61 protein-coding genes, 1 tRNA gene and 1 pseudogene (1 of these 63 running past the window's edge) are annotated in these 53,039 nt (G+C 65.8%); 27 read left to right on the top strand and 36 right to left on the bottom strand.

The genetic code is table 11. From position 1 onward, the window contains the following. Positions 1-849, top strand: partial view of a 2-hydroxyacid dehydrogenase gene (locus V7778_RS18625; RefSeq protein WP_335557985.1) — the 3' portion only. The gene continues 90 nt to the left of window position 1, outside the view; only the last 849 of its 939 coding nucleotides appear in the window; its start codon lies off the left edge, out of view; the stop codon is at positions 847-849. A 3-nt stretch (positions 850-852) separates the two neighbouring features. After that, positions 853-1,773, top strand: a complete 921-nt coding sequence (locus V7778_RS18620; protein WP_335557983.1) for a hydroxymethylglutaryl-CoA lyase — start codon at positions 853-855, stop codon at positions 1,771-1,773. A 10-nt stretch (positions 1,774-1,783) separates the two neighbouring features. Here V7778_RS18620 and V7778_RS18615 read toward each other — a convergent pair whose 3' ends face one another. Then, the gene (locus V7778_RS18615) at positions 1,784-2,863 is read right to left on the bottom strand and encodes a hypothetical protein (protein ID WP_335557982.1); all 1,080 of its coding nucleotides are present in this window, start codon (positions 2,861-2,863) and stop codon (positions 1,784-1,786) included. Between the two features lie 134 nt (positions 2,864-2,997). Between V7778_RS18615 and V7778_RS18610 the strand changes: the two genes are divergently transcribed. After that, positions 2,998-4,134, top strand: a complete 1,137-nt coding sequence (locus V7778_RS18610; RefSeq protein WP_335557980.1) for a DNA-methyltransferase — start codon at positions 2,998-3,000, stop codon at positions 4,132-4,134. 123 nt (positions 4,135-4,257) lie between these two features. On the opposite strand, the gene V7778_RS18605 is transcribed toward V7778_RS18610, so the two are convergent. Then, positions 4,258-4,334 (bottom strand) — tRNA-Pro (locus V7778_RS18605). A gap of 100 nt (positions 4,335-4,434) precedes the next feature. Here V7778_RS18605 and V7778_RS18600 point away from each other — a divergent pair. Beyond that, positions 4,435-5,037 carry a hypothetical protein gene (locus V7778_RS18600; protein ID WP_335557979.1) on the top strand — a complete coding sequence of 201 codons (603 nt, stop codon included), beginning with the start codon at positions 4,435-4,437 and terminating at the stop codon, positions 5,035-5,037. 64 nt (positions 5,038-5,101) lie between these two features. Here the strand turns inward: V7778_RS18600 and rsmI are convergent, their stop codons facing one another. Next, positions 5,102-6,007, bottom strand: coding sequence for a 16S rRNA (cytidine(1402)-2'-O)-methyltransferase (gene rsmI / locus V7778_RS18595; protein ID WP_335557977.1), 906 nt, complete (start codon positions 6,005-6,007; stop codon positions 5,102-5,104). Between the two features lie 13 nt (positions 6,008-6,020). Between rsmI and V7778_RS18590 the strand changes: the two genes are divergently transcribed. The 5 genes from V7778_RS18590 (at position 6,021) to V7778_RS18570 (ending at position 9,577) form a co-directional block, all read left to right on the top strand. Then, positions 6,021-7,295 (top strand): penicillin-binding protein activator, encoded by a 1,275-nt coding sequence (locus tag V7778_RS18590; RefSeq protein ID WP_335557975.1) that lies wholly within the window; start codon positions 6,021-6,023, stop codon positions 7,293-7,295. A gap of 1 nt (position 7,296) precedes the next feature. Beyond that, positions 7,297-7,653, top strand: coding sequence for a YraN family protein (locus tag V7778_RS18585; RefSeq protein WP_335557973.1), 357 nt, complete (start codon positions 7,297-7,299; stop codon positions 7,651-7,653). Positions 7,654-7,747: 94 nt separating this feature from the next. After that, on the top strand, positions 7,748-8,344 hold the full coding sequence (locus tag V7778_RS18580) for a phosphoheptose isomerase (RefSeq protein WP_211522469.1): 597 nt from the start codon (positions 7,748-7,750) through the stop codon (positions 8,342-8,344). Beyond that, positions 8,337-8,978, top strand: coding sequence for a BON domain-containing protein (locus tag V7778_RS18575; RefSeq protein WP_335557970.1), 642 nt, complete (start codon positions 8,337-8,339; stop codon positions 8,976-8,978). Before V7778_RS18580 ends, V7778_RS18575 begins: the two co-directional genes overlap by 8 nt. A gap of 71 nt (positions 8,979-9,049) precedes the next feature. Next, positions 9,050-9,577, top strand: a complete 528-nt coding sequence (locus V7778_RS18570; protein ID WP_335557968.1) for a TlpA disulfide reductase family protein — start codon at positions 9,050-9,052, stop codon at positions 9,575-9,577. Here V7778_RS18570 and V7778_RS18565 read toward each other — a convergent pair. From V7778_RS18565 to V7778_RS18545, 5 genes are all read right to left on the bottom strand, one after another. Next, on the bottom strand, positions 9,574-9,996 hold the full coding sequence (locus V7778_RS18565; protein WP_335557966.1) for a PaaI family thioesterase: 423 nt from the start codon (positions 9,994-9,996) through the stop codon (positions 9,574-9,576). The genes V7778_RS18570 and V7778_RS18565 overlap by 4 nt on opposite strands. Before the next feature lie 254 nt (positions 9,997-10,250). Then, positions 10,251-12,230, bottom strand: a complete 1,980-nt coding sequence (locus V7778_RS18560) for a helicase-related protein (RefSeq protein WP_335557964.1) — start codon at positions 12,228-12,230, stop codon at positions 10,251-10,253. A gap of 200 nt (positions 12,231-12,430) precedes the next feature. Further along, positions 12,431-13,423 (bottom strand): lipoyl synthase, encoded by a 993-nt coding sequence (gene lipA, locus V7778_RS18555; protein ID WP_335557962.1) that lies wholly within the window; start codon positions 13,421-13,423, stop codon positions 12,431-12,433. A 20-nt stretch (positions 13,424-13,443) separates the two neighbouring features. Next, on the bottom strand, positions 13,444-14,148 hold the full coding sequence (gene lipB, locus V7778_RS18550) for a lipoyl(octanoyl) transferase LipB (protein WP_335557960.1): 705 nt from the start codon (positions 14,146-14,148) through the stop codon (positions 13,444-13,446). A gap of 107 nt (positions 14,149-14,255) precedes the next feature. Further along, positions 14,256-14,522, bottom strand: a complete 267-nt coding sequence (locus V7778_RS18545; RefSeq protein WP_335557958.1) for an HP0495 family protein — start codon at positions 14,520-14,522, stop codon at positions 14,256-14,258. 202 nt (positions 14,523-14,724) lie between these two features. Here V7778_RS18545 and V7778_RS18540 point away from each other — a divergent pair, with 202 nt between their 5' ends. Next, positions 14,725-15,045 (top strand): PAAR domain-containing protein, encoded by a 321-nt coding sequence (locus tag V7778_RS18540; protein ID WP_335557956.1) that lies wholly within the window; start codon positions 14,725-14,727, stop codon positions 15,043-15,045. Between the two features lie 15 nt (positions 15,046-15,060). Here the strand turns inward: V7778_RS18540 and V7778_RS18535 are convergent, their stop codons facing one another. The 4 genes from V7778_RS18535 to V7778_RS18520 form a co-directional block, all read right to left on the bottom strand. Further along, positions 15,061-17,034 carry a DUF6600 domain-containing protein gene (locus tag V7778_RS18535; RefSeq protein ID WP_335557954.1) on the bottom strand — a complete coding sequence of 658 codons (1,974 nt, stop codon included), beginning with the start codon at positions 17,032-17,034 and terminating at the stop codon, positions 15,061-15,063. Between the two features lie 138 nt (positions 17,035-17,172). After that, complete coding sequence (locus V7778_RS18530) at positions 17,173-17,817, bottom strand: LysE family transporter (protein WP_335557952.1); 645 nt, start codon at positions 17,815-17,817, stop codon at positions 17,173-17,175. A gap of 115 nt (positions 17,818-17,932) precedes the next feature. Continuing rightward, positions 17,933-18,217, bottom strand: a complete 285-nt coding sequence (locus V7778_RS18525) for an HU family DNA-binding protein (RefSeq protein WP_335557950.1) — start codon at positions 18,215-18,217, stop codon at positions 17,933-17,935. A gap of 79 nt (positions 18,218-18,296) precedes the next feature. Then, positions 18,297-18,506 (bottom strand): BrnA antitoxin family protein, encoded by a 210-nt coding sequence (locus tag V7778_RS18520; RefSeq protein ID WP_211521840.1) that lies wholly within the window; start codon positions 18,504-18,506, stop codon positions 18,297-18,299. Positions 18,507-18,705: 199 nt separating this feature from the next. Here V7778_RS18520 and V7778_RS18515 point away from each other — a divergent pair, with 199 nt between their 5' ends. Beyond that, positions 18,706-19,647, top strand: coding sequence for a DUF808 domain-containing protein (locus V7778_RS18515; RefSeq protein WP_335557947.1), 942 nt, complete (start codon positions 18,706-18,708; stop codon positions 19,645-19,647). 98 nt (positions 19,648-19,745) lie between these two features. On the opposite strand, the gene V7778_RS18510 is transcribed toward V7778_RS18515, so the two are convergent. Beyond that, a complete protein-coding gene (locus V7778_RS18510) occupies positions 19,746-20,222 on the bottom strand; it encodes a hypothetical protein (RefSeq protein ID WP_335557944.1) in 477 nt (158 codons plus the stop codon). A 36-nt stretch (positions 20,223-20,258) separates the two neighbouring features. On the opposite strand from V7778_RS18510, the gene V7778_RS18505 reads away from it, so the two are divergent. The 3 genes from V7778_RS18505 (at position 20,259) to V7778_RS18495 (ending at position 23,233) form a co-directional block, all read left to right on the top strand. Then, on the top strand, positions 20,259-21,548 hold the full coding sequence (locus tag V7778_RS18505; RefSeq protein WP_335557943.1) for an SDR family oxidoreductase: 1,290 nt from the start codon (positions 20,259-20,261) through the stop codon (positions 21,546-21,548). A gap of 1 nt (position 21,549) precedes the next feature. Then, positions 21,550-22,014, top strand: a complete 465-nt coding sequence (locus V7778_RS18500) for a DUF2269 family protein (protein WP_335557941.1) — start codon at positions 21,550-21,552, stop codon at positions 22,012-22,014. A 199-nt stretch (positions 22,015-22,213) separates the two neighbouring features. After that, a complete protein-coding gene (locus V7778_RS18495; RefSeq protein ID WP_335557939.1) occupies positions 22,214-23,233 on the top strand; it encodes a zinc-dependent alcohol dehydrogenase family protein in 1,020 nt (339 codons plus the stop codon). A 13-nt stretch (positions 23,234-23,246) separates the two neighbouring features. Here the strand turns inward: V7778_RS18495 and V7778_RS18490 are convergent, their stop codons facing one another. From V7778_RS18490 to V7778_RS18475, 4 genes are read right to left on the bottom strand one after another with little or no spacing between them, the layout of a single operon-like run. Then, positions 23,247-24,017, bottom strand: a complete 771-nt coding sequence (locus V7778_RS18490; protein WP_335557938.1) for a glutaminyl-peptide cyclotransferase — start codon at positions 24,015-24,017, stop codon at positions 23,247-23,249. 32 nt (positions 24,018-24,049) lie between these two features. Then, a complete protein-coding gene (locus V7778_RS18485) occupies positions 24,050-24,592 on the bottom strand; it encodes a hypothetical protein (protein ID WP_335557936.1) in 543 nt (180 codons plus the stop codon). Continuing rightward, positions 24,592-24,930, bottom strand: coding sequence for a DUF6152 family protein (locus V7778_RS18480; RefSeq protein ID WP_335557933.1), 339 nt, complete (start codon positions 24,928-24,930; stop codon positions 24,592-24,594). The genes V7778_RS18485 and V7778_RS18480 overlap by 1 nt, the downstream gene beginning before the upstream one ends. Positions 24,931-24,978: 48 nt before the next feature. Beyond that, positions 24,979-25,548, bottom strand: a complete 570-nt coding sequence (locus tag V7778_RS18475) for a histidine phosphatase family protein (RefSeq protein ID WP_335557932.1) — start codon at positions 25,546-25,548, stop codon at positions 24,979-24,981. A gap of 20 nt (positions 25,549-25,568) precedes the next feature. Here V7778_RS18475 and V7778_RS18470 point away from each other — a divergent pair, with 20 nt between their 5' ends. Then, positions 25,569-26,165, top strand: a complete 597-nt coding sequence (locus tag V7778_RS18470; protein WP_335557930.1) for a GNAT family N-acetyltransferase — start codon at positions 25,569-25,571, stop codon at positions 26,163-26,165. A 57-nt stretch (positions 26,166-26,222) separates the two neighbouring features. Continuing rightward, the gene (locus V7778_RS18465; protein ID WP_335557928.1) at positions 26,223-26,867 is read left to right on the top strand and encodes a DUF6624 domain-containing protein; all 645 of its coding nucleotides are present in this window, start codon (positions 26,223-26,225) and stop codon (positions 26,865-26,867) included. Positions 26,868-26,992: 125 nt separating this feature from the next. On the opposite strand, the gene V7778_RS18460 is transcribed toward V7778_RS18465, so the two are convergent. The 3 genes from V7778_RS18460 to V7778_RS18450 form a co-directional block, all read right to left on the bottom strand. Further along, positions 26,993-27,754, bottom strand: coding sequence for an SDR family oxidoreductase (locus V7778_RS18460; protein WP_335557927.1), 762 nt, complete (start codon positions 27,752-27,754; stop codon positions 26,993-26,995). 183 nt (positions 27,755-27,937) lie between these two features. Next, a complete protein-coding gene (gene nfsB / locus V7778_RS18455) occupies positions 27,938-28,591 on the bottom strand; it encodes an oxygen-insensitive NAD(P)H nitroreductase (protein ID WP_335557925.1) in 654 nt (217 codons plus the stop codon). A 45-nt stretch (positions 28,592-28,636) separates the two neighbouring features. After that, positions 28,637-29,644, bottom strand: coding sequence for a zinc-binding alcohol dehydrogenase family protein (locus V7778_RS18450; RefSeq protein ID WP_335557923.1), 1,008 nt, complete (start codon positions 29,642-29,644; stop codon positions 28,637-28,639). A gap of 132 nt (positions 29,645-29,776) precedes the next feature. Here V7778_RS18450 and V7778_RS18445 point away from each other — a divergent pair, with 132 nt between their 5' ends. Next, entirely contained in the window at positions 29,777-30,700 is a 924-nt protein-coding gene (locus V7778_RS18445) for a LysR family transcriptional regulator (RefSeq protein ID WP_335557921.1), read from the top strand. A gap of 1 nt (position 30,701) precedes the next feature. On the opposite strand, the gene V7778_RS18440 is transcribed toward V7778_RS18445, so the two are convergent. Beyond that, a complete protein-coding gene (locus V7778_RS18440) occupies positions 30,702-31,316 on the bottom strand; it encodes a LysE/ArgO family amino acid transporter (RefSeq protein ID WP_335557919.1) in 615 nt (204 codons plus the stop codon). A gap of 94 nt (positions 31,317-31,410) precedes the next feature. Here V7778_RS18440 and V7778_RS18435 point away from each other — a divergent pair, with 94 nt between their 5' ends. Continuing rightward, positions 31,411-32,304 (top strand): LysR family transcriptional regulator ArgP, encoded by an 894-nt coding sequence (locus V7778_RS18435; RefSeq protein ID WP_335557918.1) that lies wholly within the window; start codon positions 31,411-31,413, stop codon positions 32,302-32,304. On the opposite strand, the gene V7778_RS18430 is transcribed toward V7778_RS18435, so the two are convergent. From V7778_RS18430 to tssE, 7 genes are all read right to left on the bottom strand, one after another. Then, positions 32,229-32,507 (bottom strand): hypothetical protein, encoded by a 279-nt coding sequence (locus V7778_RS18430; RefSeq protein WP_335557916.1) that lies wholly within the window; start codon positions 32,505-32,507, stop codon positions 32,229-32,231. The genes V7778_RS18435 and V7778_RS18430 overlap by 76 nt on opposite strands. Positions 32,508-32,613: 106 nt before the next feature. Next, the gene (locus V7778_RS18425) at positions 32,614-34,878 is read right to left on the bottom strand and encodes a PhoX family protein (RefSeq protein ID WP_335557914.1); all 2,265 of its coding nucleotides are present in this window, start codon (positions 34,876-34,878) and stop codon (positions 32,614-32,616) included. Positions 34,879-34,972: 94 nt separating this feature from the next. Beyond that, entirely contained in the window at positions 34,973-35,320 is a 348-nt protein-coding gene (locus tag V7778_RS18420) for a YnfA family protein (RefSeq protein WP_335557912.1), read from the bottom strand. Between the two features lie 48 nt (positions 35,321-35,368). Then, complete coding sequence (locus V7778_RS18415; protein ID WP_335557910.1) at positions 35,369-35,776, bottom strand: DUF2750 domain-containing protein; 408 nt, start codon at positions 35,774-35,776, stop codon at positions 35,369-35,371. Positions 35,777-35,886: 110 nt separating this feature from the next. Then, positions 35,887-36,978: a type VI secretion system baseplate subunit TssG gene (gene tssG / locus V7778_RS18410; RefSeq protein ID WP_335557909.1), complete on the bottom strand. Its 1,092-nt coding sequence runs from the start codon at positions 36,976-36,978 to the stop codon at positions 35,887-35,889. Then, positions 36,942-38,783, bottom strand: coding sequence for a type VI secretion system baseplate subunit TssF (gene tssF, locus V7778_RS18405; protein WP_335557907.1), 1,842 nt, complete (start codon positions 38,781-38,783; stop codon positions 36,942-36,944). Before tssF ends, tssG begins: the two co-directional genes overlap by 37 nt. Before the next feature lie 11 nt (positions 38,784-38,794). Next, positions 38,795-39,325 (bottom strand): type VI secretion system baseplate subunit TssE, encoded by a 531-nt coding sequence (tssE, locus tag V7778_RS18400; protein WP_335557905.1) that lies wholly within the window; start codon positions 39,323-39,325, stop codon positions 38,795-38,797. A 142-nt stretch (positions 39,326-39,467) separates the two neighbouring features. Between tssE and tssK the strand changes: the two genes are divergently transcribed. After that, entirely contained in the window at positions 39,468-40,805 is a 1,338-nt protein-coding gene (gene tssK, locus V7778_RS18395; protein ID WP_335557903.1) for a type VI secretion system baseplate subunit TssK, read from the top strand. On the opposite strand, the gene V7778_RS18390 is transcribed toward tssK, so the two are convergent. From V7778_RS18390 to V7778_RS18375, 4 genes are all read right to left on the bottom strand, one after another. Further along, complete coding sequence (locus V7778_RS18390; protein WP_335557902.1) at positions 40,748-41,125, bottom strand: SDR family oxidoreductase; 378 nt, start codon at positions 41,123-41,125, stop codon at positions 40,748-40,750. The two genes, tssK and V7778_RS18390, sit on opposite strands and share 58 nt — an antisense overlap. 42 nt (positions 41,126-41,167) lie before the next feature. Further along, complete coding sequence (locus tag V7778_RS18385) at positions 41,168-41,629, bottom strand: ester cyclase (protein WP_335557900.1); 462 nt, start codon at positions 41,627-41,629, stop codon at positions 41,168-41,170. 24 nt (positions 41,630-41,653) lie between these two features. After that, the gene (locus V7778_RS18380; RefSeq protein WP_335558020.1) at positions 41,654-42,397 is read right to left on the bottom strand and encodes an NADPH-dependent F420 reductase; all 744 of its coding nucleotides are present in this window, start codon (positions 42,395-42,397) and stop codon (positions 41,654-41,656) included. A gap of 150 nt (positions 42,398-42,547) precedes the next feature. Beyond that, complete coding sequence (locus tag V7778_RS18375) at positions 42,548-42,973, bottom strand: DoxX family protein (protein WP_335557898.1); 426 nt, start codon at positions 42,971-42,973, stop codon at positions 42,548-42,550. 257 nt (positions 42,974-43,230) lie between these two features. Here V7778_RS18375 and V7778_RS18370 point away from each other — a divergent pair, with 257 nt between their 5' ends. Beyond that, positions 43,231-43,533 carry an Atu4866 domain-containing protein gene (locus V7778_RS18370; protein WP_335557896.1) on the top strand — a complete coding sequence of 101 codons (303 nt, stop codon included), beginning with the start codon at positions 43,231-43,233 and terminating at the stop codon, positions 43,531-43,533. Here the strand turns inward: V7778_RS18370 and V7778_RS18365 are convergent. Both V7778_RS18365 and V7778_RS18360 read right to left on the bottom strand, forming a co-directional pair. Further along, positions 43,520-44,452, bottom strand: a complete 933-nt coding sequence (locus V7778_RS18365; protein WP_335557894.1) for an AraC family transcriptional regulator — start codon at positions 44,450-44,452, stop codon at positions 43,520-43,522. The genes V7778_RS18370 and V7778_RS18365 overlap by 14 nt on opposite strands. A gap of 102 nt (positions 44,453-44,554) precedes the next feature. Next, the gene (locus V7778_RS18360; protein WP_335557892.1) at positions 44,555-45,109 is read right to left on the bottom strand and encodes a flavin reductase family protein; all 555 of its coding nucleotides are present in this window, start codon (positions 45,107-45,109) and stop codon (positions 44,555-44,557) included. Between the two features lie 120 nt (positions 45,110-45,229). Here V7778_RS18360 and V7778_RS18355 point away from each other — a divergent pair, with 120 nt between their 5' ends. Then, the gene (locus V7778_RS18355) at positions 45,230-46,168 is read left to right on the top strand and encodes an AraC family transcriptional regulator (protein ID WP_335557890.1); all 939 of its coding nucleotides are present in this window, start codon (positions 45,230-45,232) and stop codon (positions 46,166-46,168) included. Positions 46,169-46,286: 118 nt separating this feature from the next. Then, positions 46,287-47,033: an SDR family oxidoreductase gene (locus tag V7778_RS18350; protein WP_335557888.1), complete on the top strand. Its 747-nt coding sequence runs from the start codon at positions 46,287-46,289 to the stop codon at positions 47,031-47,033. Positions 47,034-47,107: 74 nt separating this feature from the next. On the opposite strand, the gene V7778_RS18345 is transcribed toward V7778_RS18350, so the two are convergent. After that, positions 47,108-47,968, bottom strand: a complete 861-nt coding sequence (locus tag V7778_RS18345) for a pirin family protein (protein ID WP_335557887.1) — start codon at positions 47,966-47,968, stop codon at positions 47,108-47,110. Positions 47,969-48,096: 128 nt separating this feature from the next. Here V7778_RS18345 and V7778_RS18340 point away from each other — a divergent pair, with 128 nt between their 5' ends. Then, positions 48,097-49,014: a LysR family transcriptional regulator gene (locus V7778_RS18340; RefSeq protein ID WP_335557885.1), complete on the top strand. Its 918-nt coding sequence runs from the start codon at positions 48,097-48,099 to the stop codon at positions 49,012-49,014. Here V7778_RS18340 and V7778_RS18335 read toward each other — a convergent pair. Continuing rightward, positions 48,984-49,910: a LysR family transcriptional regulator gene (locus tag V7778_RS18335; RefSeq protein ID WP_335557883.1), complete on the bottom strand. Its 927-nt coding sequence runs from the start codon at positions 49,908-49,910 to the stop codon at positions 48,984-48,986. The two genes, V7778_RS18340 and V7778_RS18335, sit on opposite strands and share 31 nt — an antisense overlap. A 154-nt stretch (positions 49,911-50,064) precedes the next feature. Here V7778_RS18335 and V7778_RS18330 point away from each other — a divergent pair, with 154 nt between their 5' ends. From V7778_RS18330 to V7778_RS18315, 4 genes and pseudogenes are all read left to right on the top strand, one after another. Continuing rightward, a complete protein-coding gene (locus V7778_RS18330) occupies positions 50,065-51,033 on the top strand; it encodes a quinone oxidoreductase family protein (RefSeq protein WP_335557881.1) in 969 nt (322 codons plus the stop codon). A gap of 105 nt (positions 51,034-51,138) precedes the next feature. Next, positions 51,139-51,654, top strand: coding sequence for a GNAT family N-acetyltransferase (locus tag V7778_RS18325; protein WP_335557879.1), 516 nt, complete (start codon positions 51,139-51,141; stop codon positions 51,652-51,654). Positions 51,655-51,918: 264 nt separating this feature from the next. Further along, entirely contained in the window at positions 51,919-52,458 is a 540-nt protein-coding gene (locus V7778_RS18320; protein WP_335557877.1) for a hypothetical protein, read from the top strand. A gap of 412 nt (positions 52,459-52,870) precedes the next feature. Further along, positions 52,871-53,039: pseudogene (locus V7778_RS18315) on the top strand (transposase); the annotation flags it as partial.

The following is a 53,039-nucleotide window of genomic DNA, read 5'->3' as shown; positions in this document are numbered from 1 at the left end:
TGGAAAGAAGGCGAAGTCCTCGCCCCCTGCGACTATGCCGTGCTGTGGAATCCTGCCCCTGCCTTGCTGGAGCAGCTGTCGCTGCAGTCCCAGCTAAAAGCGATCTTCCTGATGGGCGCGGGCGTCGACGCCCTGCTCAAGTTCGGCGCCTCGCTGCCCGACGTGCTCCTGGTGCGCCTGGGCGATGCCGGCATGGGCGTGCAGATGGCCGAGTATGTGGCGCATGCCGTGCTGCGCTACTTCCGCCGCTTCGACGAATACGAGCAGCAGGCCAGGCACGGCGCCTGGCACCCGCTGCCGCAGATCCCGAAAGAGGAATTCTCCGTCGGCGTCATGGGCCTGGGCCGGCTCGGCATGCCGGTGGTCGAGGCGATGCGCCATTTCGGCTTTCCGGTGCTGGGCTGGAGCCGCACGCCCAAGAGCATCCCCGGCGTCGAGACCTATGCCGGCACGGATCAGCTCGAGCCCTTCCTGCGCGGTACCCGGGTGCTGGTCTGCCTTCTGCCGCTCACCTCCGAGACGGCCAACCTGCTCGACCGCCACAACCTGGGCAAGCTGAAGCCGGGCGCCTACCTGATCAACGTCTCGCGCGGCGCCATCATCGCCGAGCCGGACCTGATGACCCTGATCCGCTCCGGGCACATCGCCGGCGCCACGCTCGACGTGTTCCGCCACGAGCCGCTGCCGGCCCCGCATCCGTTCTGGAACGAGCCGCGCATCAGCATCACCCCGCATATCTCGGCGCTCACCATGCGCCTCGAATCCGTGCGCCAGATCGCCGACAAGATCGCGGCATTGGAAAACGGCCAACCGGTCGGCGACCTGGTCGACCGCACTTTAGGATATTGAAAGATGAACCAACAGCCCGGCCTGCCGAACAAGGTCAAGATCGTCGAAGTGGGGCCGCGCGACGGCCTGCAAAATGAAAAAGAGGCGCTGTCGGCCGACATCAAGGTGGAACTTGTCGAGCGCCTGGCGCGCGCCGGCTTCGCCAACGTGGAGGCGGCGGCCTTCGTCTCGCCCAAGTGGGTGCCGCAGATGGCCACCAGCGCGGAAGTCATGGCGCGCATCGAGCGCCTGCCAGGCGTGATCTATTCGGCCCTGGTGCCGAACATGCAGGGCTTCGAGCTGGCCCTGGCCGGCAAGGCGGACGAAGTCGTGGTGTTCGGCGCGGCCTCGGAAGCGTTCTCGCAAAAGAACATCAACTGCTCGATCGCCGAGTCGATCAAGCGCTTCGAACCGGTGGCCAAGGCCGCCAAGGACCACGGCCTGCGCCTGCGCGGCTCGATCAGCACCGCCTTCGGCTGCCCCTACCAGGGCGAGGTATCGCTGGATGCCGTGGGCGACGTGGTGGCGCGCATGCGCGACCTGGGCTGCGACGAGATCGACATCGCCGACACCATCGGCGTCTCGACCGCGCGCAAGACCCAGGCGGTGATGCTGCGCGCGGCGCAGGAATTCCCGATCGAAAAGCTGTCGGGACACTTCCACGATACCTATGGACAGGCGCTGGCCAACATCTACGCGGCCATGGAAGTGGGCGTGGCCATCTTCCACTCGTCGGTGGCGGGGCTGGGCGGCTGCCCCTATGCCAAGGGCGCGACCGGGAACGTGGCGACCGAGGATGTGCTGTACCTGATGCAGGGGCTGGGGATCGAGACCGGCGTGGACCTGGACCAGATCGTGGACGCGGGGCTGTTCATTACGGAGAAGCTGGGGCGCAAGAGCGTGAGCCGGGCGGGGAATGCGCTGGCGGCCAAGCGTACAAAATAATAATTAATTATTATTTGAATAAAACAAGATCTCGATGAGCATTTATGTCTTCTTGATTTGATATATCTATTGAGTGTGAATATGACCAACGCTCAGCCCATCGCAACTCTTCATTCTTCAGGAAGTCTTGAATTCTTGCGGAAAGCGAAGAGTTCTTTTCGATATGATTTGCATAGTAAATAAATGAAGAAATGGCCGTTCTCTGTTTAAGAGGATCCCAAAGCTCAACGATTTTCTTCATTCCTGCTATATCTAGCGTTAACATACCCATCAATCGAGCCTCAGTCTCACAGTCTTCTTTAAATCCAAGAGCGACAATCAAACCCAATGCGCCACGTTGACCTGTCGCGTTGGCAAACGCTTCAAGATCGGGTAATGCATCGACAGTAAGCTCATATTGCTTAACCTCAGCTGATATTGCCAAGCGCTGTCCATCCCACCCGTCAATATCCCCTACTCTTTGCAATCTTTTTGAGCCAGTTCGAACTTTTTCAATTTCTATCTGAAGATGAGGATTATCGGCGCGCAGAAAACCAAACACAATGCCTTGATATGCTGCCCCCGTTGGCTCACCTTTTTCCGCACGCATAGAAAAACCTTCTAAAAGAAGCCGGAACAACGGTGGATCTACTTTGATCGTGCTTGGATCGAAGGCTTGGCTCTTCAATGCATCTAAGACATAAGAAACAACTTTGACGCGAAGCAGGTCAAGCTCTTCTAAGTTAATTTGTGTTAAAGCGTCCAGCCAACCGATATAATCGATCCATGCCTGAGTGGCGTGCGGAGCGCAACTTGGATAGTCAAATCGTTTGTGTTCGGCGCGAAATAACCTTTCAGCCGCATTGTAGAAAGGCCTCAAACTTAAAGTCCCTCCGTTTTTCAATCGGACAATTAAAGTATTGGCCCGCTTACCTGCTGAAGTTTTTTCTTGCCTTGGGAACTCGGATAATACTTCACTAAAATTCTTAAACTTAGCTCCCGCGACTTCTAATGTTTTTATAAAATCAATCATCGCCAAGAGCAATCCTGCCGAGAACTTTCGCCCTTCAAAGTTGCCTACAAATTCAGCGTATATTTTTTCCGCCTGCATACATTCCCTAGATTTCAACGTTTACTTTTTCAATGATACCGTACTAATTGATCCGTAGAAACTAGCCGTTTCCTAATTTTGTTGACGTCTGGACGTCAAGCAGATAGAATTGTTGAGTAAACTTGAGGAGAATCATGTCGTTCGCACCAGGGGTCATACGCGACTCGATCGTAAGTTATTTGTCTAATATTGATGGGCCAGCAACCACATATGAGATCGTTGCAGCGGTGCAACATCACCTCGGTGAAGTACCAGCTTCATCTGTACGTTCTTATCTCAGCCTTAACACTCCACGTATTTTTGAACGTACTGAACGGGGCACTTATGGATTGAAAGAGAACTCACGTATCCCACACACAAACTCCGAATTCCCAATACGTCGAATCGATAGAGCAGAGCTTTTTTTCGGCGACTGTTTTGAATGGATGGCTCAACAAAAGCCTCAATCCATACATGCTGTAGTAACCGATCCACCATATGGATTGGTCGAATATACCGAGAAAGAAACAACGAAACTACGTGCAGGAAAAGGCGGCGTGTGGCGAATCCCTCCTTCGTTTGATGGTCATAAGCGAGCTCCTCTACCTCGATTCACAACTCTCAATGATGCGGACCTCGTTGCACTCCGGGCTTTTTTTGTACGATTTGGAAATCATGTAAAGAGAATTTGTGTTCCAGGCGCAAACATTGTCGTTGCATCGAATCCGTTACTTAGCCATATTGTTGCTGACGCTATGACTCAATCTGGTCTTGAGTTGCGCGGTTATATTGCTCGACAGGTAATGACAATGCGTGGCGGAGATAGGCCAAAAAATGCTCATCTTGAGTTTGACGAAGTCTCTGTAATGCCGCGTTCGCAATGGGAACCGTGGGTTGTGCTTCGAGCTCCACTCGAAGGCCGTGTGCAGGATAATTTAAGGAAATGGGGAACAGGAGGGTTCAGACGTCCTTCTATCTCAAAACCTTTTGGTGATCTCATCAAATCTCATCCAACCCCTGCGAATGAAAAGAAAATATCACCTCATCCTTCGCTAAAGCCTCAAGGTTTTATGCGACAAATTGTTAGAGGAGTTTTACCTTTAGGAGAAGGAATAATATTAGATCCTTTTATGGGCGGTGGATCAACCCTTGCGGCTGCCAATGCAATTGGATATAACAGCAAAGGAGTTGAAAGAGATGCAGAGTATTACGAACTCGCACACAGCGCCATTCCAAAATTGACTGCATTAGCTACAAGATCGGAAGAAAGTAATACCGAGGAAGATGATTAATTATTTAGTTTAACGTTTCCCTAGCCAGCCGCTATAGGCAAAATTGCTTCGAGCGGCTATTCTAAATAGAATACAAATTAAAAAAGGCCGACAACTTCCGCTGTCGGCCTTTCCTTTGAATCTTGGTCGGAGTACAAGGATTCGAACCTTGGACCCTCTGGTCCCAAACCAGATGCGCTACCGGGCTGCGCTACACTCCGAAGAAGACAGATCATATCCGGTCGGCGTGACTTGGTCAAGGTTTCGCGGCAAAATAGCTTGGTTTGTCGCATTCTTCGACACGAATGAGGTAAGGGTATTGTGACTTTGGCCGCATCTTTCGGCGAGCGTCCGGCCAACGGGCGGCTGCTTCTCGGTATCGGCGTGTCGCTCGCCGTGCACCTGCTGCTGGTGCTCGGCTACCGCGGACTGGGACCGGCCGCACCCGTTTTCGCGCCGGACGAGCCGATGGCGATTGCCGTGACCATCCGTCCTCCTCCTCCGCCAGAGCCGGACCCGCCGCGAGCCGTGGCGCCGCCGCCCGCGCCGGCCGTCGCTGCGCCCACGCGCACGGTACGCGCCGCGCCGCCGAAGAAAGTCATTGCGGTGCCAGCAAGGCCGAAACAGGAAGCGGCAGCGGATCCCTTCGTCGTGCAGCAGCCCGACACCCCGGCCGAGGACACGCCCAGGTTCGACATGGAGGCCGCGCGCCGCATTGCGCGCGAGAATGCGCACCTGCGCGACCCGGGCAAGGAAGGCTCGGCGCTGGCGCAGTTTCCGGAAGCGCCGCTACAGACGGAATCGAAGCTGGCGCGCGGGATCAGCAGGGCCAAGCGGGCCAATTGCAAGGACGGGATTCCGGGCGTCTTGCTGGCGCCGCTGTATTTGATGATGGATAAGAAGGACAGCGGGTGCAAGTGGTGAGCGGATAGGCACCCGCTGCGTGACCGCGTCGGCGGGAAACCCGCCGGCGCGTTCAACGCACGCCTTATTCACCCTTGATCTGCAAGGCGCGCTCGTACAAGGCGTTCTTTTTGCGCCCCGTGATCTGCGCCGCCAGGTTCGCCGCCTGCTTCACGCTGCATTCGGTCAGCAGGATCTGCAGGATGCGCTCCGCCTCGGCGTCCTGCGCATCGGTCTCGGCCACCGCTCCTTCCACCAGCACCACGAATTCGCCGCGCTCGCGGTGCTGGTCCGCCTTGACCCAGGCCAGCGCCTCGCCCAGCGCGCAGCGGTGCACTTCCTCGAACAGCTTGGACAGCTCGCGCGCGAACACCACCTGGCGCGCCGGTTCGAAGGCTGCCATCAAGGCTTCGACGCAATCGACGATGCGGTGCGGCGCCTCGTAGAACACCAGGGTCGAGGTTTCGCGCACCAGGGGCGCCAGCGCGGCCTCGCGCTGTTTCGACTTGGCCGGCAGGAAGCCGACGAAGTGGAAGCGGTCGTTCACCAGCCCGCTCGCCGACAAGGCGGTGATCACGGCCGAGGGCCCCGGCAGCGGCGCCACGTTCAGGCCGGCGTTGCGCACCGCGTCGACGATGCGCGCGCCCGGATCGGACACCGCCGGCGTACCGGCATCGGACACCAGGGCCACGCGCTGGCCGGCGTGCAGGCGCTCGATGATCTTGTCCGCCACTTCGCGCTCATTGTGCTGGTGTGCGGCAATGGTTTGCTTGTTCAGCCCGAAACGCTGCAGCAAGGCGCCGGTCTTGCGCGTGTCTTCGCAGGCCACGACGTCGGCCAGCGCCAGCAGGTGCAGGGCGCGCAGCGTGATGTCGGTGACGTTGCCGATCGGTGTAGCCACGACATACAGCGTTGCGGTAGGATAGGACTGCTGGGCCGCCTCGCCCATGACGGGAAGCTGGGCGATGTCGATGGTCTGCTGTTCTGTCATAAAAGGGATTCCGATGCTGAAGAAGAAAAATCTCAAGGGCCTTGCCGCCGCTACCGCCATGCTCGCCGCCGGCATGCTGGCCGCCTGCGGCAGTTCGCCCTTGCCGCCCGATACCGGTTGCGGCGTACCGGGCGGATTGTGCGCGCCCACGGCGCCGGTGACAAGTGCGCCGCCTGTCGAACCCGCCTACACCCCGCCCCCGCCCGCGGACACCGGTGTGCGCACCAGTCCGGTCGAATTGCCGCCGCGCGCCGACGGCAGCCCGGCCGCGCCGCTACCCGGCGGCGGTGCGCGCATCGCGCTGCTGCTGCCACTCGAGTCTGGCGCGCTGGCGCAGCCGGCCGACGCGGTGCGCCAGGGCTTCATGGCCGCTTACGAGCGCGACCGCGCTGGCGTTTCTGTCAACGTGGTGCCGACCGGCGACTCGGCCCAGGCCACCCTCGACGCCTACGCACGCGCCGCCGAAGAGAACGACATCGTGGTCGGTCCGCTGGCCCGTTCCGCGGTCGCCGCACTGGCCGGCAGCGGCAACATCAGCAAGCCGACCATCGCCCTGAACCACCCGCAAACAAGCGGCGCGCTGCCGCGCCAGATGCTGGTCATCGGCCTCTCGCTCGAAGACGAGGCGCGCCAGGTGGCCGACTGGGCCGCCGCCGAACAGCCGGGCGGCCGCGCCCTGGTGGTCGCCGGTCCGGCGGCCTGGCAGCAGCGTTTGTCCGGCGCCTTCGCCGCGCGCTGGTCGCAGCTGGGCAACACCCATATCCTGGCCGAGCTGCCGATCGCCGACGGCTATGTCGACGGCAATGCGCTGGCCGGCTTGCGCGCCCGCCTGCAGGCCGATCCTCCGCAGCTGGTGTACGCGGCCCTCGACGCCGTGCAACTGCGCCAGGTGCGCAGCGCCCTCGGCACCTCGCTGCCGACCTATGGCACCGCCTCGGTCAATCCGGGACGCGACCCGGGCGCCTCGGCGCCCGAACTGGCCGGCGTGCGCATCCTCGACCTGCCCTGGACCGTGCAGCCCGACCATCCCGCGGTCAGTGTCTATCCGCGCTGGAGCGGCAACGAGGGCTTCGACATGCAGCGCCTGTACGCGCTCGGCATCGACGCCTACCGCATCGCGCGCGAACTGGCCCAGCGCCCCACCGGCGCCTTCGAGGTGGACGGGGTGACCGGCCGCCTGAAGATCGACATGGGCGGGGACAGCGGCAGCCCGGCCTTCCGCCGCATCGAAACCGGCGTCGTATACCGCGACGGCGGCGTGTTCGAGCAGGCCGCCTTCGGCCGCTGACATGTGGCTCGGGCGCCTGTCGGCGCGGCAGGCCCAGGGCCAAGGCTGGGAACAGGCCGCCCTCGCCTACCTCAAGCGCCGCGGGCTGGCGCCGGTCGAGCAGAACTTCCGCTGCAAGGCCGGCGAGATCGACCTGATCATGCGCGACGGCGCCACCCTGGTCTTCGTCGAGGTGCGCCAGCGCAGCAGCAAGGAACAAGGCGGCGCCGCCGCCAGCATCACCCCCGCCAAGATCCGTCGCCTGCGCCGCGCCGCCGAGTGTTACCTGTTGCGTTTTCCCGTCACCCCGCCCTGCCGCTTCGATGTCGTCGCCATCGACGGCGAACGCATCGAATGGCTGCGAGACGTTATCAATTGAGCATGCAGTTCGTGACCCTTGCACCCATTGAGTTGTAAGCAATTTTTACCGCCATTGCCCGCCCCGGGTTGCCACTGCACTATAATCGTCGGCTATGAACACTCAACGCATCCTCGCTCACTTCCAGGAGAGCGCCGACCTGAAGATGAAGTCGGCGGCAGCCCTGGCCCCATCCATTTCGCAGGCGGTCGAACTGATGTTCGCCGCTCTGTCCAACGGCAACAAGATCCTGGCATGCGGCAACGGTGGTTCCGCCGCCGACTGCCAGCACTTTGCTGCCGAACTCGTCGGACGCTTCGAACGCGAGCGTTTCCCGCTGCCGGCGATCGCACTGACCACCGATACCTCGATCATGACGGCGGTGGGCAACGACTACAGCTTCAAGGAGATCTTCTCGAAGCAGGTGCAGGCTTTCGGCCAGGCGGGCGACGTGCTGCTGGCGATCTCGACCTCGGGCAACTCGGCCAATGTACTGGCGGCGGTCGAGGCGGCGCTGGAGCGCGAGATGCGCATCGTGGCTTTCACCGGCAAGGACGGCGGCGCGCTCGGCAAACTGCTGACCGACGCCGACGTGCACATCAACGTCCAGCATGCCCGCACCGCGCGCATCCAGGAAGTGCACTTGCTGGCCATTCACTGTATTTGCGACGGTATCGACGTCGCGCTGTTCGGAGGAGATGAGAATGCGTAATGCGCGCCGGCCCATGGCCGTGCTGTTGACGAAAGTTGTCCTGGGCTCGGCCCTGCTGGCTTCGCTGCAAGGCTGCGTCGCCCTGGTTGCCGGCGGCGCCGCCACCGGGGTCATGGCCTCGCTGGACCGCCGCACCCTGGGCATGCAGACCGAGGACAAGTCGATCACGGTCAAGGCCGAGCTCAAGATGCCCCAGCTCACCGGCGAGAACGGCCACGTCAACGTCACCAGCTACAACCGCCGCGTGCTGCTGACCGGCGAAGTGCGCGACGAAGCGATGAAGCAGGCGGTGGAGCGCGAAGTGCGCGGCATCGCCAACGTGGTGTCGGTGATCAACGAGTTGACTATTGCAGGCCCGTCGAGCTATACCTCGCGTTCGAACGATGCCCTGATCACCACCAAGGTCAAGGCCAGCCTGGTCGACATGAAGACCATCTCGGCCAACTCCTTCAAGGTCACGACCGAGCGCGGCGTGGTCTACCTGCAAGGCCTGGTTACCCAGCGCGAAGGCAACATCGCCGCCGATGTCGCCAAGGGCGTATCGGGCGTGTACCGGGTCGTGAAGGTCTTCGAGTACATCAGCGAAGAAGACGTCAAGCTGCTGGACGGCCGGAACACCCAGGCGGCCCAGTAATCGCCGTGCGCGAAACCTGAAACAGCGGCAGGACTATAATGGTCCTGCCGTTTTTTTTATCCCTATCGACCATGACCGCTCCCACCTCTTCCACCGCGTCCCGCTCCTGGTTCAAGCCCGCCGCCATCGGCGCGGTGGTACTGGCCCTGGCCGGCATCGGCTACGCCTCCTACAGCAGCAGCACGCCGGCGCCCAGCGTCACCTTCATCACCATTACCGGCGACAAGGTGAGCACCGAAGCGCTGCGCGGCAAGGTGGTGATGGTGAACTTCTGGGCCACCTCCTGCGTCACCTGCGTCAAGGAGATGCCGGCGATGGTCGACACCTACAACAAGTTCAAGGGCCAGGGCCTGGAGTTCGTCGCGGTGGCGATGCAGTACGACCCGCCCAACTACGTCCTGAACTTCACCGAGACGCGCAAGCTGCCGTTCAAGGTGGCGATCGATTCCGCCGGCGACATCGCCAGGCAGTTCGGCGACGTCACCCTGACGCCGACCACCTTCGTGATCGACAAGCAGGGACGTATCATCAAGCGCTACGTCGGCGAGCCGGCCTTCCCCGAACTGCACGCACTGCTGCAGAAAGAGCTGGCCGGTTAGGCTTTCGGATAGATCAGCATCTGGGTGCAGCGGAACAGGGCGATCGTCTTGCCGCTGGCCTGGTCAAGCACCGTCGCATCCCATACCTGGGTCGTACGGCCCAGGTGAACGGCCGTGGCCACGCACGTGATCCTGCCTTCGCGCGCGGTGCCCAGGTGGTTCGATTTCAGTTCGATGGTGGTGAAGCTGACCGCGCCTTCCGGCAGGTTGCCGATGCAGCCGTAGCCGGCGCAGGTATCGGCCAGGGTCACGACGCTGCCGGCGTGCAGGTAGCCGTTCGGCGCCAGGTGGAAGGGCTCGACCTTCATCTCGGCGGCGACCTTGCCGGTGCTGACTTCCGTGATGCGGATGCCGAGGTGGCCGGGGAGGAAGGTGGAGCCGAACTGGTTGAACGATTCTGGGGTGTGCTTGGTGTTCACGGTGGTGTCGCTTTACAGGCAAAAGCGGGATCGTACACGGTGTGGGGTATTTATGCTGGAGGGGGTACTCGAAAGCTTGTGGTGCGCATGCGAACTTGGGTCCCCGCCTTCGCGGGGAGTCATTGCCGCCAGTGGCGGGAATGACGTTGATAAGCAGCGCGGTCGAGCACCCGTTAGCGATTCCTGACACGCACCTCCAGCACGTCTTCCCCGCGAAGGCGGGGCCCCAAGTTTGCCCGAACAGCCGACGACGCCTACCGCCTCCGGCGCCCGCCGTCCCCCCGCTTCTGCCTCGCCGCCGCATTCTGCTGCTGCAGCAGCGAATCCACCCGCTCCGACGCCTCCCTCGCCAGCTCCTGCGCCTGTTCGATACTCGGGAAGAATTCCGGCTCCCGGTACCCCAGCCACGCATACGCCGAATACATGCGGCAGGTATCCTCGACCTCCTGCAGGTTCATGTAGAACAGCCCCTGCGGGTGCGGCGTCAGCTTGCAGACCTTCTTCTTGGCCAGCGACAGCGCCCAGTGTTCCCAGGCGCCCTGCAGCATCGGCACCTTGGTCGAGATCGGCACCAGCGACAGCATGAACTTTTCCGCCACCGACAGCGGCAGGGTATCCAGCCACTCGGCGCGTTCGTTCTGCTCTTCGGTGATGCGCGGGTAGAAGAAGCCGTCCGGCACGTCGATGTTGTGCACGAAGCGCTTCAGGAGCTTCACCAGCGAGGTCTCGCCCGTCACCGACGAGATGCGGTGCAGCTGCTCGAGCGAAGGCGCCACAGCGAAGCCGGTGGCCGGCACCGGCGGGATCTTTTCCTTCATCAGCGAGCGCATCACCGAGTGCGTCTCGTCGTCGTAGCCGGCGACGAAGCCCTCCTCGTGCACGCCGTAGCGCCCTGCCCGGCCCGCGATCTGCTTGGCCAGCGCCGCCGAGATCTCTTCCTCTTCGTAGCCGTTGTACTTGACCGCGGTGGTCATCACGATGCGCGCGATCGGCATGTTCAGGCCCATCGCCAGCGCGTCGGTGCCGACCACGATGTCGGCCTGGCCTTCGCGGAAGCGCTCGGCCTGGGCGCGCCTCACCTCCGGCGACAGGTTCCCGTAGACGGTCGCCACCGACAGCCCCTTCTCGGTGATCATGTCACGCCACATCAGCACATCGCGCCGCGAGAAGGCGATCACGGCGTCGCCGCGCCGCAGGTTGGACAGCTTGCGCACCGGCGAAGGCTCCATCGCCAGCGGCGCCATGCGCTTCAATACATGCACTTCGAGCGGCACTTCCAGACGCTCGGCCAGGGCCTCGATCGCGCGCCGCGCTTCCGGCGCTCCCACCAGGTAGACGGTGGCCGCCGGGGCGCCGCAGACGGCGGTGGTCCAGGCGGCGCCGCGGTCGCGGTCGGCCAGCATCTGGATCTCGTCGATCACGGCCACTTCGACCTGGCGCCTGGTGTCGAGCATCTCGACCGTGCTGGCCACGTGGGTGGCGCCCTCCGCCAGGCGGCGCTCCTCGCCGGTGATCAGGCTGACCTTGAGTTCCTCGCCATGCGGACGCGCGGCCTGCAGGCGTTCGTAGTTTTCCAGCGCCAGCAGCCGCAGGGGAGCGAGATACACGCCGCTCGAGGCCTTGGCCAGGGCTTCCATCGCACGGTGGGTCTTGCCCGAGTTGGTGGGTCCGAGCAGCGCGATGAACTTGCGCGGCATGCGGCTGGCCACCTCGAAGGACTGCGGGTACTCGGCCAGGTTGATGCTTTCCTTGGTACGCGCGGCGTGGCGTTCTTCCTGCTCGCGCTCGACCGCGTGGGTCAGGCGTTGCGAGATGCGCTGGAACACGAATTCGGCCGGCTCCGAGGTCTCCAGTTCGGCCAGCACGTCGAGGAAGAGCATCGGGTTCCAGCCGAATTCGTCGGCGTCCTCGGCGATGTCCTGCACGAACTCCTCGGTCTCGGCATGCAGGCGCGCGATGGCGTCGTCGGTCGTGCGTTCCTCGATCAGTGCGCGGCGCGCCGGCAGGTCCATCTTGCGCCACTTGCTCGGCTTGGCCAGCACGCCGCGCGCCGGCACCAGCCTGTAGGGCACGCGCAGGCCTTCGTAGCGCACTTCGCCGGAGAAGCGCAGGAACACGCGGCCCTCCATCTTGACCAGCTCGATGCCGCGCCGGTCGAGTGCGAGCTCGCGTTCCAGGAAGGCGTCGTCGCCCTCGGTATTGTCGGAAAGGGGGTGGTCTCGGTGCTCACTCATGGTCGTTTGAACGATGTCTTCTTGTTATCAACTATAGCGTGGAAGCGGCGGGGGCAGCGTTTCGATGCGGAGAGGAAAAAAGGGCGGTCGGCCCGTTCCGATCGTATTTTCGTCGGCTTAAAAACGCAAATAGCGCCACTGGCGCTATTTGCTCCTCGCAAAGGCGGGGACGACGGGTTGGCGGAATGCTGAGGCGGCGTTTAGGCAGCAACGCCCGCGTCATGCGCCTGCTGGTCGGCGTGGTACGACGAACGCACCATCGCGCCCACGGCGGCGTGCACGAAGCCCATTTCGTAGGCTTTTTCTTCGAACATCTTGAAGGTGTCCGGGTGCACGTAGCGGCGCACCGGCAGGTGCGAGTTCGACGGCGCCAGGTACTGGCCGATGGTCAGCATGTCGATGTCGTGCTCGCGCATGTCGCGCATCACTTCCAGGATTTCCTCGTCGGTCTCGCCCAGGCCCACCATCAGGCCCGACTTGGTGACCGCGCTCGGGTACATCTTCTTGAAGTCGCGCAGCAGCACCAGCGAGTGCTTGTAGTCGGCGCCCGGGCGCGCTTCCTTGTACAGGCGCGGCACGGTTTCCAGGTTGTGGTTCATCACGTCCGGCAGGCCGTCGGCGAAGATGTTCAGGGCCTTTTCGAGGCGGCCGCGGAAGTCCGGCACCAGCACTTCGATCTTGGTGTTCGGCGACAGCGCGCGGGTCTTGGTGATGCACTCGACAAAGTGGCCGGCGCCGCCGTCACGCAGGTCGTCGCGGTCGACCGAGGTGATCACGACATAGGACAGGCGCAGGTCGGCGATGGTCTTGGCCAGGTTGCCCGGCTCGTTCACGTCCAGCGGGTCCGGACGGCCGTGGCCGACGTCGCAGAACGGGCAGCGGCGGGTGCATTTATCGCCCATGATCATGAAGGTCGCGGTGCCCTTGCCGAAGCATTCGCCGATGTTCGGGCAGCTGGCTTCCTCGCACACCGTCACCAGGTTGTTGGCGCGCAGGATGTCCTTGATCTCGTAGAAGCGCGAGGAGGCGGTGGCCGCCTTCACGCGGATCCACTCCGGCTTCTTCAGGCGCTCGGTCTCGGCGATCGGGACGATCTTGATCGGGATGCGCGAGGTCTTGCTGGCGCCCTTCTGCTTTTCGCTGGCGTTGTAGGCGGAGGCGGCGGCATTGCCGGTGTCGATTTCGGAAGTCATTGGCGGTGGCCCTCAGGGCTTCAGTTGGTTTGTTCGGGGACGAGCTCGCTGCTGCTGGACAATTCGGCGGCGGGTTCGCTGGTGGCCAGCTGGCGCACCAGTTCGCGCGCCAGGGCCTGCTGGACATCGGCCAGGGGCGCCTCGACGCCCATCGTGCGCATATCGACCGTGGCCAGGCCGGAGTAGCCGCAGGGGTTGATCCAGGTGAACGGGTCAAGGTCCATGGCCACGTTCAGCGACACGCCGTGATAGGTGCACCCGTTGCCGCGCACCTTCAGGCCAAGGGCGGCGATCTTCGCGCCCTTGCGCGGACCATCCGCCATGTAGATGCCGGGCGCGCCGGCGACGCGCTCACCCGCAAGATTATACGCCGCCAGCACATCAATGACCGCTTGTTCGATTTTCGCAACAAACTGGCGGGCGTAGAGCTTGCCGCCCGGCTTGTTGCGGCGCAGGTCCATGAGCAAATAGATAAGAACCTGCCCCGGACCGTGGTAAGTCACCTCGCCGCCGCGGTCGGTCTGCACCACCGGGACGTCGTGCGGCGCCAGCACGTGGGCGCGGTCGGCGCCCAGGCCCAGGGTGAAAACAGGCGGGTGTTCGACGATCCACAGCTCGTCCCGGGTCTCCGGCGTGCGGGCGTCCGTGAACGCGCGCATGGCGGCGAAGGTCGGTTCGTAGTCGGCGCGGCCGAGTTCGCGGATGATCGGCGGAGTCGTTGACATGAAGGTAACCAGCAGAAGGTATCAAGCGGGAATATGGGGAGCCCCGTCATTATAAGCCAGGGCGATTCCTTGCGCCGGCGGGCCGATTCCCGCTTTTCGCCTGTCCCTTACAGGACCATCTTCACCATGGCGTGCGTGGACAGTGCGCGGTAAACGTCGTCCAGCATCTCGCGGCTGGTGACGTGCACGATCACGGTCAGGCCCGTGTAGTTGCCCTTGGCGGAAGGGCGGCTTTGCAGCTTGCCGTCATGGAAAGTCGGATCGAAGCCTTTCACGACCTCGACGATCGTCGCGGCAAAATCGACGTGCGTCGCGCCCATCACCTTGATCGGGAAGTCGCTCGGGTATTCGATGAGGGAATCTTTCGGGTCCATGGTCCTAGTCCTGTCTTCTAAAGGTGGCATTGTAGCCAAACCCGCAGATGGTGCCGGAAAGGCGAAAAAAAAGGTTCATCGCGCTTTGCCGGGCTGCAGTTGTCGCCGCACGGACCGGCGGCCCCTGCCCGGCGCGCTTGCGTCCCCTCAAATCGCTCCGCCTGCGCAAACCTAGAGTGGAAGCTTTCCGAAGGAGGCAGCCATGATGCGCGCATTGATCCTGAAGGGCGACCCGACCTCGCACGGCGGCGAGGTCCTCGAAGGGAACGAATTCATCCGGGTCAACGGCAGGCCGGTGGCCCAGCGCGGCCACATGACGTCCTGCCCGCAGTGCGGCGGGGAATTCCCGATCATCGAGGGCGTGCGCTCGCATTCCATCGGCGGCATCGGCGCCGCCCTGGAAGGCATGAAGACCGGCTGCGGCGCGGAACTGATCGCCACCACCACCGCGGGCTGCATGCTGCTCGACGACGGCGCCGGCAGGGAGGGTAGCCAGGCCCACGCCGGGCCGGGCCCGGGTTGAGCCACAGTTTGCACCTCAGTTGTCCTGGTGGCGCGTGCCCTTGTGGTCGGTATGCGCGCGCACCTCGCCGCGGGGGCGCACCGGCGCCGCGGGAGACGGCTCCGGCATGGCGCGCGGCGGCGGCGCGATGGCCTGGGGTGGCGGCATGCTCGGACGCGGCGGCGGCGCCATCTGTGGCGCTGCAGCCTGGGGCGCGGCCTGCATCATGGGCGGCGCCATCGTGGCCGGCTGCGGGCGCTGGCGGCGGTTCTCGAAGTTGTCGCGGCCATCCTCGTCGCGCTCGATGCGCTGCCAGCGGCGCGGCTGCTCGGGCTGACGCTGCACCATCGGGGCCTGGGCCGGCGGCGGCTGCACGGCCGGCGCGGCCGGAGGAAGGGGCGCCGCCAGCGGAGCGGGTGCGGAGGTCGCAATGCGTCCCGGCTGGCCGAATCCGGCGCCGGCATGCACCGGGGCCGGGTTGGTCGACAGGATGGGCGGACGCTGGCCGCGGCGGAAGCGTTCACGGTCATCGCGCTCCCTGTCGTCACGCTCGCGGCTGAAGCGTTCGCGGTCCTGCCTTTCCTGGTCGGCGCGGTCGCGCAGGTCCACGCGCCGGGTATCACGCTCGCGCCCCTCGCGCTGCCGGTCGCGCACCTGGTCGCGCAACGAATTCACGTCGCGCTGGTCGCGCACGGAATTCACATCGCGCTGGTCGCGCTCAGGGCGCCGGTCGCGCCAGCCCAGCGGCGGCGGCGGGGCGCTCGCGGCGTGCTCGGGCACCACCAGCGGCAGGCTGTTCGCCTTCGGCACGTTGGCCACCACCACCGGACCACGCTGCCCGAACTGGGCGTGCGGCACCACGGTCAGGCCGCGGTGGCGATAGTCCGGCCTGCGGTCCGGGCCCTTGTGGTCGCGCGTGCGCCAGCCGTAGGCATGCAGGCGGCGCAGGCGCTCGTCCGACAGGCGGTAGCCCGGCACGAAGCGGTCGTGCGGCCCGAGCGGATACCAGCCCTGGGCCGGCAGGGGCTGGCGCGAATGGAAATGCAGGTTCCAGTTGCCGCCGCCGACCCAGCCCACCAGGGCCGGCGCCCACACCGGGCGGCGCTGGTGGCGGCCGGGCGCCCAGGCCCAGCGGTTCTTCACGTGCACCCAGCGTCCGTAGTGGAAGGGCGCATAGCCCCAAGGCGCGTTGTCGACCCAGGTCCAGCCCCAGGGCGCGATCCAGGTCCAGCGGCCGTCGCGGTAGGGCACCCAGCCGGCGGCGACGCTCGGGATCCACAGGCTGCCGTAGTCCGGGTCCTGGCGCCAGCTGCCGTGGCGGTCGAGCTCTTCGTAGCCGGTCATGTCGGTGGTGACGTAGCGCGCCGAGACGGCGCCGTCCTGCAGCTTGTCGCGCTGAAGCGACCAGTCGTCGAACACGTCGCGCCGCGCCTGCAGGGTGCGCACGTCGTCCTCGCGCACCTCGGCGCTGCGGCCGGCGCGCACCAGCAGGCTGGCGCCGGCGCCCTCGACCTGGGCTTCGCCGTCGAACACGTTGACCACGCTGGTGTCGCGCACGCGCTCGGCGTCCACGCGCACCCGGCCCGGGCGGTTCATGCGCACCCGCGCCTGCGGCGTGCTGAGTTCGAACTCGGGCACCACGTCCTCGCTGACGATGCGTACGCTGGCGCTGCCATAGTGCAGGCGCAAGCGCAGGCTGTCGTCGTCCAGTTCCGTCACTTCGAGCGAGCTGTCGCCGTCCAGGCGCACCGAGGTCGAACCGATGCGCAGTTCGGTGCGCGCGCCGGGCGCGGTGGTGACCAGGTTGCGCGAGGTGACCGGCCAGTTGACCAGGGCGTCGCTGGCGGCTTCGCCGACCTCGCCGTTGATGGTGACCCTGCCTTCGGCCAGCGACACGCGGCCGACGCGGCCGGGCGGCTCGGTCTCGAGCAGGTCGTCCTGGGCCACGGCGAGCGTGGACAGCACCGCCAGGGCGAGCGCGGCGGCGGTCTTGGTCAAACGGAAGGTCATGGCGGGCTCCAGCGAAAAGCGTGGACAAGGGACGTCCACCTGATTACAACGCACGGGCTGTTTCAGGGACAACAGGGGTTACAGAAAGTTGCACCTGGATCGTAAAGGAAACATGCGCCGTCACCAAGGCGCTTTTGTTCAAGCCGGCTGGCCGCCGCGCTTGACGAAGAACAGCATCGAACCGATCACCATCAGCACGGCGCCGAACACGCGGTTCTGCAGCCGCATATGGCGCGGATCGCGCAGGAAGCGCTGCATCGAGGCCGCCAGGGCGGCGTAGCCGTGCATCACGATGGAGTCGATGGCGACCATGGTCACGCCCAGGATCGCCAGCTGGGTCAGCAGCGGCGCGTCCTTCGAGATGAACTGCGGCAGCACCGCCACCATGAAGATGATGCCCTTGGGGTTGGTGGCGTTGGTCAGGAAGCCCGTCAATACGCGCTTGCCGAAGGACGGGTGGGCCTCCAGGCCGGAGGTGGAAACCGTCGGGCCGCTCGCGGGCGCCGCGCGCCATTGGGCGATGCCGAGGTAGATCAGGTAGAGCGCGCCAACCACCTTGACGATGGTGAAGGCGAGCGAGGAAGCCAGCAGCAGCGAACCCACGCCGGCGCCGGCGACCACCAGCACCAGCACCAGGCCCAGCTGCAATCCCAGCACGGTGGCGCTGGCTTTCCTGAGGCCATAGGCCAGGCCGTGCGACATCGACAGCACCGCGCCGGAGCCGGGCGAAATGGCGATCAGGGTACCGGCAATGACGAAGGCGATCCAGGTAGCGAAGCTCATGCTGCGGAGGAGAAATGGGGGAAGAGGATAGGGGTGAAACGGGGAAGCGGTAAAACCAGCCAGCGCACGCGGCCGCCGTGAAGCGGGGCCGCGGCGCGAGCCGTTGGGGTAGTGCTTACTTCTTCTTCGGATTGACGGCAGCCTTCAGGGTGGCGCCGGCAGCGAAGCGCGGGGTCTTCGACGCAGCAATCTTGATCACTTCGCCGGTTGCCGGGTTGCGGCCCTTGCGTGCGGCGCGCTTGGTCACCGAGAAGGTGCCGAAGCCGGTGATGCCGACCGTATCGCCCTTTTTCAGGCGCTCGGTGACGATCTCGATGATGGTGTTGACTGCTTCGTTTGCGGCAGCGCCGGACATCTCGGTGCGCTTCGCGAATTCCGCGATCAGTTCGCCTTTTTTCATAGGTCCCTCCGGGGTTAAAAGAGCGGGAAGATTAGCATAAATATTGCTATGTGTAATCTCGCTCTCCCGAAGGGAAGCCTTATGCCACGCCGGTTTCGATCACTGGACCACCCAAACGGTTGCGCAAGGCGGCATTAATCAGGGTCTGGTAACCGGTGCCGCAACGCTCGGACAGGTTGCGGAACTCCTTCAGGACTTCGTCGTCGAGGTAGATCGTGATGCGGGTCTTGCGCTTGGGCGGACGGCTACGGCGAATCGGTGCTGCAGGCAGGGTCGAATCGGTGTTCATGGCATCTCCTTCATTGGACGAGGCTGCAGTACCGCAGCCCTCTGATTGCACTATACGTACACCCGGGTCCAGCCGCCCGCCAAAAGCGACGAGATGCAGATTTTCGGGACTGGAATGCAAAAAGCCGCGCTGAACCGTGCGACCGCCCCCCTGTCCTCGGTTAATATGATGCGAGTTTGACATGATAGGAGCATGACTGATGGCTGCTGGAAGTTTGCTGGCACTACTGGACGACATAGCGAGCGTCCTCGACGATGTAACGGTGATGAGCAAGGTCGCCGCCAAGAAAACGGCCGGCGTGCTGGGCGACGACCTGGCGCTCAATGCCCAGCAAGTAACCGGGGTCAACCCGGAGCGCGAGCTGCCGGTGGTATGGGCGGTCGCCGTCGGTTCGCTCAAGAACAAGGCCATCCTGGTACCGGCGGCCTTGGCCATCTCGGCCTTCGTTCCCTGGCTGATCACCCCGCTCTTGATGATCGGCGGCGCTTTCCTGTGCTACGAGGGCTTCGAGAAGCTGGCCCACAAGTACCTGCACAGCAAGGAAGAAGACGACCAGCACCATGCGAAGCACGTGGCGGCCCTGGCCGACCCGGCGGCCGACGTGTGCGCGGTGGAGAAGGAAAAGATCAAGGGGGCGATCCGCACCGACTTCATCCTGTCGGCGGAAATCATCGTCATTTCGCTGGGCACCGTGGCCGCAGCGCCCTTCGGCCAGCAGGTGGCGGTGCTGGTGGCCATCGCCCTGGCGATGACGGTGGGCGTGTACGGCCTGGTGGCGGGCATCGTCAAGCTGGACGACGCCGGCCTCTACCTGAGCCGCAAGGCGAACGGCGCCGCGCAAGGCCTGGGCAAGCTGCTGCTGGCGCTGGCGCCCAAGCTGATGAAATTCCTGTCCGTGGTCGGCACCGCCGCCATGTTCATGGTCGGCGGCGGCATCGTCGCCCACTCGCTGCCGGCCCTGCACCACTTCTCGGAAGGCGTGGCGCACTCGGTGGAAGGCGTGCCGGCCATCGGCGGCGTGCTGGCCGCCATCGCCCCGACCGTGGTCGACGCCGTGGCGGGGGTGCTGATCGGCGCCGCCGTGCTGCTGGTGGTGACGCTCGTGCAGCGCATGCGCGGCAAGAAGGCCGCCACGCACTGATCCTCTCCTGGCGGGGCCGCCGGCCCCGCCGCCATTCCCTCCGCATTTCCTCCAATCACGGCCGCCGTCCAGGCGGCGTCACGTTTTTTCCTTCTGCTCTAGACTTTATAGGTCGCGCTGCGCCGGCTCAGCATGGCGCCGGCGGCCAGGCCGAGGGCGAAGCCGCCGTAGACCACCGCCAGCGAAGACTTCGACAAACGCTTCTCGTAGCCCGGCTGCAGGGGACGCGGCGTGATCTTGTAGTCGGTGAAGGCGGCCAGCGCCGAGGTGGCCGCCGCCGCGGTCAGGGTGCCGACCGGGCTTTTCTTGTCCAGCACGCCGCCCGCGAAGCGCTCGAACACGAAGGACCAGAAGGTGGCGCTGGCGTGGTGGATCAGGTAGCCGGGAATGGTGTAGCGCAGCGAGAGGCCGTCGCGGTGCGCGGCCTTCTCGCCATGCACGTAGTGGCTGACCGCATTGGTGGGCGCGAAGGGGCTGCCGGTTTCCCTCTTGCCCATCGCGGCCAGGGCCACCGTCGAGAGAATGCTGGATGCGGTGCCGGACACCAGGGCGCGCTGTAATGCCGAGTTTTGCATGGGACCCTCTTATTGACGAAGTGAAAGGAAGCATGGATGCGGATCTTGCTCACGGGCGCAAGCGGCTTCATCGGGCAGCACCTGCTGCGGGCGCTGCTGGCCGAAGGCCACCAGCTCGTGTGCGCGCAGCGCACGCCCCGGGAAGACACCGATCCGCGCGTGACCGTCATCCACGCTGACTTCGCCAACGATACCGAACAATCCGCCTGGCTGGCGCGCTTGTCGGGCATCGACGCCGTCATCAACACGGTCGGCATCTTCCGCGAGCACGGCAGCCAGACCTTCGACCGCCTGCACACGCAGGCGCCACGCGCCCTGTTCGCCGCCTGCGCCGCCACGCCCACGGTGCGGCTGGTGATCCAGCTCTCCGCCCTGGGCGCCGACGCGGGCGCCCAGACCCGCTACCACCTGTCCAAGAAGGCGGCGGACGACAGCCTGGCCGCGCTGCCGCTGCGCGCCTGCATCGTCCAGCCCTCGCTGGTCTACGGCCCGGACGGCGCCAGCGCGCGCGCCTTCCGCACCCTGGCCAGCATGCCCTTCACCCTGCGCTTCGGCAGCGCGCCCCAAATGGTGCAGCCGATCCACATCGACGACCTGGTGGGCGCCATCGCCGGCCTGCTCCGAGATGGGCTGCCGATGCCCGAGGGGCAGGGCGGCGCCGTGCGCGTGCCCCTGGTGGGACCGCAGGCCATGCCCTTCACCGATTACCTGGCGGCGCTGCGCGGCGCCATGGGCATGGGCCGGCTGCGCGTGCTGCCGGTGCCGGGCGCGCTGGCGCGGCTGGCGGCCAGGGCGGGGCGCTTCCTGCCCGGCGCGCTGCTGGACGAGGACGCCCTCAGCATGCTGGACCGCGGCAACACGGCCGACCCCGCCCTGACCACGCGCCTGCTCGGCCATCCGCCGCGCCCGGTCTCGCAGTTCATCGCCGATCCGGCCGCGGAGCGCACCCGCGCCAAGCTCGGCTGGCTGCTGCCGATCTTGCGTTACAGCATCGTGGCGGTCTGGCTCCTGACCGCCCTCGTGTCCTATGGCCTGTATCCGGTCGAGGATAGCTATGCGCTGCTGGGACGCAGCGGCGTTCCGGAAGCGCTCCAGCCCCTGATGCTGTACGGCGCCGCCAGCTTCGACCTGCTGCTGGGCCTGGGCATCCTGTTCCTGGCGCGGCGGCGCTGGCTGTGGCTGGCGCAGCTGGTCCTGATCGGCTTTTATACGGTCGTGATCGCGGTCAAGCTGCCGGAATTCCTGCTGCACCCCTATGGCCCGCTGACCAAGAACCTGCCCATGCTGGCAGCCATCTGGCTGCTCTACGAACTGGAGGACGAATAAGATGGACTACGTCGTCGTGAAGTGGCTGCACATCCTGTCCTCGACCTTCCTGTTCGGCACCGGCATCGGTTCGGCCTGGTACATGCTGTTCGCCAACGTCAGCCGCGACGTGCGCGCCATCGCCGTGGTCGCCAAGTACGTGGTGATCGCCGACTGGCTGTTCACCGCCACCACGGCCGTGCTCCAGCCGGCGACGGGTTTCTACATGATCCACCTGGCCGGCTATCCGCTGCACAGCAAGTGGATCATGTGGTCCATCGCCTTGTACGTGCTCGCGGGCGCCTGCTGGCTGCCGGTGGTGTGGCTGCAGATGCGCATGCGCGACATGGCCGCCGCGGCGGCCGCGGCGGGCGGCGAATTGCCCGCTTTGTACTGGCGCTATTTCCGGATCTGGGTCACGCTCGGGGTGCCGGCCTTTATCGCCTTCGTCGTGATCTTCTGGCTGATGGTGGCCAAGCCGATGTAGGGAAGCACTGATTTATTCTGGCGCGCAGGAATCGGTCACGAAAAATGTGCCCGGCAAGGCGCAAACCGGAGCGATACCCCGTGGTATCGCGAGGATTTGCAACGCCGCTGGGCGCATTTTCTCGTGGCCGAGGCCGCCGCCATGAATAAATCAGTGCTTCCCTAAGGAACCAAGTCATCCAACAACGAAAGGAACACCGATGCGCGCTTACCAAATACTTCCCGGCGCAAACATCGACGGGCTGCAATGCGTCGACTATCCGGACCGCGAGCTGGGAGCGGGCGAGGTCCGCATCCGCGTACATGCCGTCTCGCTGAACTACCGCGACTTGATGGTGGCAAGCGGCAACTACCTGGTGACCGTCGACGACCCCATCATTCCCTGCTCCGACGGCGCCGGCGAAGTCCTGGCCACCGGCCCCGGGGTAACCCGGGTACGGCAGGGCGACCGCGTGGCCGGCGCCTTTTTCCCGCTCTGGCACGATGGCGCGCCCAGCCCGGAAAAGATCCGCCACGCCCTGGGCGGCGACATCGACGGCATGCTGGCCGAGGAAGTGATCCTGCACGAGGATGCGCTGGCGAAGATTCCGCCGGGACTGAGCTTCGTCGAGGCGGCGACCATGCCCTGCGCGGCGGTGACGGCCTGGAATGCGATCTTCGTGTCGAGCAACCGCGTCAAGCCGGGCGATACGGTGCTGCTGCTGGGTACCGGCGGGGTGTCCATCCTTGGCCTGCAGCTGGCCAAGGCGGCCGGCCTGCGCACCATCGTCACCTCGTCCAGCGACGACAAGCTGGCGCGCGCGCGCGAACTGGGCGCCCACCACACCATCAACTATCGCAGCATTCCCGAGTGGCACGACGAAGTCCTGCACCTGACCCACAACCAGGGCGCCCACGTGGTGCTGGAAGTGGGCGGGCAGGGCACGGTGAACCGTTCGGTGTCGGCGGCGGCGATGGGCGGCACGGTGGCCATCATCGGCGGCGTGAGCGGCTTCGGCGGCGAAGTGAACCCGGCCTCGCTACTGGCCACGGCCAAGCGCCTGGTCGGCATCTATGTCGGCAGCCGTACCATGCTGGAGGACGTGATGCGCTTCGCCGACACCACGGGCGTGCATCCCGTGATCGACCGCGTGTTCCCGTTCAGCCAGGCGCAGGAGGCCTACCGCTACATGGAATCGGGCGCGCACTTCGGCAAGGTGGTGATCGACGTCACCGGCTAAAGACGCCGGAACGTCAGCGCTTGACGGGCACCAGTTCGATCTCGAACAGCTTGGGCCAGAGCTTGCCGGTGACAAACAGGCGCCGGCTCTTGGCGTCCCAGGCGATGCCGTTGAGAACGGCGTCGGGCGTGCTGGTGCCGCGCTGCTCCTTCGGCAGCAGGCCGGTGAGGTTGATCCAGCCGACCACCTTGCCGCTGTCCTTGTCGATGCGGGCGATGACGTCGGTGCCCCAGATGTTCGAATACAGCTCGCCCTCGACCACTTCGAGCTCGTTGAGCTGCTCGAGCGGCAGGCCGTCCGCCGTCACCTGGATGCGGCGCACTTCCTTCATGGTCTTGGGGTCGAGGATGCGGATGAAGGAGCTGCCGTCGCTCATGTACAGGTGCTTGCTGTCGTTGGCCAGGCCCCAGCCTTCGCCCACGTAGTCGAAGCGCTGCTTCAATTTGAAGGTTTTCAGGTCGAACACATAGCCGACCTGCGAGGTCCAGGTCAGGCCGATGAGCTGGTTGCCGACCGCCGTCGCGCCTTCGCCGAACACGTCGGAAGGCAAGTCTTCCTTCTGGACCACCTTGCCGCTCTTGAGTTCCACCTTGCGGATCGAGGAGCGGCCGTTCAGGCCGGTGCTTTCGTACAGGTAGCCGTCGCGGTAGAACAGGCCCTGGGTGAAGGCTTGCGGATCGTGGGGATAGGTGTTCTTGACGACAAATCCGTAGACCGGAATCGCAGCCTGCGCGGCGCCGGCCAGCGTACAGGCAAGGGCAAGGGTGGTGAACTGTTTCAGCATGGCGTGCTCAGGAATAGGGCAAGGGGACTGTATCACACGTAGGCCAGCATCCGCCCGCAGCTGATGACGGCGATCCAGAGCAGCAGCGACAAGCCCGCCTGCAGCCTGGCCGAGGCGGGAATGGCGCCATCCCCCCAGCGCTCGGCATGGCGGTAGGGGCCCAGGTGGAACAGCAGGGCGTTCAGCCCCGCCATGGCGATCAGGCTCAGCTTGAGCAGAAAGACGGGATTGCCCAGCATGTCGAGCGGCTGGGTGGAAAACATCAGCAGCCCGGTCGGCACCACCAGCAGCAGGCTGCCCACCGACCAGGGCAGCAGGTGGCGCGCCAGCGCCCGCACCGGCAGCGCGCGGCCGAAACCCAGCACGCGCAGGTCGAACATCGCCACCGCGCCCACCAGCACGGCAAAGCCGACGATGTGCGCGGTCTCGACGATCGGGTAGAGCCAGGGATGGCCGCGCATGGCGGCCGCCACGGACGAGGACGCGATCCAGCCGGCCGCAGGAGACAAGGACGCGATCCAGCCGGTCGCAGGAGACAAGGACGCGATCCAGCCGGTCGCGTCCTGCCATGGCATCAGCGCAACTCCGTGGTCTTGTCGCCGATGGTGATGCGCTCGGCGCGCAATTCGTCGGGTTTGTTGCGGTTCGGATATCCGTAGACGGTGGCTTTTTTGCCGGTGGCCAGCATGTCCTTGGCCAGGCCGCGGTTTTCCATGCGCGAGGGCGGCGCCAGCACCACCAGCCAGGTCTTGTCGGCCGTTTTCAGGCGCACATAGCCGTGGGGCTGCATGTAGCCGGTTTCCTCGATCGTGCCGGACAGCTGCAGCGGCGTGTCGGCGTTGTATTCGCTCCAGCCGTGGTGGGCGGAAGCGGTGGCGGCCACCAACGTGGCCAGCAGGAACAGACGTTTCATGGGCACACTCCGGTTGAGGACAACGCCGACGATTGTACGCCCGGACGCTCACTCATGCGCACGCAGCACGCCCAGTTTCTTGAGCCGGCCGCCGTCAGGTTCGGTGACGACGATGTCGCCTTGCGCCACGGATTCGCCGACCAGGGCGCGGATGTTGACGTCGTGGGTCACCAGCACCAGGTTGCCCTTGCCCTCGTAGCCGCCGGCGCGGGCCAGCACCCCGGCCAGCTTGGCGCGCCGGGGCGCGTCTTCCTCGCGGAACATGGAGTCGAGCATGGACGCCGGCTGCACGCGGCCGAAGGCCAGGCGCGCGGTATCCAGGCAGCGGCACCAGCGGCTCGACATGACCTCGTCCACCGGAATGGCGCGGCTGCGGAAGGCCTCGCCGATGCGGCGCGCGTCGCGCCGGCCGGCCTCGGACAGGTTGCGCTGGGTCCGGCACCGGTCCAGCACGAAGCCGGGCGGGTCGCCGATGCCGAGGTCGGTGGCGGCGTGCCGCATCAGGAGCACATGGCCGCCTTCGCGCAGGCGCTGCCACAGGACGGCCTCCTGCCCGGCCGCCGCCAGCGACGCGCCGGGGCCGCCGGCCAGCAGCGCCAGGAATCGTCGTCGCAGCATGCACGCCTCCCGGAAGATCGATGCCCGGATTATCCCGCCGCGGGGCGCCGGCGGGCGCACGCCAGGCCGCCTGCCGCGTGTACACTTCCCGGGTGACCCACGATAAGGAGAACGACATGCTGATGCGGCGCACGGCGACCACTGCCGACCTGGCGCGGCTGTGGGAATTGCGCACCCGCGCGGTGCGCGCCACCTGCGCTTCCCACTATCCGCCGGATGTGATCGAGACCTGGTGCGCGGCGCCGCCACCGGTCTCCCTGCCACTGCTGGTGCAGGCGGGCGGCACCCTGGTGGTCGAAGAAGACGGGCAGGTGATCGGCTACGCCATCCTCAACCAGGAGACCGGCGAGGTGGATGCCGCCTTCGTCGAGCCCGCGCACCAGGGCCGCGGCATCGCGCTCGGCCTGCTGCGCGAACTGGAAACGATGGCGCGGCGGCGCGGGCTGGCGCGCATGTTCCTGTCCGCGTCGCTCAACGCGGTGCCCTTCTACGAGCGCGCCGGCTTCCGTTCGGTGCGCGAGGAGGTGTATCCGCACCGCAGCGGGATCGGCATCGCTTCCGTGTTCATGGAGAAGCCGCTTCCCTGCCGCGGCATGCAGGCAGATCATGCAGGATGATTGGCATGGCGCGCGCATCCTGCCTATACTGGTGCGTCTTCTTTCCCTTATCCCATCATGCACCGTGCACTCATGACCGCGCTCCTGTCTGTGTTCCTGCTGGGCGCCGTGGCGCCGCCAGGCGCCGCTGCCGCATCCTGCGACACCTATGCCGGCGCTCTTGCCGCGATGGTGGACGCCGACCAGGCCCTGCGCAAGCGGATCGATTTCCTGAACCAGGACACGCCCGAACAGCTAAAAAACCTGCAGCATCTGGCCCTGGTCGACCGCACCAACACGGAACGCCTGAAGTCCTGGGTCGCACGCTGCGGCTGGCCCGACAAGACCAGGGACGGCGACCAGGCGGCCGGCCATGCCTGGCTGCTGACCCAGCATGCAGACCATGACCGACCCTTCCAGAAGCGCATGCTGGCGCTGATCGAGGAGGCGGCCATGCGCGCCGGCGAGAGCGCCGGCAAGAATTTCGCCTACCTGTACGATCGCATCGCGGTCGCCGAACAACGCCCGCAGCACTACGGCACCCAGTTCCTCAACGTGGGCAGCAGGCCCTGCGACCTCGACTTCGCGCCGATGGAGGCGATCGGCCTGATGCCCCTCGCCGCCTACCAGCGGCTCATGCGCGAGATGCAGCATTGTCCGACCGATGTGGCCACCGGCAGGCCGAACGAGGATTACCACTACGCGCCGCCTGTGAAGCCGTGATCCGCCGGCCGTGCCGGAGGCTTAGAGCGCCTAACAAAACTTCCAGGGCAAGGCGCGGCGTCGAAGACAGTACAACTGTACGGCGAGACGACGCAACGCAGCCATGGAGGTTTTGTTAGGCGCTCTTAATGTGTCGGAATCGGGTTCGCGGCGATGTAGGCGTTGAATTCGTTCACCAGCTGATGCTCGTTGGGGCCGGCGTTGTTCCGCATCGGCAGGGCGGATTCGACCACGATTTCTTCCTTGTCGCTGGCCAGTGCGGCCATGGTCTGCTCGATGAAGGCGGCGAGCGGCATGGCGCGCGGGTCATCGCTCTTGACGATCAGGTCGGTGTTGACCCAGGGCGGGGCGATTTCCTGCAGCCTGACCGAGGTGTCGCGCAACATGAAGCGCTGCGACAAGGTGTACGAGTGCAGGGCGGCCTTGGTGGCCGAATACACGGCGGTCGCCGCCAGCGGCACGTAGGCCAGCACCGAGGTGTTGTTGATGATGGTGGCGCGCGGCTGCTGCTTGAGGTGCCCGACCAGTGCGGACGTCATGCGGATGGGGCCGAGCAGGTTGGTGTCGATGGTGGCGAGCATGGTTTCCTCGTCGATCTCGCCCGCGGCGTCGTCGAAGGGCATGATGCCGGCATTGTTGATCAACACGTTCAGGGCCGGAAAATCCTTGGTCAGCTGGGCGGCGGCGCGCACGATGCTGGCCGGGGAGGCGATGTCGAGTTCGATCGCGTGCATGCCGGGATTGGCTTGCGTCACCTCGTCCAGCAGCGACTTGCGGCGGCCGGCGATGATCACGGTGTTGCCCAGCTTGTGGAAGGCTTCCGCCAGGCCGCGACCGATGCCCGAGGCGCCGCCGGTGATAAGGATGGTGTTGTCGGTGAGTTGCATGGTCGTTCTCCGTGTGGGTGGCTGATGTGATCAGTCTACGGAGAGAGGATATGGCTTGGTGGTCGTATATCCCTCGATTTAGGACATGATTACCTGACGGTCTGGAGGGTAGGTCAAAAAAAAGCGGCGTGCATCGCTGCACGCCGTTCATAAGCCCAACCGAAGCAGCCGGCCAGTCGACAATCAGATGAAGGTAAACGTCATCTCTTCCGACAACCGCGACTTCGGCAGCGTCGCATTGAAGTCTTTTTCCGACGAATACCCAAAGCTCACCAGCACCAGGCTGGCCAGGCCCTGCTCGTTCAGCCCGAACTCCGCATCGAGGATCTTCTGGTCGAAGCCCTCCATCGGCGTGGCGTCGATGCCCAGGGTGGCGGCGCCCAGCAGGGCGGTGCCCAGCGCCAGGTAGACCTGCTTTTCGAGCCACTGCGCCACGTCCTTGCCGCCGAAGCGGTGCTGGTAGACATAGCCGCGGCGGCCCGCGTCCTGGCCGGCGCGCGCGGCGGCGTCCTTGAAGCGGCCGTCGCGCTCTTCCTGGTCGAGCAAGTTGTTCAGGTGGGCTTCATCCATGTCGATGCGCGAGCACAGCACGATCACGTGCGAGGCGTCCTCGATCTTGGCCTGGTTATACGAATAGCCGCCCTGCGCCGCCTTGGCGATGCGCGCACGGCCTTCCGGCGTGTTGGCGACGATGAAGTGCCAGGGCTGCGAGTTGACCGACGAGGGGCTGTGGCGCAGCAGGCTGTACACCTTCTGCATCAGTTCTTCCGGGATGCGGCGCTGCGCATCGTAGGCTTTGGCGGTATGGCGCTCCTTGGCGGCCGACAGAATATCCATGCTTGGGTCCTTACGACAAAAAGAAAATGGTAAGCGATCTGGCCGTTACGCGTAGGCGAGCACGATTTTTCCGTGCGCCTTGCCGCTTTCGACCAGCGCATGCGCGCGGCGCATGTTGGCGGCGTCAACGGCGCCGAAGTGCTCGCTCAGGGTCGTCTTCAGCTCGCCCTGCTCGACCATCCGCGCCACGCGCTCCAGCAGCTCGTGCTGGCGGATCATGTCCGGCGTCTGGAACATCGAGCGCGTGAACATCAGCTCCCAGTGCAGCGAGATCGACTTGCGCTTGAGCGGCATGGCGTCCAGGGTCGCCGGGTCGTCGATCAGGGCGAACTGGCCCTGCGGCGCCAGCATCTCGACGATGTCCGGGTAGTGCTGGTCGGTGTGGGTCAGGCTGATGACGATGTCCACCGCCTCCAGGCCCAGCGCCGCCAGCTGCGGCCCCATGGGGCGGGTGTGGTCGATGGTGTGGTGGGCGCCCAGTTCGCGCACCCACTGCCGCGTGACATCGCGCGACGCGCTGCCGATCACGGTGAGCCTGGTGAGCCGGCGCGCCAGCTGGGTCAGGATCGAGCCGACGCCGCCGCCGGCGCCGATGATCAGGAGCGACTTGCCTTCGCCGCCCCCTTCGGCCACTTTCAGGCGGTCGAACAGCAGCTCCCACGCGGTGATCGAGGTCAGGGGCAGGGCCGCGGCCTGGGCGAAATCGAGGTTGGCCGGCTTGCGGCCGACAATGCGTTCGTCCACCACCTGGAACTGGCTGTAGGAACCCGGGCGGGTGAGCGAGCCCGCATAGAACACGTCGTCGCCCGGCGCGAACAGGGTCACTTCGGAACCGACCGCGCGCACGATGCCGCTCGCGTCCCAGCCCAGCACGCGGGGTTCAGTTACCGCGACGCCGCGGCGCAGCTTGGTGTCGACCGGGTTGACGGCGACGGCGCGTACTTCGACCAGCAGGTCGTTGGGGCCGGCCAGGGGCATGGGCAGGTCGATATCCTGCAGGGCGTTCGGGTCGGTGATCGGCAGGCCGTGCTGGGTGTAGACGATGGCTTTCATGGTGTTCTCAGTGAATATGGTTGGGATGGAGGCGATTCTAGGGAAGGGCCGGCCAGGAAAACACCGCCGTGGCAGAATTACACTTTCACTGCTGGCGTGAAAATCGCCGCCGCTTTCACTGGAAGGAAGCACATGATCCGACTCGACGACCTGGCCCTGTTCGTGCGTTCCGCCGCGCTGGGCAGCTTTTCGCAGGCGGCGCGCGAGGTGAACCTGTTGCCGGGCCAGGCCTCGGCCGCGATCGGGCGCCTGGAGCGCGAACTCGACATCCGCCTGTTCGCGCGTTCGACCCGCAGCCTGCGCCTGACCGACGAGGGCAAGCGCTACCTGCCCTATGCCCAGGATGCGCTGCAGGCGCTGCGCGAAGGCCGGGACGGGATGCGCGGCGAGGATGCGGCCCTGAGCGGCACCCTGCAGATCGCGGCCCCCTCGGACTTCGGACGCAACCTGCTGCTACCCTGGATCACGGAGTTCCGCCGCAGCCACCCGGGACTGGACATCCAGCTGCTGGTGTCGGACCAGGTGGCGGACATCTTCCGCGATCCCGTCGACATCGCCCTGCGCTATGGCCGGTTCGAGGACGCCAGCTTCGTCGCGCTGCCGGTGGCGCCGGACAACCGGCGCGTGCTGGTGGCCGCCCCGTCCTACCTGGCGCGTCATGGCCGGCCTGCCTCGCCGCTCGACCTGGCCACCCATAGCTGCCTGGTCTACCGCCTGCGCGGCCGCAGCCACGACCGCTGGAGCTTCCCGGGACCGGAGGGTGGCCAGGTGGTGCAGGTGGGCGGGGCATTGGCCAGCGACGACGCCGACGTGGTGCGGCGCTGGGCGGTGGCCGGCGAAGGGATCACCTACAAATCCTGGCTCGACGTGCACCAGGATGTGGCGGAAGGTCGGCTGGAGGTGCTGCTGCCCGGCGTGCCCTGCGAGCCCACGCCCATGAACCTGGTCTGCCCGCACCGCAAGCAGTTCTCGCCCGCGGTGAAGCTGCTGCATGCGCTGGTGACCGAGCGCTGCCGCCCCATCAGCGCCCAGCTGCAGCGGATGCTGGAAGCCTGAATCAGCCGGCGCGCAGCAGGAGCAGCGCCAGCAGCAGCATCAGGCTGCCCGTGAAGGCCTCGATGCCGCGCCACACCGCGGGGCGCGACAGCACCGGGGCGCAGCGGCGCGCGCCGAAGCCGAGGGCCGAGAACCACAGCACCGAGGCCGTCATCGCGCCCAGCGCGAAGGACAGGCGCTGGGTGGAGGCGAAGCTGCCGCCTACGGTCCCGAGCAACACCACGGTGTCGAGGTAGACGTGGGGATTGAGCAGCGAGATCGCCAGCACCGTGGCCAGCGCCTTGCCCAGGGTTTGCACGTGCTGGCCGTCGACGCTGAGCGCGGCGCCGCCACGCGCGCTGCTCGAAAAACAGCGCAAGCCGTACCAGACCAGGAAGGCCGCGCCGCCGTAGCGCGCGACGCCCACCATGACGGGAGACGATTCGACCAGCGCGCCCAGTCCGGCCATGCCGAGGGCGATCAGGACCACGTCGATGACGATGCAGGTGGCGACCACCGGCAGCACATGCTGGCCGCGCACGCCGGTGCGGATCACGTGCGCGTTCTGCGCCCCGATCGCCATGATCAGGCTGGCCCCCAGGCCCAGCCCCTGAAGAAAAACCTGTTGAGAAAACATAGGGCCTCCGTGGGAAAGGCCTCATGATCCCCGCCGCCGGCGTCAGATTCAATTATATTCATGAAATCTAAGCACCCTTAAGCAGAACTGAACCATGAAGATCGACCCGCGCCGCAGCGCCGCCTTTCTCGCCGCCGTCGATTGCGGCAGCCTGGAATTGGCCGCCAGCCAGCTGAGCATCACGTCCTCGGCGGTCTCGCAGCGGATCTCGGCCCTGGAACAGGACCTGGGCACGCCGCTGCTGGTGCGCAGCCGGCCCTGCCGCCCCACCGGGCCGGGCACGCGCCTGGTGCAGTACCTGCGCCGCTCGACCCTGCTGGAATCGGAGTTCCTGGCCGAGATGGGCATGGACCCGGGGCCGGTGCGGGTGGCGCTCGGAGTCAACAACGACACCCTGGCCACCTGGCTGCTGCCGGTGCTGGCGCCGGTGCTGCTGGACGAACAGCTGCTGGTCGAATTCCTGCTCGACGACCAGGGCCACACCTTCAACTTGCTGGAGCAGGGCCGGGTGGTGGCCTGCGTGACCGGCGAGGCGGCGCCGCTGCACGGCTGCACCGCCAGCGCGCTGGGCATCATGCGCTACCGGCTGGTGGCCTCGCCGGACTTCGCGCGGCGCTGGTTCCCGGACGGCTTCTCGCGCAGCGCCGCCCTGCATGCGCCGGTGATGGTCTTCGACCGCAAGGACCCGCTGCAGGCCAGCTTCCTGCTGCAGCATTTCGGCCTGCCGGAAGGCGCCTACCCCTTCCACTACGTGCCGGCTAGCGATCCGTATGTGGGCGCGATCCGCGCGGGCCTGGGCTACGGCCTGCTGCCGCTCGAGCAGTGCGCCGTCCTGCTGGCGTCCGGCCAGCTGGCCGACCTGACGCCGCAGCTGCACGTCGACGTGCCGCTGTACTGGCACGCGTGGCGCATTCAGCCGCCCCGGCTGGAGCGCATGGGCGCGGCGCTGGTGAAGGCGGCGCGCGAGGTGCTGCTGCCGCTGGCCTGAGTCACCGGCAGCCACTGCGCCAGGCCCCACAGCAGTTCGGGCAGGAGGAAGAGCCAGAGCAGGACCAGGGTGCCGAGCAGGGTGTGGATGGGGGCGAAGGCGGATAAAGCTGGGGCGCCGAGCCACATGTTGAGGTGCGAGAGCTGGGTGGTGAGCAGGGTGAAGGTCCAGGGGGTGGCGAACGGGGTGGCGGTGAGGAGCATCGGGGCATGCTCGCACGCGTGGTGAATGCGAGCCTTGAGGCAGGCGAACAAACGGGCTGGCCACTCCCGCAGCCAACCCGCATCAAACGGAACACAAATAAAGCGCTTAAGTCCCGATCCGCCCCCCATCATTCTTGGTAATCACAATCGTCGCCGACCGCGGACGCTTGCCCGCACCATAACCCGCATTCGACGGCCACTGGCTGGTGTACTTGCTCGGATCGGCCAGGTTGCTGGAGGACGTGGTCTCGCCCGGGTGCTGGATGTTCACGAACAGCGCCTTGCCGTCCGGCGTCTCGGCGATGCCCGTGATCTCCGAACCGACCGGCCCCACCAGGAAGCGCTTGAGCGTGTCGCTGGAGGCGGCCTTGCCGACGAAGGTGTCCACGGCCAGGGTCGAACCGTCCGCGCGCGGGTAGTTCAGGGTGAGCTTCTTGCCGTCGCCCACCTGCCCCGGCACGCCGGCCAGCATCATGCAGTTGCTGACGTCGGTGTAGGCGCCGTCGTCGGTCTGGAACCAGCAGATACCGGTGGCGGCGCTGAAGGCCAGGCCGTCCGGGCTGGAGAAGTCCTGATCGGCGCCCAGGCCGGACAGGTTGACCGTGGCCGCGGCGGCCGCCGCTTCGGCGCCGAACAGGTAGACGTCCCAGGTAAATCCGGTGGCGGCGGAACCCGCGGCGCCTTCCTTCACGCGCAGGATGTGGCCGTTCGGGTTGCCGCTCTGCGCGGTGCTGCCCTTCATGTCGGTATAGACGCGCGGGTTGGCCGCATCCGGCGCCGCCTGGCTCGATCCGCTCGGCTCGACGCGGCGGTTGCTGTTGTTGGTCAGGGTGAAGTAGATCTCGCCGTTGGCCGGGTTCACCGAGCACCATTCCGGACGGTCCATCCTGGTGGCGCCCACGGCGTCGCCCGCCAGGCGCGCATTCACCAGCACGTCGGCCTGGTCGGCGAATTTGTAGGCGGTATAGGCGGCGATCGCCGGGTTGGTGATCGACAGCTCGATCCACTGGCCGCTGCCGTCGGCGGCGAATTTGGCGACGTACAGCTTGCCGCTGTCCAGGTACTTGTCGCCGGTGGCGATGCGGTCGGCGGCGCCGGCGTCGGCGGCGCTCCAGACGGCGTTCGATACGAACTTGAAGATGTATTCGTTGCGCGAATCGTCGCCCATGTAGACGGCGAGCGGCTTGCCCGCTTCGACCTTGCCGAAGGCGGCGCTCTCGTGGGCATAGCGGCCCAGCGCGGTGCGCTTCTTGATGACGCGGGTCTTGTCGTAGGCGTCCATCTCGACGATGTAGCCCATGCCGTTCATCTCGTTGCGGTAGTCGTCGCTGCCATCGAGCGACGTCCCCTTTTTGCTGATGTTCCAGCGCGCGTACTTGTCATCGAGGCCGCCGGTTTCCCAGCCGTGGCGCGAGGCGGCGCCCTGGTCGCGCCCGTAGCGCTTGAGCGCCACCACGCTCTTGTCGGCGCGCGCGGCGTCGTCGGTGGCGGCGCGGGTAAAGTAGCCCGACCAGTTTTCTTCGCCCGACAGGTAGGTGTTCCACGGGGTCTTGCCGGTGCCGCAGTTGTTCAGGGTGCCGCGGATCTTGCTGCCGTTCGGCGAGTACTTGGTGACCACCAGCGCATTGCCGCGCACCGGGCCGGAAAGCTCGACCTCGGTCTGCTGGTGCACGCGGCGGTTGAAGGACGAATCCTTCAGGTATTCCCACTTGCCGCCGTTCCGGCGTACCTCGACCACAGACAGGCCGTGCAGGGCCATCTCCTTGTCCACCTCGAGCGCGGGGCGCGGCAGGCTCGGGGTGCCGCCGTTCGCGTGCAGGAAGAAGGAGGCGAAGTTCTGGTCGGTGGTGGCTTCGTGGTTCATCGCCAGCAGGCCGCGGTCGTTGGCGCTCGCCGATGCGGCGCCGGTGGCGGAGAGCGGGAAGAATTCCATGCCGTCGTGGTGGTCGCCGGCGCGGTTTTCCATGTCGCCGTCGGTGCCGTCGTTCTTGAAGGCCGGGGTGGCGGCAGTGAGCGGATCGCCCAGCGCGTACAGAACCGAGGCGGTATAGCCGGCCGGGACGACCACGGTATCCGCCAGGCTTTTCGCCACGGCGGTGAAGCCGAGCAGCTTCTCGGCCGGGACCGGCGGCGGCGTGACGCCGGTCGGCGGCGCCGGTGCGGTGACGGTGTCGCTGCTTGAGCCGCCGCAGGCGCTCAGGCCCATGGCGCCCAGGAAGGCGGTGGCGGCCGAGGCGGCGCTGCCGCGCAGCAGGCTGCGGCGGCTCAGGCGGGCCTGGAGGACGGTGCTGAAATGCTCGTTCGACGACACGTTGGTATCGATGTCGTCATGGTCGACAGGGATGCGGGCGATGTCTAGCGGCTTGTTCACGGAGTGGTTCCTGGTCGGGGTGGAGAATCCGAGCATGGTAGAGAGCGAACATGACCACTCTGTGACGCCTTGATAACAGTTTGATGACAGGCCTTTACGCCGGACGGTGCCCCAGGCCGATGCAGGCCGCGCCCAGCAGCGCCAGCCCGACGCCGAGGTAGTCGGTCCAGACCGGCTTGACGCCGTCGACCACGGCCAGCCAGGCCAGGGCGGTGGCGATATAGACCGCGCCATAGCTCGCGTAGACGCGGCCGCTGGCGGCGGGGTGCAGGGTCAGCAGCCAGACGAAGGCCGCCAGGCTCAGGGCGGCCGGCAGCAGCAGCCAGGGGGAGCCTTTACCGGTGAGCCAGAGCAGGGGCAGGTAGCAGCCGAGCAGCTCGGCGATCGCGGTGAGGAAGAACAGGCCGAGCATGCGGCCGGAAGCGAACAGATCGAAGGTCATGGGCAGGCAAGTGGCCGGCAAGGCGCCGGGTTGATCCTGCCGAGTGTATCAGTAGCGCCCCAGCTCCTGGGCCAGGTCGCGGCGCAGCTCGGCGATCGTGGGGGTGATGCCCTTGTCGCCCGGGGTGTAGAAAATGCCGGGCAAGACCCGGTCCTGCTCCAGCTGGGGCAGCAGGTCTTCCAGCAGCTCCTCGATCGAGAAGGCCTGGGCGTCGTAGCCGTCCCATTCGTATTCGGCGCACAGGCTGGCGTAGTCGCTGGCCGGCCACATGGGGAAGACCAGGGTGCCGTCGTCGGTCTTGGCCAGCGCCCAGCCGTCCTGGTACAGGCCCCAGACTTCCTGCGAATCCGCGACCCGCTTGACGAAGTATTCGTAGCGGTCCGGGCCCGGCAGGGTGACGACCGCCGCCAGCTGCTGCGCGCCCAGCTTGATCGCCGAAATGATCCTTTCGCTCATTGCCATTCCCGTTGATGCAGGCGACATGCCTCTCATACCTCAGGATACGCCAACATGGGCGATCGGCGCAGAATCTAGCGTGCGCGCCCTCGGCATGACATTGGGAAATTTCAGAGGACGTGCAAGCCGTAGCGGACGTCGCGCCGGTTGGCCGTTTGCGCCCCTTCGACCAGGAAGGCGTCCCAGCCCAGGCGCACGGCCGGGCCCGTCTCTTGCAGGGCGGCGCTGCGCACGTCGAGCGCGCGCAACTCCAGTTCGACCTCGTAGGCCAGGCACACGCCGGTGAACATCGACAGCAGGCTCTTTACAGCCCGGGCCGCCGGTCCGCCGGGCAGGAAGGCGTCGAAGCGCGCGCGGTCGAGCGGCCCGACCACCAGGCGCAGGCGCAGGTCGCGCTGCCAGACACGCGCCCCCGCGATCGCGCGCGATCCGAGCACGGCATTATCGTCGCCCAGCATGGTCTGCTGGGCGGGCGGAACGCCGTACCAGTCGCCCACGAACTGCTCGACCATGACCGGCAGGCCGAAGTAGTCGGACAGCACGCGCCCGATCTGCACCGCCGAGGCGGGCCGGTGGCGGATGCTGGCCGCGAAGTAGCCCAGGGTCTCGTCCAGCACCGCTCCGTGCTCCGGGCTGGCGAAGCGCCCGCGCAGCGAGGCGTCGCCGACGCCGGCCAGGGCCAGCAGCAGCGGCAGGAAGGCATCGCGTCCGTCCAGCTGGTATTGCAGCGCCAGCCGGTACTTGCGCCAGGCCGCATAGAACAGGGCCAGCGAGCGGTTCGAGAAAGTGTCGAGGAAGGCGCGCGGGCCCTCGTCCTTGTCCTTGTCCGAGGCCTGGTGCTCGGCGATGCGCTCGGTATAGTGGGCCGGCAGCACGCCATGCCCGCCCAGCAGGCCCATGAAGCTTGGGGTCAGGCGGATATGGCGCAGCACCCCGTCCTCCAGCGCTCTGGCGAGCGCCTCGGCCCGCGGCTGCAGCGCGCGCGGCTCGGGCTGGACCGCTTCCAGCTGGCTGGGCGGGAAGCCCAGCGAGGTCGAGTTCTGGAAGCGCAGGTAGCGCGCGACCAGGTCGCCGTCCCGGCGGTTGCGGCGCCGCAGCCAGAGTTCCAGCAGGCGCACGGCCTGGAAGAATTCGAAGCGCCAGGGCTCGCGGCACAGGCGCTCGATTACAGCAGGCTCAGGCCGCCGCTTCGCGGATCGCATGTGAGCAGTTCCTCTCCGGTTTGGCGCGACACGATCACCAGCCGCGTGAAGCTGTTGGCGTGCACGTACAGCGCAAGAAAGCGCTCGACGATGTGGGCGAAGGCGTGGATGCCGCTGCCGACGAAGGCTTCCTCGTCGATGCTGAGCCTTACTTCCACGCCGCGCACCAGGCAGTTGAAAGGATTACCCGCCATCCAGGCGCTGGCCGCCTGGTAGTCGATGGCGGCGATGCCGCCGATCTGGCGCTGCGAGGAGGGAGAGCGCGGCAGGTCGTGCAGCGCCAGCATCTCGCGGAAGGCTTCGATGCCGCCATCGGCCAGCGACAGGTGGTTCAGCGACAGCAGCGAGATCAGGCGCCAGTGGGCGTTGCGCCCGCTGGGAAAGCGCCAGGAGGCGGTGGGTTTACGCAGGAAGGCGATCGCCTTCACGCCCGAGCCGCCCTCGAGAAACAAATCGCCGCCCGGCTGGCCGTAGCTCAGGGCGCTCGGCAGGTCGCGGTTGGTGCAGGTGAGTTCGACATTGAGGGTGTCGGTTTCCACCGCGGCAGGATCGAAGTCGATGTCGACGATCGAGACCTGGGTCTCGAAGCCCGGGCTCTTGTGGCGCAGGCTTTCGTCGCGCCGCATCGCCCAGTAGTGGCCATGTTCGTCCGGGGTCTGGGCGTGGCGCAGCGAATAGAAGGGACGGAACTCCGCGATCGACTCGCCCTGCGGCGTCTGCCGGATCAGGCGCAGCGCATCGATAGCGTAGACCTCGTAGGCATAGGCGCGGCGCGCATCGGCCAGCACCGGGTAGCTGGGCGTGGTGTGGGTCAGCTGGATCGGCTCGCCGCGCTGGCGGAACAGATTCACCACCGGCGTGCAGCCCAGCAGGACATTGTTGGTCGAGAGCGTGCCCAGCATGCGCGCCAGGTTGGAATCGGCGCGCAGGCCGGACAGGGCCAGGTGCAGCGTGATGGCGCGTGCGCCCGGCAGCGCCGCGGCCAGCGCTTTCAGATCGATGTCGACGAAGTTGAACTTCTCCGGAAAGCAGAAGTACTCGGTCAACAGCCGGTAGGCGGTGTGCGAGCGGGCCGGGAAGTCGATCAGCGCCTCGTCGTCCCCGAAACCGGCCGGCTTGACGGGGATGGCGGGCAGCGCCACCCAGCGCCCGCTGCCTTCGGCCTCGGCATAGGCGGCCACGGTGCGCATGAACAGGGCGTCGCGCAGGGCCGCGCAGAACGAGGGTTCGCCGTCGATGAAGACGCGCAGGGTGTCCAGGCCCAGCTGGCCAAGTCCGCCCTGCTCGCCCGTGGCGGCGATGGTGAGGCTGATGCCGGACGCCGCGCCGCCCGGCAGCCGCACCGCGTCCGGCGCATCGATGATGGCGGCGAAGCTTGCACGCGTGAGCGCCAGCGGCGCCACCGCCACCGGATACACGGTGCGGAAGGTGCAGGCCACGCCGCGCACCGGGCGGCTGGTGAGCTGGGTGCCGCGCGCGATCGTGCTGCTGGCGGTCTGCTGCTTCGCCGCGGCGGCGACGTCCAGGCGCGCGATCGAGCACGAAGGGAAGGGGCGCAGGTAGTGCGGGTACAGCACCTCGAACAGCGCCTCGGTGAATTCCGGATAATCGTCGTCGAGGCGCTTGGCGATGCGCGCGTTGAGCAGGGCGAAGGACTCGATCATGCGCTCGGTGTGCGGGTCTTCGCACACCTCGCCGCTGATCAGGAGCCGTCCCGCGATCTTGGGATAGCGCTCGGCGAAGTCGCGCAGGTCGCGGCGCAGGTAACCCAGTTCGCTTTCGTAGTAGGGAAGCAGCTGTTCCATGCGCGGCCTTCCTAGGTGGCGGCGCGCTGCGCCTTGGCGCGCGCGGCCCGCTTGATGCTGTACTGGAGCGTGGACGGCTGCAGCACCGCATCGAAATTGACCGGCTCCTGCGACACGCTCGCCACCAGCAGCGCCGTGATCGAGAAATCGAGCCGGTTGACCGATTCTTCGCGCACCTCCAGCAAGGCCTTCACGTTGCGCAGGCGCGGCTCGTGGCAGGCGATGGTCTTTTCGATGCAGCTGCAGATATGGGCGCGGTCGGATGGGCTGGACAGCGAGCGGTCGGCGAAGTCGCTCAGGCCATAGCTCACCATCGAGCGGCTGCATTCCGGGAAGTCCTTCAGCGCGTCGTCGGCGAGGATGGAGCGCGTGTTGAGCAGCGCTTCCAGGTCGCGCGCGACGCTGTCCTTCAGGTCTTCGGCCGACAGGCGCGGCGGCGCATGGCTGCCCGCCTGGCCCCCGCCCGGGTTTGCGCCTGGGTTCCCGGCACGCAGCGGCACGCCCAGCAAGCGGTCGAACAGTCCCGGCGTAAATCCTTTCATCGTGCCCCCAGAAAACAAAATCGCATGGTGACACGTTGGCTACGGCAAATACTTGATCAAGTTCACATGCTGGTCTGCTGCCCGTTGCTATTGTTTCTGAGCAAAGTTCTGCTAACCGAAAGACAAGAGGAAAGCCAGCCACATGACCAGCAAAGTACTCTGGGGCGAAGGCCTGCTGTTGCGCCCACAGCATTTTCAGCGGCAAGACCAATACCACGAGCACTGCCTGAACAAGGGCATCCGCGCGGTACACCCGTATGCCTGGGGCGTGGAGCGGCTGGAGATCGACCGCGACGCGCTGGGCAGCAGCGTGCTGCGCATTCTCGCGCTGTCGGTGCGCTTCCAGGACGGACAATGGATCGATGCCCCGGGCGCCGACGCGCTGCCCGAGACCGTCGACCTGAGCCAGCTGCAGGCCGCGCAGGGCGTCACCTATCACGCCGCCGTGCCGGGCCTGAAGCCCTTCAGCGGCAACTTCGTCCAGCCCGGGCAGGCGGACAACACCGCGCGCTTCACCCAGGTCAACGAAGAAACCCCGGACCTGTACACGCAGGCCTCGCCGGTGCAGTTGGCCTATTTAAAAGCCTCGGTGCGCCTGGTGTCCGAGTTCGAGCCGCGCGACGGCTATGTCCACTTCCCCCTGCTGCGCCTGCGCCGCGCCGCCACCGGCGGCTTCGAACCCGATACCGGCTTCGTGCCGCCCACCTTGTCTATCGGCGCCTCGCCGGTGCTGTTCCTGCAGCTGCGCCGGCTGCTCGACGCGCTGCAGGCCAAGGTCGGCGCCCTCTATGGCCACCAGCGCGAACCGAGCCGCAACGTGGTCGAGTTCCGTTCGGGCGACATGTCCTCGTTCTGGCTGCTGCACACGGCCAGTTCCGCCTATGCGGCCCTGACCCACCACTTCCACCATCCGGCCCTGCATCCGGAGCGCCTGTTCGCCCAGCTGCTGGACGTGGCGGGCGGCCTGATGACCTTCTCGAAGAGCTGGACCCTGGGCGACCTGCCGTCCTACCAGCACGCCGATCCCGGCCCGGGCTTCGCCAAGCTGATCACCATCATTCGCGAGCTGCTCGACACCGTGATCTCCTCCAAGTACTTCGCCATCGCGCTGAACGAGACCCGGCCCTGCTACCACCTCGGCATGCTCGACTCGGGCAAGATCGACGAGGACACCACCTTCTACATCGCCGTCTCGGCCGACATTCCCGCGGTGGAGCTGGTCGACGTGGTGCCGCTGCGCTTCAAGGTCGGCGCGCCGGACGACGTGGAAAAATTCGTGCTCTCCGCCCTGCCCGGCGTGCGGCTGCAGCACGCGCCGCAGGTGCCGGCGGCGATTCCCGTGCGCCCCGATACCTGCTACTTCGTGCTGGAAGCGAAGGGGGCGATGGTCGAGCGCATGCTCAAGGCGCAATCGATCTCGATCTACGTCCCGGCCGGCATGAAGGAGCTGAAGCTGGAACTGCTGGCCGTCGCCGCCTGAACGGGCGATGAAGCTCCCTCCCGACTTCCGCTCCCTGGGCCTGTTCGGTCCAGCATCGGCCAGGAGACTGCCGACCACTGGGCTGCGCGATCGAGGTTGTTCACCGGGCTGGTCCGCAGCAGGCGGGTGTCGATCGTTCCGGGAGCCACTGCATTGACGCGAATGCCGTCCAGCCCCAGCGCATCGGCCAGCGCCTTGGCCATCAGCACGACACCGCCTTCGCGCGGGATCCCGGCGATGTCCGAGGCCGGCACCGCGCGTGCCCCATGCCGGGCGGCGGCGATGGCGATGACGACTTTGTCTTTCAGGAGGGAAGTCATGGTGTCCTCTTTCGGTAAATAGTGCCTGGGGCCTGGCATCTGTCAGGCTGCCGGCAGCATGGCGGGCAGGACGCCGACCTGCTGCAGTAGCGAGTACAGGTGGGCAACGCCCCAGTGCTCGGTGATGCGGCCGTCCTGCACGCGCATCACGTCGACCGTATCGAACCGCACCTTGCGGCCGGTCGGGGCGATACCGAACAGGACACCTTCATGCGTGCCGTGATAGGTCTTGTAGGTCGTGACACGGTCGCCCTCGGCCGCTTGCCAGTGGATCACCGCGTGGAAATCGGGGAAGGCCTGGCGCAGGGCGCCGTACAGCAGGCGAGCGCCGGCCTTGTCGGGCGTCCCGCCCGGCTGCGGTGTGTGGTCGAGGAAGTCGTCGGCGAACAGCCGGTCGAACAGGGCGAAATCGCCGCCACCCTGGACTTCCTCGGTATTCCTGCGGACGATGGCCTTGGCGGTTTCCGCAAGGGCGCGGGTGCGGGCATCGGGCATGGTGTTCATGTCGTTCTCCTTCTGATGGCGTGCTCAGCCGATTTTGACGAGGTTCAGGGCCGGCAGCGGGCCGCCGGGAAATTGCTGCAGGGCGCCGCCCACTTCCAGGCTGCCCAGGTCGATGGTGGCGAAACCGAGCCGATCGGCGAGGCTGGCGACGAGGTCCTTGGCCTCGCGGTCGTCGCCGGACAGGAACACCACGCGGCGGCCGCCGGCTTGCTGCGGATCGCTCGCCAGGACCGACGCGAGCAGGGTATTGAAGCCTTTGACGACGCGCGCACCGGGCGCCAGCTTCGTCAGCACCTGGCTCGAATTGCGTCCGCCAAGTTCTGCCAGCCGATAGCCCGGCAACAGGACCGGATTATTGGCGTCGATCAGGACGCGGCCGTTCCAGTCGATGTCACCGAGCGCTTCTTCAAGGCGCGACCAGTTCACGCTGACAAACACGATGTCGGCGGATGCGGCTTCCTGCCGGGTGCCGGCGCGGCTGCGCGGGCCCAGGGCATCGACGACCGGGGCGAGCGACTCGGGCCCCCGGCTGTTGCTGAGGATGACATCGATGCCCGCCGCGACGAGGCGTGTGGCCATGGCCTGGCCGATGGCGCCGGCGCCGATGATGCCGACGGTGCCGGTGCCGGCGTGATTGCTGCTGCTGGTGGTGCTGGACATGTTCTTCTCCTTGGACGGTAATGGCACTTGGTGCCGCTTGATCGGGCGGGTCGTTGCGAACGCCTGATGAAGCCAGTGTAGGACCGGCGGCTGCGGTGATAAATCTATCTATCGGTGCACCACTATTCCCTGGAGCGTGATAATCGGGATCGCAGCTCCAGGCCTGGGAAAACGCCGTAAGCTCGGCGGAATGGATGCCGTAAACGCAACAAGGCCGTGCAGCCTCGCGGCGTGCACGGCCTTGCTGCCTGGTGGAACTCAGGCCGGCTGGCGGATCGCCGGGCGGCTGGTGCGTGCGTCGATGCTGAACGCGCCGGCCCCGAAGGCCGCCACCTGCAGCAGGCCGCCGGCCATCGCGAAGTTCTTCAGCAGGTGGATCAACTGGTTCTGGTCGCCGAGCGCATTGTGGAATGCCAGGCCGGTGACGATCGAGAACACTGCCAGGGCCGCGGCCACCCAGCGTGTCTTCATGCCGAGTACCAGCAGCACGCCGCCGCCGAGTTCGACCGCCACGGCGATGGCGAAGCCGAGTGTCGCGAAGGGCAGGCCGACCGACTGGATATAGCCGATCGTCGCGGCGGGCGCAGCGAGCTTGCCGAAGGCGCTGAAGATGAAGATGGTCGCCAGCAGGATGCGGCCGGCGGCCGACAGGAGAGCGGTATTGGTGTCGTTTGCGGTTTTCATGGTGATTCCTTTCGTCGGGGTGAGGTCGTTGGCCGTCAGTCGGCGGCATGGAGGAATCTTAGGCTGGCGCGACCCATCGCGGAAGCCTATATAAATCGATTATTGTCATCGATAAATTCGATATGTCGGCATGCCTGGCGTTGGCATGCACCCTGCGCTGGCAGAGGATCAGGCAATCATCGGACAGGAAAGGGCATTGGCCCACCCCGGCGCCCTGGCTACGATGAAGCCTCGAATGTTCAAACAAGGAGCTCATCATGCGTACCGCAGCCGCAGCCGCAAGCGTTACCCGCAAGGACAGTGCAACCCATCCCTACGCCGGCATGTGGGTCACGGCCGACGGCTACATCCGGCATGAGCTGCTGCCCGGAGGGCGCTACGACGAGGCCCGCGGCAAGCGCCGCAGCGCCTACCAGGGTCGCTACTGGATCCAGGGAGACCATATCGAATACCTGGACGACACCGGTTTCACGGCGGACGGGGACTTCCGCGACGGCGTGCTCTACCACGCCGGCATGGTGCTGTACCGCGAGTCCGCCCCGGCCGCTACTGGACGGTGACGTAGGCCGAGGCCGGCTGCGCAGGCAGCTGGATCAGCGCGTTCTTCATGACCGCCGCCTCGTTGGCGGGAGTACGGCCGAAAAAGCGCTTGAACTCCCTGCTGAACTGCGAACTGCTCTCGTAGCCCACCAGGTGCGAGGCGGTCGCCGCGCTCACGCCATCCTGCACCATCAGCAGGCGCGCCTTGTGCAGGCGCGTCGTCTTCAGGTACTGGATCGGCGTGGAGCGCGTCACCGCCTTGAAGTGCGCATGGAAGGCAGCCACGCTCATGCCCGCATCCCTGGCCAGGGTGGCCACGTCGACCGGACGGTCATAGCTGGCGTGGATGCGCCGCAGCGCCTTGCCGATCCGGCCGAAATGGCTGTGCTGGTTCAGCGCCGCATGTACCGCGGCGCCCTGTGGGCCGGTCAGTACCCGGTAGAGCAGCTCACGCACGATGCCCGGGCCCAGGATCAAGGCCTCGTCGCGCGAACTCAAGACCGTCAACAGGCGCAACAGGGCATCGCTCATCTCGTCGTTCAAGGGCGTCGAACAGATGCCCGCGGCCGCCGACGGCTGCTGCCGGTGCCGTGCGTCGAGCGCCAGCACCAGCTCCGCCGCGAGCTTCAGATCGATTGAAATCGCCACCGCCAGCATCGGTTCCTCGCGGCTGGCCAGCGTATCCGATTCGAAGGGCAGGGGCACCGAGAGCACCAGGCAGTGCTGCGGGTCGTAGACGTACACGGCATCGCCGAGGAAGCCGCGCTTGCGGCCCTGGCAGACGATCACGATGGAGGGTTCGTACAGCACCGGCACGCGTGCGATCGGGACATCGGCGCGCATGAATCTGACGCCGTCCAGCGCGGACAGGGTGTAGCCTTCGCACGGCGCAAGCGCCTCAAGCAGGCGGACAATACGTTGTTGGCGTGGATCGCTCATGATTCGCAGGATCGGGCACTCATCCAATCATAGCCGATATTTTCCCGGCGACGCAGCCGGACCATGCTTCTCCTGTCGAGAAAACGGCATGTGTTTTCCGGCTCAGTCCATCAGGTAGCGCCATTTGGTCATATGCTGGCGCATGTCGACGGTATCGCCGTCGACGATGAAGGCGCCGTTGCCGGCGTGATGGATCAGCCGGCGCTCGCGCCTGAACCGGTCGACCCGGATCCTGCTGACTTCGAGGATGAACATGTTGTAAGGCTCTACCAGCGCGGTATCGGCCACCTTGCATTCGAGGTTGGCGATGCACTCCTCGATGAGTGGCGCGTTGACGGTGCTGGCCGGCGATGCGTGCAGGCCGAACGTGGCAAACTTGTCGACATCCTGTCCCGAACAGTTCCCTATGCGGGTGACCTGTTCGGCCAGGTCGACGGTGGGGACGGAAATCACGCATTCGCCCGATTCGCGCAACGCGGTATGGCTATGGTTCCAGGGACCGATGACGCACGCCACCAGCGCCGGCTCGTGCTGCACCATCATGTGGAAACCCAGGGTCATCACGTTGTGGCCTTTGGATCCCGCCGTGGTGAGCAGGACGATCGGGCCGGATTCGAGCAGGGTATAGGCTTTTCTGCTTGGGAGGTGCTTGAACATGGCTGTCCTTTCTATTGAGGTTCGCATGGCCCCATATTCGCGCCGCCGGCGCATGCCGGTCCATCGTGGTTTTGCGCCGGATGTCGCACGTTTGCTGTTTCCTGATACCGGGGAGTCGACATGGCAGAGGTAAAGACGGAGGTGACTTCCGCCGAAGGAATGAAGGAACACATTCCAGGACAGATGCTGCGCGAACGGCGCGCACAGGCGGACGACGACATCTACGTCGAGATCGTCACGCGCAACGCCATCCAGGACGACATCCTGGTGCCGGCGGTACCCGAACCCCTGCTGGTCTGGATCGCTTCCGGAGAGGCGGTGGTGGAGGAGCGTCCCCCCGGCGGCGAGTGGCTCGCGGTGCGGGTACGGCAGGGCGATTTCTACCTGACCACGTCCCCGGTGCCGGTCGAGATGCGCTGGCGTAGCACGTCGCCGGAACCGTTCACCGTCATGCATGTCTATGTCGGCCTGCCGCTGTTCGCGCGCGTGGTCCGCATGGCGACAGGACGCGCGCTCGGCGACTTCGCGCTGCGCGAGGTGTCGGGCGAACGCGACCAGATCTTGTGTGGCTTGCTGCAGGTGCTGTACGCCTCGCTCAGCTCACCCACGCAGCCCTCGGGCGGCTTCATCCAGGGCATGGCGCAGGCGCTCGGCTTCCGGCTTGTCGAAGGCTACGAGATCGCGGTGGACGGCCGCAAGATCGTGCGCGGCGGACTGCCTGCCCACAAGCTGCACCGCATACTCGCAGCCATGCGAAGCCGGCTCGCCGAGCCCTTCGAGCTCGCTCCCTACGCCGACATGGCTGGCCTCAGCGTCTTCCATTTCAGCCGGGTATTCAAGCAGGCGACGAGCATGGCGCCGTCGCGCTACGTCGCACGCCTGCGCCTGGAAGAAGCGCGGCGCCTGCTGTGCGAGACCGACCGCTCCGTCATCGACATCGGCCTGGCGCTCGGCTACCAGAGTCCCAGCCATTTTTCCCAGGTCTTCCGCCATGGCACGGGAGTCACGCCGAGCGTGTATCGCAGGGAGCTCGGCATCAGCCATCGGGAGCGCCGATAGCAAAATCCCGACAGCCGCGGCAAACGCCCGAAAGACCCGGCAAGCGCCCTGCCTGATCATGGCCCCGTGCTTCGACATCCCGAAGCCAAGCCTTCAAACACTTGGAAAGGACATGATCATGGAACTCAAAGACAAAATCGCACTGGTGACCGGTGCTTCGAGCGGTATCGGCGCCGCAAGCGCAAGGAAACTGGCGCAGGCGGGCGTGAAAGTCGGCGTGGCAGGCCGCCGGGTCGAGCGGCTCGATGCGCTGGTCGGCGAGATTCGCGCCGCGGGCGGTGAAGCATTCGCGATCGAGATGGACGTGACCGATCCGCATGCCGTACACGGCGGGGTGGCGGCGCTGGCCGACCGCTACGGCACGATCGACATCGTGTTCGCCAATGCGGGCTTGATGCCGGCCTCGGACATCGCGAGCCTGAAAGTCGACGAATGGAACCAGATGGTCGACGTGAACATCAAGGGAGTCCTGAACACGGTGGCCGCCACGCTGCCGATCCTGAGCGCGAAGAAGTCGGGCCATATCATCACCACCTCGTCGATCGCCGGACGCAAGACCGTCCAGGGCCTGGGCGTGTACTGCGCCACCAAGCACGCGGTAGCTGCGTTCTCCGACACCTTGCGCATGGAAGTGGGCGCGCCGTACAACATCCGCGTCACCTGCCTGCAGCCGGGCGCCGTGGAAAGCGAACTGTTCGAGCATGTGTCGGACAAGGGCTATCGGGAGCAGATGGAAGGCCTGAAGGAACAAATGACCTTCCTGAAGGCCGAGGACATCGGCGACGCCTTGGTGTACGCGCTGCAGGCGCCGGCCCATGTGGACATCGCCGAACTGTTCATCATGCCGACCAACCAGGCCTGGTAAGTCCGCGCTCCTCAGCAATCGCGAAGCCGTGTGCCTCCGGAAGGAAGCACGCGGCTTTTCATTGAGGTACCGGCTCAGAGCAGTCCGGCCGCACGCAGTTCGGCGCCCAGGCGGGCAATACCGGCCTCGCCTTTCTGCAGGGCCGCTTCGCTCGTATGTACCGAGTAGTAGCCCGTTACCAGCGGATGCGGGTGGGTCGGGGAGGAACCGAGTACGAACTGGGTGTCGCCACGGGCGAGGAACTGGAGCTGGCCTTCGCCTTTCTGGAACACCCCCAGTTCGCCGGACAGGCGCACCCCGGCCGTTTCCAGCGCGCCGTCGGCGACTGCCACCCAGGCCACGTCATGTCCGGCCGGCGGCGTGTAGCTCCAGCGCTCGCCGTCCTTCAGCTTCACATGCAGGTAATTGATCGGCGCACGTGTCCGGATATCGCTGCCGGCGCCGTCGTGGCTGCCGATCACGACACGCGCCGGGCCGGCCTGCTGGACGCGCTCGGGCGCCAGGTACATGCTCTGCGATTGTCCGTTCTCGTCTTCCGGCGGCAGGGCGAGCCACAATTGAAAACCGCGTACCGCACCATTCTCGATCGGGCCCCCTTCGTGCCAAACGCCGCCGCCGGCGCTCATGTATTCGATGCCGCCGGTCGGAAGCCTGCCTTCGCTGCCCGTGGTTTCGCGGTATTCGAGCGCGCCGTCCATGATGACGGTGACGGTGGCGATGCCGGAATGCGGGTGCATGCCCATCTTGTGCCCGCTGGAGCGAAGATGAAACAGGTCGAGGAAGACGAACGGTTTGATCAGCCCGTCCGCGCCGCTGGGGCTGATCAGGCGCGTCACGCCGCCACGGGTCGTGCCCTGGGTACGGTAGGTGATCTGGCGGTGCCGGATCGGGGCTTGGGAGCTGCGGACAGGGCTGCGTTCGATGACGGTGTTCATGGTCGATTCCTTTCGTGGGTTGCCGCTGGCGGCCCTCGCTGGCCGTTCGGTATGCGAGGATCTTACGAAGCCAGTAACGATCCGAATAGCCTATATAATTCGATCAATACCATCTAAGGAGTGGATAGATGCTCGACGGGATGTCAATGGACCAGTTGCGCACCTTCGTCGCGGCCGCCGACGAAGGCAGTTTCTCTGCGGCGGGGCGCAAGCTGCGGCGTGCGCAATCGGTTGTGAGCCACACCCTGGCCAACCTCGAGCTGCAGGTCGGGCTTTCCTTGTTCGATCGCGGCGGCCGCTATCCGGTGCTCACCGATGCCGGCCAGGCCTTGTTGGAACAGGCCAGGATCGCGGTCGGGAGCATGGATGCGTTCAAGGCGCGGGCGCGCACGCTGGCCGAAGGGCTGGAGCCCGAGCTGGCGGTAGCCGTCGACGTCATGTTCCCGATCGCTAACCTGACCGCCGCGGTGCAGGCTTTCCAACAGCAGTTTCCGACCACACCGCTGCGCCTCTACGTGGAAGCGCTCGGCGCGGTGATCCAGCCGCTGCTGGCCGGCCAGTGCCGGATCGCCGTCATCGGCTCGCTCCCCGAGGTACCGCCCGGGTGCCATTCGGAATACCTGCTCGATGTGCCGTCGGTGACCGTGGCCGCGCCGGGGCATGCGCTCGCGGCCAGGCGCGGGATGATCCTGCGTTCGGTGCTGGAGAAACACGTGCAGCTGGTGCTGACCGACCGCTCGACCCTGACGGCAGGCCGCAATTTCGGGGTGGTGTCGCCCAATGTCTGGCGGCTGGCCGACCTCGGCGCCAAGCATGCTTTCCTCCGCGCCGGTCTCGGCTGGGGACACATGCCCCTGCATATGGTGCAGGCCGACCTCGACGCCGGGACGCTGGTGCAGATCAAGCTCGAGACCAGCCCCACCGCCGGGCCAGGCTTCGCGATGCATGCGATCCACCGCAAGGAACAGCCGCCCGGCCCCGCCGGCCGCTGGTTCGTCCAGCAGCTGCGCCAATATCAGGACGCAGGACCGGGCGGCAGCGTATAGGGACTGTTACGGAACACTTCGAGCATCCAGTCGACGAACACCCGCACGCGGGCGCTCAGGTGCCGGTTCGCCGGATACACGATATAGATCGGAACGGCGGGCGCCTGCCAGTCGCCCAGCACCTGGACCAGTGCGCCGTTGTCCACGTGGCGCCCGGTGATGAAGGCCGGGCCGTGCATGATGCCGAGCCCTGACAGCGTCGCCGCGAGCATGGCGCCGGTATCGTTGACCGAGACAAAGTGATTTCCCCGGACCGTGACCGCCTCCCCATCGTGGGACAATACGATCGGCAGCTGGCGGGTCGAGCCGGCATAGGTGTAGCGGATCAGCTGGTGGCCCGCTTCGAGCTCGTCCGGATGAAGCGGTACGCCATGCGTTTCGAGATATCCCGGCGTGGCGACCGCGGTCTGCGGCAGCCTGCCGAGCTGGCGTGCGATCAGCGACGGATCGCTGACGGTGCCGGCCCGGATGACGCAGTCCACCCGCTCGCCGACCAGGTCCACCGGCCGGTCGCTGGCGCCGATGTCGAGCTGGACATCGGGGTAACGCACGTGGAACTGCGCCAGCGTGGGAATCAGGAGCAGCGATGCGATGGTGGTGCCCATGTCCACGCGCAGCCGGCCGCGCGGATGGCTGCGCGCGCGCGCCAGTTCGTCTTCGACCTCGTCCCATTCCTCGAGCAGGCGCGCCATGCGCTCGTGATAGGCCGCGCCATCGCTGGTCATCGACACCCGCCGCGTGGTGCGGTTGAGCAGTTTGATGCGCAGGTGGGCTTCCAGCGACTGCACCAGCTTGGTCACCGAATTGCGCGGCAGCTGCAGCGAGTCGGCGGCCTTCGCGAAGCTGCCGCTCTCGGCCACGCGTACAAACGCGCGCACCGCGGTGAGGTAATCCATCGAAGCGTCTCCTTAGGGTCCGTGTTGGCGGGCAGTCATCCTCAGATTATCACCCAATTGGGAATAGTGCAGCCTCAAGCCGCTGGTTTATCCATGCTGCGCGATTGCCTACCATGGACTCACTCAACCACCACTACTGAACAGGGAGTCCAACATGAACCAGCAGATCCGCATTACCGAAACCGGCCAGCCTTCCGTCATGCGCCTCGAGGCGGCACCCGCGATCGGCCGTCCCGGACGCGGCGAGGTGCACTTGCGCCATGAAGCGATCGGCGTGAATTTCGTCGACACCTTGTTCCGCTCGGGCGCCTTCAATGTGCCGTTGCCGCTGCCGATGGGTGTGGAAGGCGCCGGCGAGGTCGTCGCCGTCGGCGAGGGAGTGACCAACGTCCAGCCGGGCGACCGCGCTGCCTACTTCTTCTCGTTCGGCGCCTATGCAAACGAGCGCCTGATCGAGGCCCAGCACCTGGTCAAGCTGCCGCGGGACATCGCATCCGACACCGCCGCGGCCACCTTTACCAAGGGCTTGACCGCATGGATGATGCTGTTCGGCGCCCACCGCCTGCAGCCTGGCGAGACGGTGCTGGTGCATGCGGCGGCGGGCGGCGTCGGGTCGATGGTCGCTCGCTGGGCCACATCGCTCGGCGCCACCGTGATCGCCACCGTGGGCGGCAGCGACAAGGCCGCGCTGGTCCGCTCCTGGGGTATCGGGCATGTGCTGGACTCCGGCGATCCGCAACTGGCCGGCAAGGTGCGCGCGCTGAACGGCGGCCGGGGTGTCGACGTCGTGTACGAGCTGGTAGGCAGGACCACCTTCGCCCAGTCGGTGCTGGCGCTGCGTGACGGCGGACACCTGGTTCACGTTGGTAACGCATCGGGCAATCCGTCAGTCGACAAGGCGGCGCTGGCCGCGCGCCGGATCCGCTACGTGCAGCCGAGCACCGGCCAGTACGTGGGCGAACGCCAGGCACTGGAGCTCGCCAGTGCGGCGCTGTTTGCCGCGATGAAGGATGGCGTGTTCGGCGAGGTCGCGCCGGCGCGCTATTGCCTGCAGGATGCCGTGCTGGCTCACGAAGACATCGCCGCACGGCGCCTGCGCGGCGCGGCGATTCTGCTTCCCTGAGTTCCCTGGCCGCCGCAGTGCCGGCGCCAGTATCATGGCAGGCATGCCGGCGGGGGACGGTGACTCTCCTGTCGGTTTCGTTCGTTTTCGTGTCCGGGTTGACTCATGTCCTCCACTTCCGCATTGCAGTTCCGTCCCCTGCGTCCCGATGAATGGGAGGCCTTCCAGGCTCTGCGCCTGCGCTCGATCACCGACATGCCGGAAGCGATCTATCCGACGTACGAGGAAGAAAGTGGCCGCAGCCCCGAACAGGTCCGCGCGCGGATCACGGAGACGGAATACCAGTTTGTCTTCGGCGCCTTCCAGGCCGGCGAGCTGATCGGCATTGCCGGCCTGCGCCGCGAAGCCTTGGCGCAGGTCGCCCACAAGGGCGTTCTGTGGGGCGTTTTCGTGCACCCCGGGCGCCGTGGGGGCGGCATCGCGCGGCGCCTGTTGCAGGCGCTGTTCGACTACGCACGCAAGGCCGGTGTCCGGCAAGTCCACCTCAATGTCAACGTCGATAATCCCCGCGCCGCGGGCCTGTACCGATCGATGGGTTTTGAAACGTATGGCCGCGAGCCGGATGCCATGCGGGTTGGCGACAGGTACTACGACGAAGACCTGATGATGCTGCGCCTGTAGGCTCCAGCCTGGGCGAACGCTTCGCGCACGAGGCGATATCCGAAAGCCACAGGGCGGCGCGGGGATCTGCCGGCACGGTGGGCGAGTGTCGATGAATGGCCGGCCCGGTTTGTAGGATTAGGCAATAACTGCCCATGATCCGGTTACCGTCATCCGAGGGACGCTTCCTATACTTCTCATCACAGCAGCGGCGTATCGGACAAGGTTCTACGCGAGCCACCGGTTCCGCTCCCAACCTGAACCTATTGTTAGAGAGGTGGAAAAATGTTGAAACGCGCACTCGCACTGGTCCTTGGTATCGCCTGCTCCTCGTCCTTCGCTGCGGAAGTGCGTAGCGACTGTGCAAGCGGCGGCAAGGAAGGCGTCGCCCAACTGCATCGCGACTGGCTGTTGATTGGCTGGGAGCGGGACGCCGGCGATCCCGATTTCAATTTCAGGAAGGACCTCGGCAAGTATTATGACTTCGGCAGCAAGGACCTCAACCTGTTCGACGATTTCGATCCTGAACTCAAGGTGCGCCACACGGCGGACGACTACGGCAAGGTCTGGTACGGCCTGGTACCCAAGTTCAAGAGCGTGCACCACAAGATCACCGAACAGCCGGGCGTGACCGCCGCAGGCCCGGGCTACAGCCACTCGGTCATGGAGTTCGTGTTCGAGGTGACGCCGAAGCAGGGCGACCCCATGTACCTGGTCTCGCGCACATCGATCCTCTGGCGCTGCACCGCCGATGGCTGGAAGATTTTCAAGGAACACAATTCGGCGCGGCCGACGGATGCGGCCGCGTACCGGAATGCCAGGTAAGCAAGTCGGCGGCGGACGCCAGGCAGCGCCGCCGCTGTTTCAGCCGGTGTCGGACTGCGGCAGGGCTGATCGGCCCTGATCGGCCCTGATCGGCCACGCAAGCCCTGCACGATGTCTGTTCCGTTCAAGAACCTGCGATCCTGACGATCGCCGGCTTCATGCGTCCACCGGGCCGGTTCACAGGCAATTGAGGGAAGTAAATTATGTCTATCAAATCCGCGCCTGTAAAATCAACAGCTTAGGCATGTTACTGGTTTGTCAATGTATGTCAAATCTCGCTCTGCAGCGAAAGGTGTCTGTCGACGTGATGCCAATGTTTGTCAAACCGCGGTAGGCAGGCGCTTGGGTAATCCCCCCACAAAAGAGCGCGATCAGAAGTAGAATTTTCTACTTAAGACACAGGAAGCTCTACATGAAGACGTCCCGCTACCGACAGCCAGATCATCGCCATCCTCAAGCAAGTAGAAACCGGCAGCCCAGTACCGGAGCTGTGCCGCGAGCACGGCATTAGCAATGCCACGTTTTACAAGTGGCGCTCCAAGTTTGGCGGCATGGACGCCTCGTTGATGGCACGGATGAAG

The sequence above is a fragment of the Massilia sp. DD77 genome, assembly GCF_036961685.1.
Taxonomy (GTDB): Bacteria; Pseudomonadota; Gammaproteobacteria; order Burkholderiales; family Burkholderiaceae_D; genus Telluria.
The sequence above is the reverse complement of the archived record's forward strand: the minus strand, read 5'-3'. Positions and strand labels throughout refer to the sequence as shown.

Bases quoted from the DNA above. Each gene is read 5' to 3' on its own strand.
- V7778_RS18525 (WP_335557950.1), bottom strand. From the start codon at position 18,217: ATGAAAAAAGGCGAACTGATCGCGGAATTCGCGAAGCGCACCGAGATG.
- V7778_RS18510 (WP_335557944.1), bottom strand. From the start codon at position 20,222: ATGCAAAACTCGGCATTACAGCGCGCCCTGGTGTCCGGCACCGCATCC.
- V7778_RS18580 (WP_211522469.1), top strand. From the start codon at position 7,748: ATGAACACTCAACGCATCCTCGCTCACTTCCAGGAGAGCGCCGACCTG.
- V7778_RS18560 (WP_335557964.1), bottom strand. From the start codon at position 12,230: ATGAGTGAGCACCGAGACCACCCCCTTTCCGACAATACCGAGGGCGAC.
- tssE (WP_335557905.1), bottom strand. From the start codon at position 39,325: ATGAAAGGATTTACGCCGGGACTGTTCGACCGCTTGCTGGGCGTGCCG.
- nfsB (WP_335557925.1), bottom strand. From the start codon at position 28,591: ATGGATATTCTGTCGGCCGCCAAGGAGCGCCATACCGCCAAAGCCTAC.
- V7778_RS18530 (WP_335557952.1), bottom strand. From the start codon at position 17,817: ATGAGCTTCGCTACCTGGATCGCCTTCGTCATTGCCGGTACCCTGATC.
- lipB (WP_335557960.1), bottom strand. From the start codon at position 14,148: ATGTCAACGACTCCGCCGATCATCCGCGAACTCGGCCGCGCCGACTAC.
- V7778_RS18545 (WP_335557958.1), bottom strand. From the start codon at position 14,522: ATGGACCCGAAAGATTCCCTCATCGAATACCCGAGCGACTTCCCGATC.
- V7778_RS18480 (WP_335557933.1), bottom strand. From the start codon at position 24,930: ATGAAACGTCTGTTCCTGCTGGCCACGTTGGTGGCCGCCACCGCTTCC.
- V7778_RS18360 (WP_335557892.1), bottom strand. From the start codon at position 45,109: ATGTTCAAGCACCTCCCAAGCAGAAAAGCCTATACCCTGCTCGAATCC.
- V7778_RS18355 (WP_335557890.1), top strand. From the start codon at position 45,230: ATGGCAGAGGTAAAGACGGAGGTGACTTCCGCCGAAGGAATGAAGGAA.
- V7778_RS18450 (WP_335557923.1), bottom strand. From the start codon at position 29,644: ATGAAAGCCATCGTCTACACCCAGCACGGCCTGCCGATCACCGACCCG.
- V7778_RS18590 (WP_335557975.1), top strand. From the start codon at position 6,021: ATGCTGAAGAAGAAAAATCTCAAGGGCCTTGCCGCCGCTACCGCCATG.
- V7778_RS18500 (WP_335557941.1), top strand. From the start codon at position 21,550: ATGGACTACGTCGTCGTGAAGTGGCTGCACATCCTGTCCTCGACCTTC.
- V7778_RS18415 (WP_335557910.1), bottom strand. From the start codon at position 35,776: ATGAGCGAAAGGATCATTTCGGCGATCAAGCTGGGCGCGCAGCAGCTG.
- lipA (WP_335557962.1), bottom strand. From the start codon at position 13,423: ATGACTTCCGAAATCGACACCGGCAATGCCGCCGCCTCCGCCTACAAC.
- V7778_RS18535 (WP_335557954.1), bottom strand. From the start codon at position 17,034: ATGACCTTCCGTTTGACCAAGACCGCCGCCGCGCTCGCCCTGGCGGTG.
- V7778_RS18445 (WP_335557921.1), top strand. From the start codon at position 29,777: ATGATCCGACTCGACGACCTGGCCCTGTTCGTGCGTTCCGCCGCGCTG.
- rsmI (WP_335557977.1), bottom strand. From the start codon at position 6,007: ATGACAGAACAGCAGACCATCGACATCGCCCAGCTTCCCGTCATGGGC.
- V7778_RS18520 (WP_211521840.1), bottom strand. From the start codon at position 18,506: ATGAACACCGATTCGACCCTGCCTGCAGCACCGATTCGCCGTAGCCGT.
- V7778_RS18495 (WP_335557939.1), top strand. From the start codon at position 22,214: ATGCGCGCTTACCAAATACTTCCCGGCGCAAACATCGACGGGCTGCAA.
- V7778_RS18365 (WP_335557894.1), bottom strand. From the start codon at position 44,452: ATGAGCGATCCACGCCAACAACGTATTGTCCGCCTGCTTGAGGCGCTT.
- V7778_RS18610 (WP_335557980.1), top strand. From the start codon at position 2,998: ATGTCGTTCGCACCAGGGGTCATACGCGACTCGATCGTAAGTTATTTG.
- V7778_RS18435 (WP_335557918.1), top strand. From the start codon at position 31,411: ATGAAGATCGACCCGCGCCGCAGCGCCGCCTTTCTCGCCGCCGTCGAT.
- V7778_RS18570 (WP_335557968.1), top strand. From the start codon at position 9,050: ATGACCGCTCCCACCTCTTCCACCGCGTCCCGCTCCTGGTTCAAGCCC.
- V7778_RS18340 (WP_335557885.1), top strand. From the start codon at position 48,097: ATGCTCGACGGGATGTCAATGGACCAGTTGCGCACCTTCGTCGCGGCC.
- V7778_RS18470 (WP_335557930.1), top strand. From the start codon at position 25,569: ATGCCCGGATTATCCCGCCGCGGGGCGCCGGCGGGCGCACGCCAGGCC.
- V7778_RS18345 (WP_335557887.1), bottom strand. From the start codon at position 47,968: ATGAACACCGTCATCGAACGCAGCCCTGTCCGCAGCTCCCAAGCCCCG.
- V7778_RS18460 (WP_335557927.1), bottom strand. From the start codon at position 27,754: ATGCAACTCACCGACAACACCATCCTTATCACCGGCGGCGCCTCGGGC.
- V7778_RS18475 (WP_335557932.1), bottom strand. From the start codon at position 25,548: ATGCTGCGACGACGATTCCTGGCGCTGCTGGCCGGCGGCCCCGGCGCG.
- V7778_RS18430 (WP_335557916.1), bottom strand. From the start codon at position 32,507: ATGCTCCTCACCGCCACCCCGTTCGCCACCCCCTGGACCTTCACCCTG.
- V7778_RS18335 (WP_335557883.1), bottom strand. From the start codon at position 49,910: ATGGATTACCTCACCGCGGTGCGCGCGTTTGTACGCGTGGCCGAGAGC.
- V7778_RS18615 (WP_335557982.1), bottom strand. From the start codon at position 2,863: ATGCAGGCGGAAAAAATATACGCTGAATTTGTAGGCAACTTTGAAGGG.
- V7778_RS18350 (WP_335557888.1), top strand. From the start codon at position 46,287: ATGGAACTCAAAGACAAAATCGCACTGGTGACCGGTGCTTCGAGCGGT.
- V7778_RS18490 (WP_335557938.1), bottom strand. From the start codon at position 24,017: ATGCTGAAACAGTTCACCACCCTTGCCCTTGCCTGTACGCTGGCCGGC.
- tssK (WP_335557903.1), top strand. From the start codon at position 39,468: ATGACCAGCAAAGTACTCTGGGGCGAAGGCCTGCTGTTGCGCCCACAG.
- tssF (WP_335557907.1), bottom strand. From the start codon at position 38,783: ATGGAACAGCTGCTTCCCTACTACGAAAGCGAACTGGGTTACCTGCGC.
- V7778_RS18440 (WP_335557919.1), bottom strand. From the start codon at position 31,316: ATGTTTTCTCAACAGGTTTTTCTTCAGGGGCTGGGCCTGGGGGCCAGC.
- V7778_RS18620 (WP_335557983.1), top strand. From the start codon at position 853: ATGAACCAACAGCCCGGCCTGCCGAACAAGGTCAAGATCGTCGAAGTG.
- V7778_RS18390 (WP_335557902.1), bottom strand. From the start codon at position 41,125: ATGACTTCCCTCCTGAAAGACAAAGTCGTCATCGCCATCGCCGCCGCC.
- V7778_RS18465 (WP_335557928.1), top strand. From the start codon at position 26,223: ATGCACCGTGCACTCATGACCGCGCTCCTGTCTGTGTTCCTGCTGGGC.
- V7778_RS18320 (WP_335557877.1), top strand. From the start codon at position 51,919: ATGTTGAAACGCGCACTCGCACTGGTCCTTGGTATCGCCTGCTCCTCG.
- V7778_RS18330 (WP_335557881.1), top strand. From the start codon at position 50,065: ATGAACCAGCAGATCCGCATTACCGAAACCGGCCAGCCTTCCGTCATG.
- V7778_RS18540 (WP_335557956.1), top strand. From the start codon at position 14,725: ATGATGCGCGCATTGATCCTGAAGGGCGACCCGACCTCGCACGGCGGC.
- V7778_RS18585 (WP_335557973.1), top strand. From the start codon at position 7,297: ATGTGGCTCGGGCGCCTGTCGGCGCGGCAGGCCCAGGGCCAAGGCTGG.
- V7778_RS18575 (WP_335557970.1), top strand. From the start codon at position 8,337: ATGCGTAATGCGCGCCGGCCCATGGCCGTGCTGTTGACGAAAGTTGTC.
- V7778_RS18515 (WP_335557947.1), top strand. From the start codon at position 18,706: ATGGCTGCTGGAAGTTTGCTGGCACTACTGGACGACATAGCGAGCGTC.
- V7778_RS18375 (WP_335557898.1), bottom strand. From the start codon at position 42,973: ATGAAAACCGCAAACGACACCAATACCGCTCTCCTGTCGGCCGCCGGC.
- V7778_RS18505 (WP_335557943.1), top strand. From the start codon at position 20,259: ATGCGGATCTTGCTCACGGGCGCAAGCGGCTTCATCGGGCAGCACCTG.
- V7778_RS18325 (WP_335557879.1), top strand. From the start codon at position 51,139: ATGTCCTCCACTTCCGCATTGCAGTTCCGTCCCCTGCGTCCCGATGAA.
- V7778_RS18420 (WP_335557912.1), bottom strand. From the start codon at position 35,320: ATGACCTTCGATCTGTTCGCTTCCGGCCGCATGCTCGGCCTGTTCTTC.
- V7778_RS18385 (WP_335557900.1), bottom strand. From the start codon at position 41,629: ATGAACACCATGCCCGATGCCCGCACCCGCGCCCTTGCGGAAACCGCC.
- tssG (WP_335557909.1), bottom strand. From the start codon at position 36,978: ATGCGATCCGCGAAGCGGCGGCCTGAGCCTGCTGTAATCGAGCGCCTG.
- V7778_RS18485 (WP_335557936.1), bottom strand. From the start codon at position 24,592: ATGCCATGGCAGGACGCGACCGGCTGGATCGCGTCCTTGTCTCCTGCG.
- V7778_RS18370 (WP_335557896.1), top strand. From the start codon at position 43,231: ATGCGTACCGCAGCCGCAGCCGCAAGCGTTACCCGCAAGGACAGTGCA.